Source organism: Veillonella fallax (assembly GCF_020687175.1).
Taxonomy (GTDB): domain Bacteria; phylum Bacillota; class Negativicutes; order Veillonellales; family Veillonellaceae; genus Veillonella; species Veillonella fallax.
The window spans coordinates 1-57,671 of sequence record NZ_JAJEQD010000011.1 but is presented as its reverse complement, the minus strand read 5'-3'; the positions used below and the strand labels follow the sequence as shown (position 1 = coordinate 57,671).

Below are 57,671 nucleotides of genomic sequence, written 5' to 3'. Positions count from 1 at the left end.
TATAGACCGCCAACAGCGGCTGAATTGATTGGTATCAATCGTGATGAATATCCATATGATATCAACAGTGCTACAAAAACTGGCTCTGATGGTGAGAAAAAATCTACAGAGGATGCAGCAGCAGCAGATAGTCCTAATGGTATCTATGATTCTACTTACAAAGGTAAGACAGATAGCATCTACTTCTATCAACAACTTAAAGGCTTACAAGATGAATATGAGGCTTATAAGGAATCATTAGATCTTAGCTGGAGCAATCCAAATCGGGATCAAGAAATGGCTAAAGCCGATGCTAAATTAAAAGAGACTCAACAAAAACAAGCTCAAATTATGAGTCGCTTACAAGATATTCTTACAAAAGCGTATCCTACGGATATGGCGGAGAAGAAATTCTCCCTAGATATCCCATCTGGTGGCTATGCAATGTATGAAATCACGAACAAGAATACAGGAGAAAAACTCTATAAGACAGGGGACATTATGTATAATGTGAACTCCTCCTTATATCCTGAATACTTAAAAGAAAAAGCGAAAGGTCTTATCGTATCAACCGATAATAAAGACGCCTTACTAAATCCTAAGGCTTATGTTGAAAAACATAGTGATGAAATCAATCAATCCGTAGCAGAAATTGCAAAATATAATGCTACAGATAACTGGTCCAACTATAACAATAGTGAGCTTGATGTTGTTTGGGTTAAACAGCCAGATGGTACTTTCAAACAATCCTATGATTACTATGGACAACCATCTAGTGATTATGAGTTCACTGGTTATTTAGGTGCTAAAACGTATAAATACGATAGTGGTAGCTACGTATTTAGCGATTATGATGCTAAAGATGCGATTTATAAAAAGAACTTTACAATGGCCTCTAACGACTGGGGTGAAGGTAGTTCTGATTATGGTTGGGGTATGACACCAGCAATGTACAACTATTTATACAATCTTGAAAAAGTTGTACATGATGCAGAGTCTGAAAATAAATTACCTCGTGAAGCAATAGGCAAGATCATCGGTAATTTGATTCGTACAGAAGGTGTAGTTCTTGAAAAAGATACTGTACCGGCTATTGATAAAGCGGCCTTTGTTCAATACAAGAAACAAATAGGCTCTCGTCTTGGGTTACAAGCCTGGTACTTACGTTCCTTTGGCGGTAAAACACATACCTATTTAAATGCAAATGGTAACGGCAATGATGAATATAACTTCTCAAATGTAGCTCAAGTATTTGGTATTGGCGCTAAATATCAATTAGGTGCTAATGCTTCGATTACCGTTGATTATGGCCAAAACCGTTCCAACTTGGGCCGTTATTTAAATGGTAACACTGTATACCAACACGAACGTGGCACAGCCGACTTTGCTCTTAAAGGTCATCAAATGGGTGGTACACCACACTTCTGGATGGCTCGTCTAGATATTGGTCGTGCCGACCTAGATATTCCTAAATCTTGGAATGCGTTCATCGATTACAAATACTTTGAACATGGCTCCTTCTTCGGTGGCAATGGTACTGGTGCAGTACCGGATCGTTATCTCGACGGTATTCGCAGCTTTACATTCGGTGCTGGCTATGTGCCTCGCAAGGATTTACTCCTTGAAGCATTCTACACATTCGATGCGAAGGGCACTAATAAACGAGATACGTTATATGGTAGTGAAAGCTTTAAGTTAGGCGATTATACAAGAATTCAAGGGACCTACAGGTTCTAATGTTCAGTCTGTAAACAGGCAGAAAGGTTACTAATATGGAAAACTTAAATTATGTCATTCACTTGTTTCATAGCGGCGGATATGTAATGTATCCATTATTACTCTTGTCTTTCATGGTTATCGCTATCGCTGCAGAACGAGCTTTCTACTATCACAAATATGCCGGTAAAACTTTCGTTGTTACCCATGCAGTCAATGAACTAGCAAAATTACAAAATTGGGCAGAAATTGATAAAGTAATCAAAGAAAACCCATCTATTGCGAGCCGTATTGCAGAAGCAGGTTTACATAATGCTTCTAGCGAGGAAGCTATGAAAACAGCCTTTGCTGACCAAATGGGCGTAGACGCAGTAGGCTTCCGTAAATATATGGACTATCTCAGTGCTACCGTTACAATCTCTCCATTATTGGGCCTATTAGGTACAGTAACAGGTATGATTGGTTCTTTCAGTATCCTCGACTCCGGTGCGGGCGCATCTGCTATCACTGGTGGTGTTGGTGAAGCCCTCATCGCTACAGCATCTGGTTTGTGCGTAGCCATCATGGCCTTTATTGTATATACAGTATTCAGTCATCGTTTGGATTCTATCATTAACCAAATTGAAAATATGTGTGTTAGCATTGTTAGCGCTAAACGAGAAGGGTGGAAATGATTATGAACTTACAAAGCTTTCGTATGAAAACAAAGCCTGAATTCATGATTATCCCAATGATTGATATTATCTTCTTCTTGTTGGTATTCTTCATGATGAATAGCTTACAAACAGTGGCTCAAAAAGCATTATCTGTACAATTACCACAAGCTACTAGTGCATCTGCACCGGCTCAGTTACCAGTTGTATTTACACTTGATGCGGAAGGGCATATTACAATTGATAACAATCCAATGAGTATTGATCAAGCAGAAGCTATGATTAAACAACGGATTCAAGAAAATCCTAACGCTAGTGTTATCTTACAAGCCGACAAACGTGCAGCTCATGGTCAAGTAGTAGCGATTATGGATATGCTAAAGCAATCTGGTGTTAAACGCTTGGCTATTGCAGCTGAACAGAAAGGATAACTATGGGACTAGGCATATCATGGAAAAAAGCAGCCATTATATCCGCCGTAGTTCATCTTATTGCTCTATTTATTGCCGTAATCTTTTTCGTAGTGGTTCCAGCAATTCAAGACATGGAAACTTATGAAATCGACCTCACACAAAGTGTGCTCGATGATGGCGGCAGTGGTCATGCCGGTGGTGGTGGCGGAAACAGGTCAGACCTATTCCCTAAACCATTATCGGCTGATGAAGTAGCGGCAAGAACAAAGGCTGTTGTAGCAAATGTTGATCCATCTACTGCAAGAGATATTCCTGATGCAGTAGATGTACCCCCGAAAGGCGGCGAACATAAAGGTAATACCTCTGGTGATAATTCCACAGGTGGTTCCGGCCCCGGACATGGTGGCGGCTCTGGCGGTGGAAACGGTACAGGTGATGGCACTGGCAATGGTGATGGCCAAGGTCAGGGGAATGGTAAGGGTGACGGCACTGGTAAAGGTGACGGTCATGGTACAGTGAAAGCGGCCTTTGATACGGAGGGATTCCGTGCAAGAGTGCAAGACAATGCACAAATGCCTTCCATGGCTTTAAAAAGAAAATTACAAGGCGATGTGACTGTACAAGTAACACTTGATACAAATGGTAGTCTTATTGGACAAAGTATCATATATTCTACAAATGAAATATTCAATGATGCAGCAATGTCTGCCGTAGTGGCCGCAACACCATATAAAAATCCAACAGGCGAAGATATCAATATCAAGGTACCAGTTGAGTTTAGAGGTCACGAATCCTCTGATGATGAGGAAGAATAAAAGTATCTATGTAATAGATCTATTTTAGTAATATACTCATCCAAGAATTAAAGGAGATAATTATGAAATCCATTATTTTATATTCTTCCCTCACGGGAAATACTAAAAGCGTAGCGGAAGCAATGGCTTCCGTTATGCCTGAAGGTACGCCTTGCGTTCCTGTAAAAGAGGCGCCTGAGAATTTAGCTGATTATGACAATGTTTTCGTAGGTTTCTGGGTAGACCGCGGTACAGCAAATAAAGAGGCTGCAAAATTGATTGAAACCCTAACAAATCCTAATATCGTATTCTTTGCCACATTAGGTATGTATGCAGATTCTGATCATGCTCGTGAAAGTATTGAAAAAGCATCTGAATTATTACAAAATAAGGAATCCCTTGTAGATGGCTTCGTATGCCAAGGTAAAATTGATCCAAAAGTCATCGAAATGATGTATAAAATGTTCCCACCTGGATCTGCTCATGGTCAAAGCCCTGAACGCGATGCCTTACATAAAGCGGCTGAAACGCATCCAGACGAACAAGACTTTGCAAATGCAAAAGAATTTACGAAATCTGTACTTGCAAAGTTGCAAGCCTAAACTGAAAGGGGATTGGAGTATGAGTTTAGCAAGTTTCTTTGAATCCATTCCGGAGAAACAACGCAATCTACAATTAGGTTTAGAATGCGATAATCCGATGAGTGGTGCATTCCCTCATAAACGGGTTGTTCATGCAGGGCTAAATGGCACCTTAGTTTCGCCAAAGGAAACACAAGCCGTTTGGGATACCTTAATGAATGGCACACCGAAAAAGGGTGAAATGCAATGCGCCTATATTCACATTCCGTTTTGTAAGACTAAATGCACATATTGTGGCTTCTTCCAAAACGGTACGAGTCAAAACGTAGAGGACCAATATATTGATGGTCTTGTTAGCGAGTTAAAACTAGCTAGTGAGCGTCCAAGATTAAAAGATGGTTTGATTCATGCTGTATTTATCGGCGGAGGCACACCAACATCGTTATCTCCAGCAAACTCTGAACGATTGCTAAAAGCAATTAAAGAATATTTGCCACTAGCTAACGATTATGAGCTTACCTTAGAAGGCCGTATTCACGATTTGATTCCTGAAAATCTCGATGTTTGGATGGCAAACGGCGTAAACCGCATGTCTATTGGTGTACAATCTTTCAACACAGAAGTTCGTCAAATGGTAGGCCGTCTAGATACGAAAGAAACCGTATTAGAACGGCTGGCTGCGTTGAAAGCCTATGGTCAATGTTCTGTTGTTATCGACTTAATCTATGGTTTGCCTGGTCAAACTATGGAGGTTTGGGAACAAGATCTAGCTGATTTAGTAATCTCTGGCGTAGATGGTGCTGACCTATATCAATTGAACGTATTTGATGGTAGTGATCTTAATAAAGATATTGCAAACGGTAAGGTGCCAGCTGCTGCGACGACAGCTATGCAAGGGGATATGTTCAAATTCGGTCGTAAGTACCTTAATGAGCGTTCCTATCGCCGATTGAGTGCTGCTCACTGGAGTGCTAATAATCGTGAACGTAGCTTGTATAATATCTTGGCTAAAGCGGGCGTGCCTATGTTCCCATTTGGTAGCGGTGCCGGTGGTAATGTGGATGGGTACGGCATGATGTTACATCGTGCATTAAAGCCATACGAAGATATGGTTATTCGCGGTGAAAAACCATTCATGGCTCTTATGAAACAAAGTGAGTTACAACCCGTCGTAAATCAAGTGGTAAGCCAACTTGAACAAGGGTTCCTCAATATTATGAGTTTGGTAACACTAGAGCCAAGACTAGAAGAATTAAACTGGCTCTATAAATTATGGGAAGAACGTGGTCTTGTAGCTTATAATGGGTTACTTTATAAATTGACTGCAGCTGGTGAATTCTGGACGGTAAATCTTACACAAAGTACCTTGGAGGCTGTGGAGTATATCATGACTGGTAAAAACTCCTTCGCTATGGAAGCGGTGGCCGCCCAAGATACGAAAACAACGTCTAAAGATAATCCTAACCAAGAGGTACGTGGTATTGGTCAAGGTAAAGCTAATATTTCCGTACCAACAGATGAAGATTCCGAAGCACAACGCAAGGAAGCCCTTATAGCTAAGGCAAAAGCAGAAATTGCGAAAAGCGGTGCATCTGGTGAGTCAGCAGAGCGAATGGTACAGGCTATGTACAATTTGAGTGCTGATGAAATTGAATATATGATGGAGCGTATGATGTCTTAACCTGTTATAGTACACCTTATATCTAACAACCTTTCTCACACACAACATATACTAAATAAGACAAACTACGTGACATACAGTACACTTTGTACTACAAAGTAGCCCCAGACCATGGTCTGGGGTTTACTTTTTATAAGGTGAAAGGTATTCTGTAACTATAAGAAGTAATATTGTTGTATGAATAGTTATGTTTTCGGAGTTAGGAGATTAGTATGAGTACATTTCCTCAAAAACATATAGATATTGTTGGCATAGGTGCCAGTACATTAGATCGATTTATCGTCGTCGATCATTATCCTACAGGCCGTGAGGTACAACAAGTCGTATCGTCTACTACAGATGGTGGTGGGCCAGTGGCTACAGCACTAGCGGTGGCAGGAAAATATGGTGCCCGTACCGCAATGATTGATAGCATTGGTGATGACATGGTAGGTCGTCATATATTAGATGACTTTGAAAAATACAATGTTAATACAGAGGCAATTCAAGTTGAAAGCGGTGCTAACAGTGGTGTGGCAACAATCCTCGTAAAACAGAGTACTGGTGAGCGTGCTGTATTTTTTGAACGGTCTACTGCAACTGAGCCTGAGTTTTTAGATACCCATAAGCAGCTCATAGGATCTGCCTATATTCTGCATATCAATGGTCGACATCGCCAACTCATGCGCTCTGCTATGGCCGTTGCAAAAGAGGTAGGCACTATCATTTCTTTAGATGGTGGTGCTCAGCGTTACGATGAAGACATGAAGCCTATTACTGAAGCCAGTCACATCGTTATCGTAGCTCGTGATTATGCTGAAAAATATACGGGCACAACTAATCTAAAAGAGGCTTGTCGTATCATTCATGAACGAGGTGCATGTATTGCAGGTGTTACGGATGGTGCAAATGGTAGTTATTTTGTTTGGCCTGATGGAACATTTTATCGATGTGAACCATTTACTCAATCTACCGTAGTAGATACAACGGGGGCTGGGGATAGCTTTCATGGTGCTTTTCTAGCTAATTTAGTATATACAATTAATCATATGAAGGGGCAAGACACAACTTCGACGACTAAGCATGACCGTGCATCTATACATGCTGTAGAGTTGCTCAAAGCTTGTGCACATTCTGATTTAGAGAAGGCCGCTATTTTTGCATCTGCAGTAGCTTCTTTAAATACACAAGGCATAGGCGGGCGCAGCCCAATACCAACGTTAAAGTCAGTGCAGGAACTAATAGGATAGGACTACAGTTATGTGGCAAAATACTTCAAAAAATCAAGTTCAGCAATATATGCAACAAAATCCTTATCGCCTATTAGCCCTTAGCTTTTTTGCTACCATGACTATAGGGACGATATTACTCATGTTGCCCATATCACATGCTCAAGGCCTTAGTACAACGCTTGTAGATGCAGCTTTTACCGCAGTATCTTGTGTTTCTGTAACTGGATTGTCAACAGTAGATACCTATCATCATTGGTCCTTGTTTGGCAAAATCGTCATGGTAATCCTTATCCAATTAGGTGGTTTAGGGATTGTTTCTTTTACCACTATTATTGCTCTAGTATTAGGGCGACGGGTAGGTCTGAAAAATCGCGTGCTTTTGTCAGAAGATGTAGGGCAAGATGGCATGAAAGGGCTTCTACACATTACGAAGAAGCTAACCATTTATACCTTTTGTGTCGAAATAATTGGGGGTATTATCTATACCATTCAGCTATATCCCTATATTGGTGATGCTGCTTTATATACGGGGATTATGCAATCTATTTCCAGCTTTTGTAATGCAGGATTTATATTCTTTGATAATGATCTACCTTATGCTATGGTGGGCGATGTATTATTTAATATGAATACAATGGCCCTTATTGTAATAGGTGGTTTTGGGTATCTCGCAACTTTTGATATTTGGTCGCATCGCAAGCTACGACGATTTGTAGATTTAAAACTACATACAAAAATAATGTTAGTTGGTACAACGGCGCTCATCCTTTTAGGGACTATTATTTTCTTGGGGGTTGAGTGGGCGAATCCCAAAACGTTTGGCCCTTTACCTATATGGAACAAGGTCATGGCATCTCTGTTTCAATCGATTACACCTCGTACAGCGGGGATTGCAACTGTAGATTATAATGATTTACATCCAATTACACTGTTTATTACCATCATTTTTATGTTTATTGGGGCAGGTCCTAACTCTACAGGGGGCGGTGTTAAGATTAGTACTATTGCCGTCGCTTTTCTAGCAGCGCGTACATTATTTAATAACCGTCCTGATACAGAGGTTTTTGAACGTCGTATTTCGTTGATTACTGTACTTAAGGCAAATGGGATAATCTTTTTATCTATCCTTTTTGTTTTATTTGCTACTTGTTATTTGGCTTGGGATGAGCCATATGACTTTATTCGACTGCTTTTTGAGGTAACTTCTGCCTTTGGGACCGTAGGTCTTACAACGGGTATTACACCTAATTTATCTGAAAGTAGTAAATGGGTGTTGATGTTTGTTATGTTTACAGGTCGTGTAGGGGTTATGACTGTTATTGGTACTTGGGCGCTAAGAACGGCACCGACTAAACCAATTAGCTATGCAGAAGAGCGTGTATTGTTATAAAAATAGATTAGATTGAATATAAAAGAGGTCATATATGAAACATAAAACGATAGCAGTAATAGGTCTTGGTCAATTTGGTGGCACTGTTGCCAAGATGTTAGCTTCCATGGAGCATGAGGTATTAGGTGTAGATATTGATCCAGAAGTTGTACAGAAAATTTCGCCATTTATAACACATGCTATAGTTGCAGATACAACTGATGAAGAGGCAATCAAAGAATTGGCCCTAAGCCAGTTTGATATGGTTATTGTGGCTATAGGTGGAAATCTTCAAGCTAATTTAATGACAGCTATGCTTCTTAAAGAATTAAATGCACCTAAAATTGTGGCCAAGGCTGAAAATAATATACAAGGCAAAATGCTTCATAAAATAGGTGTAGATCAAGTGATTTACCCTGAATACGATATGGCATTACGCCTTGTACAGTTTTTAACTAGAGACCATGTGATGGATTATTTACAACTATCTAAAAATATTAGTCTCATAGAAATTAAGGTGCCAACATTCTTGGTAGGATCTAATTTAAAGGATTCTAATTTGCGTGAGAAATATAATCTTAATGCAGTAGGCATAAGACGCGGTGAAGATTTAGAAGTTCCACCAAACCCAATTACCATTCTCGGTGAAGATGATAAATTATTAGTAATTGGGAATAATTCTGATTTAGATGCATTAACGGTGTAGTAAGTATACGAAAGAGATATAATTATATCGAAAAAATGTGATACAATAAAAATAGAATTCAGTATAGGCCATACGTATTCGTATGGCCTTTTTAAATAGAAATGAAGGTTAGTATGACAGAAGAACAATACATAACGGCGCTGACCAATAACCCCCATGGAATTCGGAATATTCCAAACCCTACAGAAGCAATGCAACTTACCTGCGTAGCTCAAAATGGCATGTTGTTGCAATACATTAAAGAACCTACCGAAAAGGTTATTGAAACGGCGCTTTCACAATCACCACGAGCCATACAATTCGTGGAACATCCTACAGAAGAACTATTACAGGCCTTGGTGGAAAAAGATTGGGCTGTTTTAGAATATATCGATACCCCATCTGATGCAGTTGTTCAATGTGCACTCAATCAATCTGGGTGGGCTATTCGCTATATTGCAAATCCATCTGAAGCACTGCAGTTAGAAGCTGTAAAGTCTAACTATGATGCTTTGCAATATATTAAGGCGCCTAGTGAAGCCGTACAATTGCAAGCGGTTAAAGAGAACTACTTGGCATTACGTTATATTGATGAGCCTAGCGTAGCCGTATTAGAAGCAGCAGTTAAACAAGATTCTCAAGCGATGCGGCAAATTACAAAGCTTACAAAGGACTTGGCATTGCACCTATTTGGTGTAAGTGCTGCCACACTAGGGTATATACCAAATAATTTAGGTGTCACTGTGGACGAAATTAAATCGATCATCATTAGCGCCATCTCTAGTGATACAGCTGATGAAGACTATATTCGTGAATTGATTAACAACCAAGCTATCGGTGGTCGCCAATCTAAATGGCATATCGACCTATTGTCACTTATAGACGCTTATGGAACTAGGGCTGTTAAGAAAATTGCAGTCAGTGAATATTTGAAGTATTAGAAATGGAGACACAATGAACTTTATAGATACAATGGCAAGTGTAGAATTAGTGCTTGCTGCTAATCAAGTGCCTTTGCTCGTTGGTGAAACGGGCATTGGTAAAACATCTCTTGCGGCACGCGTAGCTACTGTGCATGACTGGGAATTGGTAACCATTGATGGAAATCTTTTAAAAGAAGGTGAAATTGGTGGTTTACCAACTGTAGAATCTGTAACACATACAGATGGTCGTGGTAACACACATTCTGTAAAGACTACAGTGTATGCTGTACATCATACGTTGGAACATGTGGCTCAAGCTGTGGATAAAGGTCGTCAAGTATTACTGTTTATCGATGAAATTAACCGTGCTGAACATGCAGTACAACAGGAGTTAATGAATCTTATCTTGAATCGTGAAATCAATGGCTTCTCTTTAAGTGATCAAGTGCGTATCATCGCCGCTATGAACCCTGAGGATTCTTTTGACTACCAAACTATCGACATGGACCCGGCACAACAAAACCGTTTTGTATGGCTCTATATGAATGCTGATTATATGCAATGGATTGACTGGGCTATAAGTGCTGGTATTGAGGAAAAAGTTATCGAATTCATTTCTTCCTATCCAGAGTATTTAAATCAACGACATGAAGATGATATTGATGCGACACCACGCTCCTTTGAACGCGTATCTGGCCTGTATACGATTTATAAAAACCAAGAAGATTCAGCCTATAGTCGCGATGTATTTATGAATGTTATCCGCGGTAATGTAGGTAAACTCATTGCCGAGGCGTTTGTAAACTTTATCGAGTCAGACCAAGAACCACTTATTACCTTTGATGATGTATTGGTGGCGGTTCAAAAGCCAGGGGCCATTATGTCTATGGCTGAACAGGTTAAAGGTGAAAGTCCAACACGCTTATACGTAGCGGCTAAAAATATGTTGCATCGTTTAAACCGCAATAGCAATGCCGAAGAAGTTCATCACTTCATTGAATTCCTTACATTGTATCCAGGTGATCTACGCGTAGCAGTTATGAAAGACTTGCGTAACACATACGAACGTGTTTTCGCTTATGCCATTGAAGATGACTTGTTCATCGATACCTTCTTTGAAGCACAAAAATAGTTCTGCTCCATAGTTAACTAAATGAAGCTGTCTATATGGATAAAGAAATTTAGCGAATGATTGGGGATACAATAACCAATATATAAAACATGATATACATAAAATCTGATGTTAAACGAAAAAGGAGGTGGAATGATGCAACGAAATTTAGATAAAGATGATATTCGCGACGCCTCTGATTTACTCACTCATATAGACGGGTGGGAGAAAACAGGTTCCTATGATGAGAAGGCCATCGAGGCTCTCGATCGTTGGCATGCAAAACGGGAACGTATTCATCGTGAAGCAGAGGCCTTGTACACGCAAATCTATGCTGCCTACGAAGCCTATGTAGATAGTTATGAAGAGCAACATCATAGCATGGAACCAGAACGCATAGCGGCGCACTTGATGAACCATAATATGTCTGATAGTCATATAGGGACCATAGGACGCGCCTTAGATGAGATACAAATTGAAGGCACCGATTTTGCGGTAATGCAACAAGCCGTTATGACACCTGCCTTTGAGCAACGATTATGGAATATTTTGCATGATGTAAATAGCTTACTCCTTGAAGAGGACCAATTCTTTGGTTATTTTTATTTACAAATGGCTCATTGCATTCGCTTTGATATGACCAGTGCTTTTGGCATTAACCTAAAACAAGGTGGCTATGTACTTTATGTAAATCCGTTTATCTTATTACGCCAACCGCCGGATGTGATGAAGGATGGCATTAAGCGCGAAATTCTTCATATCATTTCGGCTCACTTGATGCGGGTGAAAGCATTAAGTCAAGGCTTTCACAAAACAGCCGTTCACATGGCCATGGATATGGTGGTAAACGATTATCTTGAACATGTGGACCGTGATGCGGTAACGGTAGCTAATGTGAATGAGCGCTTTGGTTTATTGTTAAAACGGTTCCGTACCATTGAGTACTATGCTAAGGCTATCGACAAGGTCATGAAAGAGAAGCCTGATCTCTTTGTGCCTATCGACAATGCAGAAACGGCAGTAGCCATGGAGTTTGATCCTCAAACAAGTCATGATATTTGGGATGAATCTGATTCTATTGACACCGATACTATGGATCAAATTACGGAGCGTTATATTAACGAAGCCTCTAAAGGCGATATGGAAGGCTATGTGAAAAGTCTCATCGATACGTTTCAAAAGACGCGTCGAGCCTTGCCTTGGTATTTTTACCTTAAAAAATTGATGGGTAAGGTAGCCAGCGGCTACAAAAAAACGACGATGCGTTGCAATCGTCGTCAGCCAGAGCGCCTCGAATTATCTGGTACCTTGCGACAACATAAGGCGAATGTATGGGTAGCCCTCGATATGAGTGGTAGTATTACCGATGTTGAGTTTACCAATGCATTAGAGCAAGTATTGCAAATCGTGCATGCCTATAATCACCGCATTACCGTAGTAGAATGCGATAACGAAGTGCGTCGTACCTATACGATGGAATCGGTGAAGGACGTTAAGCCGCGCCTCGATGTGCGTGGTGCCACAGCCTTTGCACCTGTGTTCTCTTTAGCTAATCAAAATCGTGTGGATTTACTAGTTTACTTTACGGATGGTAAAGGAGAGGAGCGCCTCCGGGAAGCTCCAAAAGGCTATAAAGTACTTTGGGTACTGACAGGTGAGAACCCTCAATTATCTTTGCACAATCCATATGGTTTAGTTCGAGAGCTAGGCTATGTAGGTGTAGATGAAACACAAGATATTGATGAGTTTGTACGCATGTCCAATCGTGGTGGCTTCTCCATGGCAAACCAAGAATTCTAGGCCAATAGGAAATCACTTTATTTCATTAGGTTTTGTTTAGGACCTAACAATAAAAAAATGACGCAATTCCAATGAATTGCGTCATTTCTATGTCATGTTTTGGGATTAGCTATTAAGCTCGATAGAGGAACCTGGATCGATAATGAGGGCTGTTTGATTGTATTTGCCTTCAACTAAGCTTGTAAATACACCTGGTTCACGGTCGATAACAGGCCATGTTTTGTAGTGAATTGGAATGGAGATACGCGCTTTTACATAAGAAGCGGCAAGAGCCGCATCTTCAACGCCCATCGTGAAGTTATCACCAATAGGAAGTAATGCGTAGTCGATATCGCCAAAGCGATTCAATAATTTCATGTCGCTAAAGAGTGCTGTATCGCCAGCGAAGTAAAGAATGTCGCCGTAGAAGTCTACGATGCAACCTGCTGCATGACCGCCTGGGATACCAGCGCCGTGGAAGGCAGGAACCATGCGAACAGAACCGAATTCGAAGTCGAATTTGCCGCCTAAATGCATAGCATGAGCACGGCAACCAGCAGCAGCTGCTTTACCTGCTACCTCTGCAGTAGAGATAACGAGGGCATCATTTTCTTTGGCGAGGTACTCTGTATCGCCGTAATGGTCGTCATGACCATGGCTAACAAAGATATATTGGCATTTAATATCTTCTTTTTTAGCGATGTCCCATGTATTGCCCGTTAAGAATGGGTCAAAAATCATGGATACATCACCGTGAGTGAGCATAAAGCAAGCGTGGCCGAAATAAGTTAGTTTTGTTTTCATAGGAACACTTCCTTCCTTATACATATAATTGTTAATTCTATTGTATAATATAACTAATGAAAATAAAACTATAGATGATAATTTATGCATGATTAGTAAGGATATAGTATGGATTTAACACATTTTGATCAAGATGGTAATGCCTGGATGGTAGATGTGTCTGACAAGGATATTACATCTCGCACAGCTGTGGCTGAAGGTTTTATTGCCATCAACGACGCTATTTATGAGCGTATCGCAGCAGGTACTATGAAAAAGGGCGATGTCCTTAGCGTAGCGCAACTAGCGGCTATTATGGGGGCTAAACAAACGAGTAATCTCATTCCCCTATGTCATCCGTTGGCATTGACTAAGGTTGAGGTTCACTGCACCTTAGTAGATGGTGAAAGCCCGGCTTGTACCGATGAAAATCACAACAAGGCCGTTAAGGTGAGTGCTATCGTTAAAACAACTGGTAAAACAGGCGTTGAAATGGAGGCCCTTACAGCAGTTCAAGTGGGCTTACTCACCGTATACGATATGTGTAAGGCCATCGATAAAGGCATGATTATGGGCCCTACATACCTTGTAGAAAAAGAAGGCGGTAAAAGTGGACATTTTGTGCGTTCCTTTGTAGAATAATATAGATATAAAGAATAGGGGAACGATAATGGAAATAGTACTTTATGAGCCAGAAATCCCTGGCAATACAGGAAATATAGCGCGTTTATGCGCAGCTAATCACATGACCCTACATCTTATCAAACCACTTGGTTTTTCTATCGACGATAAGCACGTGAAACGAGCTGGTCTCGATTATTGGCATTTGGTAGATGTACAGGTACATGAAAATATTCAAGAGTTGTATGCGAAATATCCTGATCGCAGATATTTCTACGCTACTACAAAAGCAAAGCATACCCACTCCGAGGTAAAGTATGAAATCGGGGATATGCTCGTATTTGGCCCTGAATCAAGAGGCTTGCCTGAAAGCTTATTAGAAGGTGTTGAAGAAACATGCATTCGCATCCCAATGGTAGATGAGGCGCGTTCTTTAAACTTATCTAATGCAGTAGCCATTATTGCGTATGAAGCTATGCGCCAACTTGATTATCCAGATCTTAAAGCCGAAGGCAACTGGATTCAACCTAAATAAATATACTTTCACCATTGAGATAGATACAATAAATATGTGTTAGAAATCCTACCCAATCTACATGAGAGGTAGTATTTCGACAGGTGTTGTTAGAGGAGGATATTATGAACTACGATAAAGCTCATGATTTAGCTCACGCTATGCGTGAATCCGAAGAGTACAAAGAGTTAATGGCAGCTCAAGAGGCTTTGAAAGCTGATGCAGTAGCAGCGGCGTTGGTACGCACATTTATGGCACAACAAATGCAATGGGAATACGCAAAGTTGTCTGGTGCACCAGAAGCTGATGAATTGCAAAAGAAACAAGAGGAATTAATGCCTCAAATTCAAGAAAATGCTGCAGCGGCTGCTTATTTACAAGCACAAATGCGTTGGAGCCAAATCTCTAATGATATTTATAAAATCATTAGCGAACCAATCACTGAGGGGATGAAAGTGTTAGATCATGGCGAACAACAACAACCAAAACATTAAGGACTTAAAAGAAGCCTTATTAGAGAAATTACCTAGTACACGTGTACGAGAACAGGAACTGCTTTGTCATCATACGACATTTAAAATTGGTGGTCCTGCTGATTTATTTATTGAACCTACGACGATGGATGAGTTGAGCTTTACGCTACGCAAGATTCACGAATCACAAGTGCCTATAACTATTATTGGTTGCGGCTCCAATATTTTGGTGAAAGATGGTGGTATTCGCGGTGCGGTCGTATCGGTTCGACATATGACACAAATCATGGATTGCAATGATAATGTATTATGCATTGGTTCTGGTTATATGTTAAAAGATGCTTCTGAATTTGCTTGGGAAAACGGACTATCTGGCCTTGAATTTGCCATTGGTATTCCAGGTACACTTGGTGGTGCTGTATTTATGAATGCAGGTGCTTATGACGGGGAAATGAGCCATGTGGTCACTTCAGTACTAGCTGTAGACTTCGAGGGCAATATTAAGGAGTACGATGCATCTCACTTAGATTTTGGATATCGTCATAGCGTATTCCACGATAATCATGAGGTTATTGGGGAGGTTATTATGACGTTACAACCTGGTGATAAGGATGCTATTAAGGCTCGCATGGATGAGCTCACAGAAAAGCGTGAATCTAAACAACCTTTAGAGTATGCTAGCGCGGGTTCAACCTTTAAGCGCCCACCAGGGTATTTTGCAGGTACTTTGATTGAACAAACAGGTCTTAAAGGATTATCTGTTGGTGATGCACAAGTATCTCATAAGCATGCTGGCTTTGTTATCAACACTGGTAATGCTAAAGCTAAAGATGTACTTGATCTTATCAAAGAGGTACAAAAACGCGTATATGATCAACATGGTGTACATCTGGAGCCAGAAGTACGTATGATTGGTGAAGACTAATACAAACTAAATATTAATACAAGATTTCTTATGTGACGTTCCTCTTATCTTATTTGAGGCAAGGTATCATAAGAAATCTTTTTTAATACCATATGCTTATGTAGCTAATTTAGCCTTAAGATGACTCAAAAGTATAATCAAATGTAGAAATTGCCATGATTAGAAATTCTGTACTTCTTTGACTTTTTTCTATAGACTACGTTATAATTAAGTGTTGCCAATTTTGGGAATATACCTATATAGCGACTTTCACAAGCGTTATATGATATAGAATATACTGAAAGAATTAAAGGGAGGATCTTATGATTCGCGAAAATCTTCGAAATGTAGCGATTATCGCCCACGTTGACCATGGTAAAACTACTTTGGTGGACGCGTTATTAAAACAAAGCCATGTGTTCCGTGAAAATGAAAAAGTAGCAGAACGCGTAATGGACTCCAACGACTTGGAACGTGAACGCGGTATTACTATTTTGTCTAAAAACACTGCTGTTATGCATGATGGCATTAAAATCAACATCGTTGATACTCCAGGCCATGCTGACTTCGGCGGCGAAGTAGAACGTGTACTTAACATGGTTGACGGCGTATTGCTTCTCGTAGATGCTTACGAAGGTCCAATGCCTCAAACTAAATACGTTTTGCGTAAAGCTTTAGAACAAAAATTGAAACCAATCGTAGTTATCAACAAAATTGACCGTCCTGACCAACGTGTTAAAGAGGTTGAAGATGAAGTTCTTGAATTGTTTATGGAACTTGAAGCTGATGATGACCAACTAGATTTCCCTGTAGTATACGCATCTGCTCGTGCTGGTGTGGCTAAAACTAACTGGGATGACGAAGCTGTAAATATGGAACCATTGTTTGAAACATTGATCGAAGAAATTCCTGCACCACAAGGTGATTTGGAAGGTCCTCTTCAATTCATGGTTACTACACTTGATTACGATAACTTCATCGGTAAAATCGCAGTAGGCCGTATCGTTCGCGGTAAAATGAAACCTAACCAACAAGTAGCTATCATGACTGGTGAAAGCACTCGTAAAGCGAAAATCGGTCGTGTATATACATACAATGGCTTGAACCGTGTTGAAACTGACGAAGCTGAAATGGGTGATATCATTGCGTTCGCTGGTATCGACGATATCAATATCGGCGAAACAGTAGCAGATGCTGAAAATCCTGAAGCATTGCCATCCATCTCCATCGACGAACCAACATTGTCCATGGTATTCTCTGTAAACAACTCTCCATTCGCAGGCCGTGAAGGTGAATTCGTTACATCCCGTCACTTGCGCGATCGTTTGTTCCGCGAAGTAGAAACTAACGTTTCTATGAAGGTAGAAGAAACTGATTCTGCAGATGCTTTCAAAGTATCTGGCCGTGGCGAATTGCATTTGGCTGTATTGATCGAAACTATGCGTCGTGAAGGCTATGAATTACAAGTAGGTAAACCTCGCGTAATTTTCAAAACTATTAACGACAAATTGTGCGAACCATTAGAAGCATTGACTATCGACGTACCTCAAGAATTCATGGGTACTGTAATGGAAAATCTTGGTCAACGTAAAGCTGAATTGACTAACATGGTTGAGTTAGCTGGTTACCTTCGTATGGAATTCGTAATTCCTGCACGTGGTTTGATCGGTTTCCGTGCACAATTCTTAACAGCTACAAAAGGTAATGGTATCATGAACCATGTATTCCATGGTTATGCACCATACAAAGGCGAAATTCCTTCCCGTACACGCGGTGCCTTGGTAGCATTCGAAAATGGCGAAACTACTCCATATGGTTTGAACTCTGTTCAAGACCGTGGTACATTGTTCGTTGGTCCTAACCAAGACGTGTACGCAGGCCAAGTTATCGGTGAAAACACTCGTGAACTTGATATGGATGTTAACCCATGTAAGAAAAAACACGTTACTAACATGCGTTCTAGCTCCTCTGATGAAGCAGTTCGCTTGACTCCACCTCGTATCTTCTCCTTGGAACAAGCTCTTGAGTGGATCAACGATGACGAACTTGTTGAAGTAACACCTGAAAGTATTCGTATGCGTAAAACAATCCTTGATCGTAACGCACGTGCGAAAGCTGCTAAAAACAAAAAATAATATCCTTAGTGATATAAAACGACGCTCCTATGGGGGCGTCGTTTTTGTTATATATAACAAAGAAGATATTCCTATTTATTATATTCATATGAAAAATTGGTGATAATTTTATCATTTATGATTAATAGGAATATAGAACCTTGTATATATGGAGTTTGCATAATATCTTGCTGATACGGGTATCGGTATATACGGAATATCCATATCGATGTATAATAATAGCAAGTTTGTTGAAATCAATTATTGATTATGGAGGTTCTTATGAATAAGAAAATTTTAGCATCTTTATTTGCTGTAGGTTTAGCTGCAGGCTATGTATGCTCTTCTGTTGATGCACATGGTGTGTTCTTCGCTAACCGTACAGATGAAAAAGTACTTGTATTAGGTGAGGGTCCTGTAGATAATGCTTATAGTGCAGATATGGTAAAAAATATTACTGGATATGATGTACAAGGCAAACAAATTCCTGTACAAGTTGTGAAGCATGAAAAAAATGTAGCTATTATTCCACCAGCAGACCTTGGTGTAACTGTAACTAATTTTGATTATGGCTACTGGACTAAGACTAAAGATGGTAAAACAATTCATAAACCAATCACCGAAGTTCCTGGTGCGGTTAAGAGTACACATGCTATCAAATATGATGTTCATTACTGGAATGCACAAGCAAAACCATTTGTAGATAAGAATGCATTTATTCAAATTGTACCTTCTGTTAATCCATTGACATTAAGAAAAGGTGATACATATGAAATCCAAGTGTTTAAAGATGGTAAACCATATGCGAATGCACCTCTTATCAAAGATTTAGTAAATGATTTAACTGGTGAAGCTAAAGCCGATGAAAATGGTAAAGCTACTGTAGCTGTTACAGCAGATGGCTTAAATGTAGTAGGTGTTGAAGTTGCATTCCCTACACAAAATAAAGGGGAACAAAATAAATACTTTAGTGCATTGTCCTTCCTTATTTCTCCTGAAGAATAATAATTAGTAATTTTAGTACTTACCGAGTGTGTGAGTTAATAGAAGACCTCCTTAGTTGGACTAAGGGGGTCTTTTTGTGCTTTTTAGGTGTTATAAATTTTATGTGATTTAGTGAGAGTATTATAAGCATGATAAAAGAAGGAGAGAATTATGAAGATTAGACGTCATGTATCAGCCGTGATGACTGCACTAGTATTAACAGGTATATCTTATTCTGTAATGGCTACTGAATTTAATGCCACTAGCGATAAAGCAGAGGAGTTACTGGGGTTAACAATGGGGTCACCAGTACAAACGAGACCTGAGGTTAAATACATAGAGGATACATTAACAGTTAATGTACATGGTAAAAGTTTAACAGAGGCTGGTAAAAGTAAGAATGTTACAGGTATTTATAATGGCTTTGGTTCACAACTAACGGTAGATAAAGACCTTATTGTACGATTAAAGAATGATGCACCAGCATCGAAGCGAGAATTAGGTCATTATTATATGAGTGCAGTCTATGCTGGTTATGGCGGTAAGGTACCACGTCTAAGTAAAGATAATCCTGATCGAGACTATGGTGATACTAATATTCACGTTAAAGGTAATGTGGATATCGATGCTATCGGCTCTGGTTTACAAGTCAATCAACGAGGTCATATCCTTGTTGATGGAGGCGGTAAGATTATCACTCATCCTGTAGAAACATCTGATACCTATTCTGTAGTAGCAGAAGAAGGGGATGTATATGTTAATGCAGGCGCTGATGGCAAACATCTAGGCACTCATGACTTAGTTGCTGTTGGTAATGTAGGCCTTATCAACAAGGATTATGGTCGCGATCCAAACCATAATGAAGAACCGACGAATGTTGGTTTAGCTTTCACAACACCTAACTCTAGCCTTACCGGTGCTGTTTTGAATGAATATGCTGAAAGCAATAAAAATCCTCATAATTCTGGTGCAGATATTTATCTACAAAATGGTGCGACTTGGAATAATGAGTGGATTGGCATGGAGCGCCCTACACCTAAAAAAGAACGTCCATCAGGGGATAATGCAGCGTACCTATACAAGGGCAGTAAGGTTCGCAATCTTGTAGGTGGTGTTAACCCAACTGCAGCAGGTAACATTCATCCTATCGATGCGCGGCCTATAACAATTCAGAACTATAGCGGTTATGTGAATGCTATTTATAAATCTGGTGTGCCGGCTAGTGATACAGGAAAAGGGCAAATCATCGTTGAACATGCGGCGGATAATAGCCATATTACAATGAAAGGCGACCATTCCGGTAATACCATCGACGATGCAAGCTACAAAAAGGATATTCAAGCATTAGCTAAGAAATTACAATACACAGGCAATGATAAGAAACTTAGCACAACAGTTCAAATTAATGAAGGCGTTACTACACCTGGTGCTGTTGCAGACCTAGGGGCAGATCATTTTGATTCTCAAGGTCATCTTATTGTAGACGATACAACAAAAGTTGTTCGTGCTAGTGAATCATCGCTCGTAGGTGGCACAAAATCTGCCCTTACTTCAACAGTTATGGCCTGGAAAAATAATACTAATGATTTACAACGTCGTTTAGGTGATCTTCGTCTAGCTAATACAGATAAAGGAATATGGGCTAAATATATAGGTGGTAAATCTAAGATTACAGATGGTGCTGATGCACATATGACGTACAATGGCGTACAAATCGGATATGATCATAAAGCCTCCAATGGCTGGATTTTCGGCGGTGCCCTAGATTACAGTACATCTAGTAACTCTTATGCCAACGGCAGTGGCGACGGTAAGCTTGGCGGTATAGCCTTATATGGTACAAAGCAACATAAGGATGGTCGGTATATAGATATCATCGCTCGTGGTAATAGATTATCCAACGACTATAGCCTTAACTCTATGAGTGGCCAACGATTGAATGGTAACTATCATACATTTGGTACATCCTTGAGTGCTGAATATGGCAAACGTATTAAAAAACAAAATGGTTTCTATATCGACCCTAGTGTAGAATTTATTCTAGGTCGTTTAAATGGTGTATCCTATGATGCAACTATTGCAGGCGGCGGATCTATGCATGTTAAATCTGATGCTGTGAACTCTGCTGTAGGTAGAATCGGCATTGGTATTGGTAAAGAAACAGAAAAATCCAATATCTTTGCTAAATTAGCACTAGCTCATGAATTCTCTGGTAAGGTAAATACTACATATTCTGCACCAGGTAACCCAACAGTTCAAACCACAGTTGACTTGAAGGATACTTGGCTTGATGCGGAAATCGGCGGTTCTTGGAGTGTTCGTCCTAGCACATATCTATATGGCACACTCACTAAAAACTTTGGTGCTACTATAGATAATACATGGCGTATCGATGCTGGCGTTAGACATAACTTTTAATTAGGCATATCAAAACTCTGTAGTAGCTTTAAATCGAGCTGCTACAGAGTTTTTTGTAAAAGTGTTTATTTGAATTATTCTATAGCGGCAAATAGGCAAATATTAACTGGCTTGCTGTGATGGACAGACTTTAACAATTTTGTATTTCTGTGATAGTATATAAAGGCTAGTTAATATGTAACTTCTTAAGTAAGAGTTAGGAGGATATAATATGAAAGTTCTAATCGTAAATGGTAGTAGCCATGTAAATGGCACAACAATGCAAGCTATACAAGAGGTGCAAAAGGTATTTAGTGAAGCCAATGTAGATACAGAGGTCATTCAGCTAGGCAATAAACCTATCCGTGATTGTATTCAATGCGGCTATTGTTCTGAACATGGTGAATGTGTATTCAAGGATGATGATGTAAATGCCTTCATAGAAAAAGCGAAAGATGCAGATGGTTTTATCTTTGCAACACCTGTATACTACGCACATCCGAGTGGACGTATTTTATCCTTTTTAGATCGCGTATTCTTCAGTGCAGAAAGTGTAAAGCCCAATCCATTTGCCTTTAAACCAGGTGCATCTATCGCCGTAGCTCGTCGCGGTGGTACAACGGCTTCCTTTGATGTACTTAATAAATACTTTGGTATTTCTCAAATGCCAATTGCAGGCTCTACATATTGGAATATTAGCCATGGTCTAGTAGCCGAAGATGCTAAGCAAGATGAAGAAGGTATGCAAACAATGCGCAACTTGGCTAGAAATATGGTTTGGATGATGCGTAGCTTTGCTGTAGCTAAGGAACAAGGTGTGCCATATCCAGATACAGATAAAGAGAAAAAAGTATCTACGAACTTTGTGCGTTAATAACTTATCGATTGTTGAGTTACTAGAGGAATTATGATGGTTAAAATTTTATTCATTTGTCATGGTAATATTTGTCGTTCAACTATGGCTGAGTTTTATATGAGGCATATCGTTGCGAAAGCTGGACTTAGCGATTCTATTTATGTTGAGTCTGCCGCTACATCTCGTGAGGAGATAGGGAACGACACCCATTATGGGACTAAAAAGAAATTAGATGAAATGGGTATTCCTTACACTCGTCGCAAGGCTCGTCAAGTGACCGTTGATGACTATCATAATTTTGATTACCTCATTATCATGGATGAAAATAATGGACGTAATTTAAAACGTATTATTGGCGATGATGTAGACTCCAAGGTGTACAAGGCTATGTCCTTTGTTAGTGAAAGCCGTGATGTAAAGGATCCTTGGTATACGGGGAATTTTGATGAAACCTATGATGATATCAGTCGTAGCTGTGATGCTCTATTAGAATTAATTAAAGAAAAAATATAAATATATAGACCTTACTGTTAGACGGTGTAGCAGTAGTGCTTGAGTTTAACTATAGTTATTTCGAACCTAAACTGACTTAAAGTAAGGTCTTTTCTATATGTAGACTAAGTCCCTTTATACTTTATACTATCGAACCATAGCGTAATATGATATAATTTTTAGGTATTCATGCGCCTATAGCTCAGGGGATAGAGCGCCGGTCTCCGGAACCGGGTGCGCAGGTTCGAATCCTGCTAGGCGCACCAAATAAAAGGCTTCTCGAAATTTCGAGAAGCCTTTTTATGTGTCTTTATTCTTTAGGTTGATATATAGTTCAGAAAATTATATGTTAGCATCTATATTTAGTACAACGAATTCCTCGTGCTTGAAATTCATTCATCAGTAAGTCTATTGATTTATCAATGATTTCTTCATTAGTTATATACACCATCTTTTTGTAGTAGACCGTACCATCAAATTCTATCCAACGACTTGTCTTGCCATTTAGTTTGCAAATTTGCATTCTGCCGGCCCAGCTGCCCATGCTACGGAATTGTTTACCTTTAGAAAAACGTACCTCACGAATATCGCTTAATTTAAATGTTCTTCTTACTAAGCCAATGCCTATAGAGACTTGATCATCCTTAAAGTAAAGAAGTTTATAACGCTCTTCAGGAGGCATAGATCTAATGATAGATAAGTTATAAGTAGCAAAAACTACAGCGATAGCAATCAATAGAAATATAAGGATTATCATATATTTTCCCATACAATTAAGTCCTCCTTATCTCTATTATAATAAATATAAGTAATGTATGAAATCATTTTATATCACTTCATGAATGAAATTTCATATTGGTTATATCTTACATATGTATAATATTCTCAAAATTGCATGGTTATTTGTAATCGAAATGGAGAGAGTTCTATGTTTTCTACGCTTATATTTTTTATAATTATATTCTTAATTTTCTTTTTTGTTAAGCAATACAATTTACTACAAAAATTGACTGTAGAGATTAAAGAGGCACGTGCCAATATTATCGTTGCTTACGAGAAAAAAGTAGCTATTGTTAATCAGTTTACAGGTCTTGTAAATGAGTATGATGATTATGAAAAATTAATTCAATTAAAAGTGTCTGATAACTTTGTAGATATGGCTCGTGAAACAGCAAAAGCAGTTCAAAATATTACAGCTTTAGCTAATCAATTTCCAGAGTTAAAAGCCAATACTCAATATAGTAAATTCTTAGAAGCGATTAGTGAAAATGAAACGTTCATTTCTAATAAACGTGAGACTTATAACTTCCAAGTAAAAGAGTATAATAGTGAGATTGCCCAAATTCCAATGGTATTTGTGGCATCCTTATTGGGATTTAAACAGGCCCCATTCTTTGATCCAAATAATGAAGAGGCTTTAGCTGAATTTAGTGGTGCTGATCCAGAAGCAATTAAAGATCTTGCTATAAAGGGCACAGACAAGTTGAAGGATACAACAGATAAAATTAGAGAATCCTTTGAAAAACGCGAGCAAGAAGCACAAGCGAAGAGAGAAGCACGTCTTAAACAAGAGCGTGAATCTTCTTCTAATAATGAGAGTGTAAAGACTGAAGAGAAAACTGAAACAGAAGCTCCTAAAATTGAAGAGGCGTCTGCTTCAGTAGAGAAACAAGAAGAGAAGTAATCATATATTCAATTGATGTATATGAGCAGATAGTATATAAATCTATTTGTAAAATGAGAGATAAAAGACTCCACTCGTTGAGTGGAGTTTTTTGTTTTTGAAAATACCGTCTAATATAGCATTTATGTAAAAATATATATTTAATAATATCAAGATAACGTGTAAATGTGATTTGAGTAACACATTTTATTTTGAGAATGATGTACAATAAGAGTGTCCTTGTGAAAATCTGAACATCCTAGCGGGAACACTAGGCATATAGGACATGATGAATAATATATAGATTATCTAATTAAGATTAATAAAGTACTAAATTGTATCATTGCATAGTTTTGATGTAGTGATATAGAGGAGATAGAATGACAAATAGAATACAAGAACTCACCGTCGACAAAACTTGGCGTAATGAGCAAGATGCGTGGAATAATCGATCTAATTACTTTGTAGAAATGCACAATCGGGACGATCGTAAGGCGCAGGTTACAGAGTTTTTATCCTTCTTGAAGGATGAAAATCTTTTGCCCCCTAAAGGCGGTTGTACCCTTGATATTGGCTGTGGTGTATGTGACTATGCATTAGGATTGGCTCGTGAAGGTCATAAGGCAACCGGTATAGATTTATCTGATGGTATGATTCGTGGTGCTAAACAATTAGCAGAGGCAGAAGGTTTAGATCTTAGCTTGTATATTGCACCGTGGTCTGATGAAACTCGCCGTGAACTAAAATGGGATAAAACCTTTGATTTAACATATAGTATTTTTTGCCCTATCATGTTTGATGTAGAAAACATTCACGCCATGCATGAATCAAGTAAGGACAAATGCTTGTGGATTGCTTTTAGTGAACGCAGCGATGAAACAGTAGATATGTTATCTGAACATTTCTTTGGTCGCGATTCATTCCCTTGGGATGGTAAGATGAAAGCATGTTTAGATGTTATTCATGAAATAGGGCATAATGTAAAAGTAACCTATAAGACAGTGCCTGAAACAGAGGTTATGAGCCTTGATAAAGCAGTTAATTACTTTGCTATGCGACTTCATAATAATACATGGGGCGATATAGAAGATATGAAAGTAGAAATTAGAAATCTTATTGAACCATTAGCCATTAATGGAGAAATCCATAATAAAACGGTTGATAAAGTGGCGTGGGTATCATGGTCTGTGAAATAGGAGGGTAGTATGACAGTTGATGAAAAACGTAAGTTAGAACTAAAAACTATGTACCAAATTATTGGCATCTATTGTCATAATAAGCATCATACTCCTAAGGGGCAGCTATGTGAGGCTTGCGAGCAGGTTTGGGAATATGCGGAGCATCGCATTGATGCATGTCCTCATATGGAAAGTAAAACATTCTGTAGTGTATGTAAAACCCATTGCTATGCACCTAATTATCGTGAAAAAATTCGTGAGATCATGCGCTATGGGGGCCCTAGAATGTTATTGGTATCACCAATACAGGTAATTAGACATATGTACCTTGAATGGAAAGACAAAAAAAGAGGCTAGCATTTGCTAGCCTCTTTCTTAATGGATTTATCACATTTTTATGTAATACTAGATTACGCGATTGCTTTGTCCAATACAGCTTTGATTAATGCTTTTGTTTGGTCATAGCTTTCACCAGGTTGAGCCTCATATTGTTTGTCGAGGTCGAACCATAAGTTTGGATAGTATTCATAAGGGTGAGTTTTGAAGAGCTCATGAGCGTCTTGATCTTCAACCCAGTTGATATGAATGTCTGCATATGCAGGGTTTTCTGCAACAAGTTCATCGATAGCACGGAATGCATTTGCACAATAAGGGCAACCGTTTAAGTGGAAACCTAAGATTTCTTTCATGGTTTTACAGTCCTTTCCAGACAAAATTAATATATATTTCTATAATTTGAGATTTATTACATACTCATGTACCACAACATGTGGTACACTACTGAGTATAACACATCTATATAAGATATTCAATTTTTTAGATATATCAAATGAGAATATTGAGAATGCGATATGCATTTTTTACATAGTTAAGGAGGCACCTATGATTTCAGGCGCAGCATATGTGGTGAAGGCCCTTCAAGAGGAGCAGGTAGATATACTATTCAACTATCCTGGGGCAGCAACCATCGATATCATGGATGAATTATATAAACAAGATAAGGTAAAAGTAATTTTGCCACGTCACGAGCAAGCGTTAGCTCATGCTGCTGATGGGTATGCTCGTAGCACCGGTAAGGTAGGGGTTTGTATGGTAACCTCTGGACCAGGTGCTACCAATCTTGTAACAGGTATTGCTACTGCTTATGCAGATAGTGTGCCTCTCGTTTGTATTACAGGTCAAGTAGACTTGGGCCTCATGGGCAATGACGCATTCCAAGAGGTGGATACGGTTGGTATTGTGCGCAATATCTGTAAATATGCTGTTACCGTTCGTGATCGTAAAGAGCTGGGCCGTATTTTGAAAGAAGCCTTTTATATTGCCCGTACTGGTCGTCCTGGTCCTGTAGTGGTGGATGTTCCGAAAAATATTCAAAAGGCTATGGGCTCTGATGAGTATCCAACAGAAGTCAATATTCGTGGCTATAAACCAAATACAACAGTTCACGTAGGACAAGTAAAAAAAGCATGCTCTATTATCAGCAAGGCTAAACGACCACTATTCTTATTAGGCGGTGGCGTTAGCATTAGTGGTGCTAACGACCTCATGATGAAGCTAGTAGAAAAAACAGGCATTCCTGCTGTAACTACATTGATGGGGAAAGGTGCTATCGATAGTCGACATCCTTTATATCTGGGCAATATTGGTATTCATGGTGGCTATGCACCGAATGTGGCCCTCACTGATTGTGATGTAATGATTTCTATTGGTACACGCTTTAACGATCGTATTACAGGCAAATTAAGTACCTTTGCACAAAATTGTAAGATTATCCATATTGATGTGGATGCAGCATCTATTTCTAAAAATATTAAGGTAGATATTCCAATCGTAGCAGATGCTAAATTAGCTATTGAAAAATTATTGGAATATATTGAACCTCATGATCTTGGTGAATGGCCTGCGCAATTACAACAACTTAAGGCTGAGCGCCCTGTTACACAAGCGGGTGAAGAGGGCTTAACACCTCAAATTGTTATTGATTATATTAATAACCACTATGCGCGACCTATTGTTGCTACTGATGTAGGACAAAATCAATTATGGACTACTCAGTTCCTCGAAATTAAAGGACAACACCAAATGTTGACATCTGGTGGACTTGGTACGATGGGCTATGGGTTCCCAGCGGCGTTAGGGGCCCAAATTGGCAACCCTGATAAACGTGTATTTGCTATCTGCGGTGATGGCGGCGTGCAAATGAATATCCAAGAGTTTGCCACAGCTATGCATTACCGTTTACCAGTAACTCTCATCATTTTGAATAATGGCTTCCTTGGTAACGTACGTCAATGGCAACAATTGTTCTACGACAAACGATATGCGTGTACAAATTTATTGATGGATGAAAGCTCCATTGTGACGCGTGATATGATCGATAATGATGAGTTTGAATATGTTCCAAACTTTGTACAATTGGCAGAAGCTTATGGTGCAAAGGCAATGCGCATTACTAAGGTAGAGGATATCGAAAAAGGGTTCCAATTGGCAGATACTTTCAAAGATGGTCCTACATTACTTGAGTTCATCATTCCAACGGAGCTCAATGTATTGCCAATGGTACCAGCCGGCAAATCTTTAAGCGATATGTTATTAAAGGATAAAAAATAGGAGGGGCTATGGAATTACATATGGAAAAACGCTGTATTTCAGCGTATGTAGAGAACCAAATCGGCGTATTGGCTAAAATTTCAGGCCTCTTCGCAGGTAAAAATTATAATCTTGATACATTGACTGTAGGGGAGACAGAAGATCATACCATGTCCCGTATGACCATTGAGCTTACATGTGACGATTTGACATACGAACAAATCATTAAACAGCTTAATCGCAGTGTAGAGGTAATTAAGGTTATCGACTTTACGGATATGCCGATTACAAAGAAAGAACTATTGTTTATTAAGGTGAACAGTTGCAAAGAAGCAGATAAACAAGAAATCTTCCGTATTGCTCAAACCTTTGACTTGTTGGTAGTCGATTATAACCGCAAATCTGTTCTCGTACAATGTGTAAAAACAGTATCCAAAAATAACGACATGATTGCTCTATTTAAAGATATGTTTGTTAATCGCATTGAAGTTGTACGCGGTGGTAGCGTAGCTATCGAAGCACTATCTACACCTGATAGATAAGTTTTAACTCTAATTATTCTAAATCTATTTTTGGAGAATAATGATCTAAGACTAGTAGTGATTTAGAATGGATACAACTGAATATGATATAATATTTATATCGACCATTATTGATATAGAGACCTTGGTTGTATGCCAAGGTCTTTTTATATAGGAGGTACTATGAGTTTATTAAATGATATTTTAGCCCATAATAGAGAATATGTAGAAGATCAAAATACAGGTTACGTAGAAACAGATACAAAATGCAGTAAGATGCCTAGTCGTGAAATGGCAATCGTTACATGCATGGATACACGTCTTGTTAACTTCTTAGAAGATTCCATGGATATTGGCCGCGGTGAAGCGAAAATTGTAAAGACTGCAGGGAACTGTATTACAGGTCCCTTTGATGGCGTTGTACGTAGTTTACTTGTATGTATTTATGAGCTAGGCGTCAACGAAATCTTTATCATTGGTCATCACGAATGTGGTATGGCAAAAACTACGGCAAAAGATCTAACAGAAAAAATGTTGGCTCGTGGTATTGCACCAGAAGCGATTCATATGGTCCGTAAAGAAATGGAACGCTGGGCAGATGGATTTACACACCCTGCTGAAAATGTAGAAGACACTGTAGACGAATTGCGTATGAATCCTTTGATTCCGAAAGACGTACCTATTCACGGTCTTATCTTCCATCCTAGAACAGGTGAAATTGAAGTCATCGTTAATGGCTATACACAAATGAAGCAATATTACGAAAAATAGTAGGTAAATCTTGTTTGACTTAAAGTTAAGTTTAAGTTTTATAATGTGTTCATATTAAATATTAGTCAAACAGTTTAGTTAATAAAGGAATTATATGAACAAAAAAAGATTAATTATATCCTTACTAGCTATTATTACCGTGTTTGGTGCTATTGTAGGTAGCTATGTATATAGGGATACTATATACAGTCGAATTGCACGGACTGCAGCTGTGGTTAGTGGCCAAGAGATAAAACCCCTCCTTGATTCGGAAAGCCGTTACATTCGACAAATTGTAGCTCAAGATAACAGCACAAGTCGTACTATTATGTGGCAATCAGATAGCAGCGAAGCTGATGCGGTAATAGAGTATCGTCTAGCAGGTTCTGAAAATACTCAAACGATAGGGGCAACGGATAAAGTTTTTACTGATGACGGCAGTACTACCTATATTCATGAGGCTACATTGACAGGGTTAACACCTAATACTAAATATGAATATCGCGTTGGTTATGGCAGTGATCGCCGTAGTGATTGGTACTCCCTGGAAACGGCTGGTGCTAGTGTCTATGATGTGCTCATATATCCAGACTCTCAGTCGGGGGATTATTCTCAATGGGAAGAGATTGTAAAGGACTCAGCACATCGCAATCCAAGGACAGCCCTGTATATTAGTATGGGGGACCTTGTAGATAATGGGGAACAAGACTATCAATGGCGCACTTGGTTAAATTCCATTAGACCGTTGAGTGCTAATGTGCCGTTAGCAACGACATTAGGCAATCATGAGATGTATACATTAGATTGGAAAATGCGCGAGCCTTATGCGTATTTGAATTACTTCGCAGTACCGCCTAATGGAAATGAAATTTTTAATCGTCGTTATTATTCCTATGACTTCGGTGATGTTCATTACGTTGTATTAGATACAATGTTATATGAAAGCAATCATGAAGATAATCATGATACACATCATCCTGATTTATACGATGTACAGGTTCAGTGGTTACGCCAAGATTTAGCAGCTAATACTAAAAAGTGGACCGTAGTTCTCATGCATCGGGATCCATTCCAATATGCCTTTGACCGCCCTGGCGCAAGTCGTGATGTAGGATTCGACGAAGAGGGCGTATTGTTTATGCCTATCTTTGATGAGTTTAATGTAGATTTAGTATTGTCAGCTCATTTACATTCTTATCGTAATAGAGGGCATGTACGTAACTTTGATCGAGATGCTTCGGGACCATTATATATTCTGACTGGTATTGCCGGAGATGCTCGTCGCCCTAAGTGGAAAGAACATCCTTTAGATGTATATGTGGCACCAGATCGAGATAAGAATAACTATATGACGATGACTGTTACACCGAATAAATTAATAGTAAAAGCTTTCTTACCAGACGGTACACAGCTAGATGAGTCGGTTATAGAGAAATAGAAGCACAAGAATATAAGAATATAAGAATATATAAGCAAAAGACACCTTCCTTGGAAGGTGTCTTTTTGTGTGTTTATACAAATAGTTTTCTCTGATTTATAGTTTAAATAGGTAAACATATAAATGATAATTATATATTTATTATATATTTTATATGCTAAATTAAGTTCATGTAAATTACAGTTCTAAGGACTATGATAAAAATTAATTCATAGTATAACAAATAAAAATACAGAAAATTTGTATAAAACTTGAATAAAACGACTGATAGTATTATAATACGTACATAGGTTATAAAAATACGCTAATAATGTATAAAATATACACATGGTGTATAAAGGAGATAGAGTAATGAATACATTACAAGATTTGATCAAGAAATATGCCGCACAATATAAAGAACAAGTTGTAGCATGGCGTAGACATATTCATAGTCATCCAGAATTATCTGGTGAAGAAAAAAATACATCCTTATTTATTCAAAAGGTTCTTGGTGAATTAGGCATTCCCTTTGTAAATGATGTTTCTGATTATGCCGTTATCGGTAAAATCGAAGGGACTCAACCTGGACCAGTCATTGCATTGCGTGCTGATATAGATGCCTTACCCATACATGAAACTACTGGATTGCCATTTGCATCAGAAAATGACGGCGTTATGCATGCTTGTGGTCATGATAGCCACATTGCGATTTTGCTTGGTGCTGCAGCTATTTTACAGTCTATTAAAGACCAATTGCATGGTACCGTAAAGCTCGTATTCCAGCCTTCCGAAGAGGAAGCATTACTCCCAGGTGCACAAGGTATTGTAGATAGCGGCATTCTTGATGATGTATATGAAATATATGGACTTCATGTATGGCCACAATTACCGGTTGGTACGGTAGGTCTAAAAAAAGGTAATTTGATGGCTGCATCGGATCACTTCCTCGTCCATATTAAAGGTAAATCAACTCATGGAGCGGAGCCTCATAATGGGGTAGATGCCATCGTAGCAGCCGCAAACTGGATTGTAAACGTAGAATCTATTGTGGCTCGTGAAACGAATCCAATGGAAAATCTCGTGTGTACCATCGGTGTTATCAAGGGTGGCGACAGATACAATATAGGCTGTGGCGATGTATACCTTGAAGGAACATGCCGTACCTATGAACCAGCAAAACGGGATTATATAGAACGACGTCTTGGTGAAAGTTTACAAGCTCTCGATATGTTATTAAAAACAGAGAGTACCTTAGATTATAAACGTGGTCATGGTGCTACTATCAACAATCCAGACGCCATTGATTATGCTACATCTATTGTAGAGAAATATCTTGGTAAAGAAGCTGTGGTACATCCTGAATTCCCGTCTATGGCTGCAGAGGACTTCTCCGCGTATCTTCATAAAATAAAAGGTGCTTTCCTTTGGTTAGGTACTGGATTTGAGGGTAATCCGGCCTTGCATAATGAGGCTTTCACCATTGATGAAAGCATCCTGGAAACTGGTATAACAATGATGGCTGCTATTGCCGCCGAATTTTTACAAGAAAAGTAGTTAAATAAGTAGTTTGAAATAAGAGGTTATTATGAAGAGTTTACAACATACATCATTAAAAACAATGCTTCAATACACACCAGAAGAAATTAAATACTTCTTGGACTTGGCTGCAAAGTTAAAAGCCGATAAAAAAGCTGGCAAAGAAATCAAAACATTAGTAGGTAAAAACTTTGCATTAATTTTTGAAAAAGATTCTACCCGGACTCGTTGTGCCTTTGAAGTAGGTGCTGCGGATCAAGGGGCTCAGACAACATATCTTGGCCCTACAGGTTCCCAAATGAATAAAAAGGAATCCTTAAAAGATACAGCTCGTGTTCTAGGATCTATGTATGATGCTATCGAGTTCAGAGGCTTTGCTCAAGAGGATGTAGATACCTTGGCAGAATATTCTGGGGTTCCTATTTGGAACGGTCTTACCGATATGGATCATCCTACACAAACACTAGCGAATTTTTTGACGCTTCAAGAAAATATTGATAAACCATTGAATGAAATCTCCTATGCTTATGTGGGTCATGGTCAATCTAATATGTGTAATGCCTTAATGAGTGGCGCCGCTAAAATGGGTATGGACTTTAGACTTATCGGACCTAAACAATACTGGCCAGCCGGTCCATTCTATGAAGAATGTTTGAAGGTTGCAAAAGAAACAGGTGCTACCATCACATGTACAGATAACGTAGCTGAAGGGGTTAAAGGCTTAGATGTAATTTATACAGGTGTATGGGTAACTATGGGTGATACATACGATATGTGGGAAGAACGTATCAATACGTTTAAACCATTCCAAGTTAACGCTGAAATGATGGCATTAACAGGTAATCCAAATACCAAATTCTGTCACTGCTTGCCAGCATTCCACAATACAGAAACACAAGTAGGTAAAGATATCTTTGAACGGTTTGGCATGAATGGTATTGAGGTAACGGAAGAGGTATTTGAAAGTCCAAATTCCTTAGCATTCCAAGAAGCAGAAAATCGTCTCCATACGATTAAGGCCGTTATGGTTGCTACCTTTAGTGACTATCCAATGAAATAATTTCATCTCCCTAGAAGGTGATGAATCGTATAGTTTGTTTCCTATTTATAATCGCTGAAAGTAATAACTGAGAATTGAATAAATAGGTGTGAGTCACCAATAGGTGAGAATTGAGGTTTACTATGACACCCTATAAAGTATTTATTGTCGGTCATGAAGGCACAACAGGTTTAAGAATTCATGAACGGTTATCCGATAGAAAAGATATAGAGCTATTAGCTACAGCTGATGAGGATCGTAAAAATGTGGAGGCTATTAAAGAGGTAGCTAAAGGGGCAGATATTGTATTTCTCTGCTTGCCTGATGCGGCATCTAAAGAGATTATGGCTGCTATCGGTGAGCTACCTTGTAAGGTAATTGATACATCTACTGCGTTTAGAACTGCTGATGAATGGGCCTATGGTTTCCCAGAACTCGGTACTGATTATAAAAAGGCTATTGCCACAGAAAAACACATTGCAAATCCCGGTTGTCACGCGAGTGGCATGATTGCTTGCATTGCGCCCCTTATAAAAGCAAATCTTGTGCCAACAGATTATCCTTTCACCATTACATCCTTAACCGGCTATAGCGGTGGTGGTAAAAAAATGATTGGCCAATATGAAAGTAATCCAAAGGATTATTTCCTCTATGCACCGCGCCAATATGGTCTAAGTCAACAACATAAGCATTTGCCAGAAGTTCAACATGTATGTGGTCTTAGTGAAGCACCTATTTTTATGCCTATCGTTGATGACTACTATTCTGGCATGGAGGTGACGGTTGGTATTCATAGTCGCTTGTGTAGAAAACCAATCAGTATTGATAAAGTGCAACAGGTATTAGAAGACTTTTATAAAGATAGTACTATCATTACAGTGGTACCGTTTACTGACACTAGTAATACGGGTATGTTACATGCCAATCAGTTAAGCAATACGGATAGAATGAAAATTTATGTGACAGGTAATGATGAACGCATCATGGTTCATGCTATTTTTGATAATTTAGGTAAAGGTGCATCTGGTGCAGCCGTTCAATGCATGAATATTGCGTTAGGCTTGCCAGAAGAGACTGGATTAGCATTGGGGTAGAGGTAATACTATGAAGGATGTATCAAATGCAATGCGGGCGCAGATACTAACGGCGGCCGTTCCATATATAAAACAATATACAGATCAGTACGTAGTCGTTAAATACGGCGGCAATGCCATGATTGATGAAGAATTAAAAAAATCTGTTATGAAGGATTTGTTATTACTCCAATTAGTAGGCGTAAAGGTTGTTCTCGTTCATGGCGGTGGACCAGCTATTAATAGCACACTAGATGCCATGAAAATTGAATCGCATTTTGCAAATGGCTTGCGTGTCACTGATGAAGCGACAATGGATGTAGTACAAATGGTATTAGCCGGCAAGGTTAATAAAGGCCTTGTAGCAGATTTAACAGACCTTGGTGGTAAGGCTGTTGGTCTCTGTGGTGTGGATGGTAATATGATTCAAGTTCATAAACAAAATGATGAGCTTGGTTATGTAGGTTCTATCGATACGATTGATACAAGTATTATCGATGATGTTATCAGTAGAGGTTATATTCCTGTCATTTCTTCCATTGGTATGGGGGCTGATGGCAAGACATATAATATTAATGCTGATACGGTAGCCGCAAAAATTGCTGGTGCCCTCAAGGCAGAAACTATGGTGGCCATGACTAACATTGATGGTGTACTCAAAGATGTGCATGATCCAGAGTCTCTAATCTCAAAAATTACAATGGCAGAGGCAGAGCAATTAAAAGTGGATGGAATTATTGCAGGAGGCATGATTCCTAAAGTAGATTGCTGTTTAGAGGCCATCGAAGCAGGGGCACAGAAGGTATTCATCATCAACGGTGAAATTCCACATGCCATTCTTATCGAATTATTGACCGATGAAGGTCTTGGTACTATGTTTGTAGCTTAAAACAGTAGATGTAATGTTGGTAATCATCTGATTACCTTTCATATAGATAGACGGCGGCAAGGCCGTATGTGTGGAGGATATTATGAATAATACAATGGATTTTGAACAGCAAGATAAAGAATATATAGCCAATACGTATGGCCGGTTTAACGTATGTTTTGAAAAAGGTAAAGGTTCCCTCTTATGGGATGTAACTGGTAAAGAATACATCGATCTGGGATCTGGCATCGGTGTAACGGCTTTTGGTGTCGATGACGATGAATGGACAGAGGCCGTGACAAAACAATCTCATGCGTTGAACCATATTTCAAATTTATACTATTCTTTGCCACAAATTGAATTGGCAAAACAACTGTGCGCTAAAACAGGTATGAAGAAGGTATTCTTCTCTAACTCTGGTGCAGAGTCTAATGAATGTGCCATCAAAGCAGCTCGTAAATATAGCCATGATAAATACGGTGAAGGTCGTCATGTCATCGTCACCTTGGTTAATAGCTTCCATGGTCGTACTATTACTACCTTGTCTGCCACTGGCCAAGATGTATTCCATCAACATTTCTTCCCATTTACAGAAGGTTTTATTTATACACCTGCTAATGATATTGATGCGGCCTTAAAAGCACTTGATAATCCAGCAGTTTGTGCCATCATGATGGAACCTATTCAAGGTGAAGGTGGCGTTATGCCACTAGATAAAGAGTTCGTACAAGTAGTAACAAAATATGCTCATGAACACGATCAACTCGTGTTAATCGATGAAGTACAAACTGGTAATGGCCGTACTGGTAGTCTATACGCATACCAACAATTTGGCATTGAGCCAGATGTAGTATCTACTGCAAAAGGTTTAGCAGGTGGCCTTCCGATGGGGGCTACATTATTCAATGAAAAGATGCAATATGTGTTAAATGCAGGTGCTCATGCAACAACCTTTGGTGGCAATCCAATCTGTGCGGCAGCAGGCAATACTATCATTAGCCGGTTAACTCCTGAATTCCTTGATTCTGTAAAAGCAAAAGGGGAATACGTAAAATCTACATTAGCTGGTAAGCCTGGTGTTATTGGTGTTAGTGGTATGGGGCTTATGCTCGGCATTGAGACCACAGTTGATGCTAAAGCAGTCATTGCTAAATGTCTTGAAAAGGGCGTTGTATGCTTGTCTGCGAAAAATAAAGTACGTCTTTTACCAGCTCTTAATATTCCTCAAGACCAATTGGAAAAAGCGATTGCTATTGTAGCTGAAGCTATTGAAGAGTTAGCGGCAAAATAATTTTAAGGATAACTTTTATAAATATCATTTAAAATAGTTGCGTAACCGTGTAATTATTGAAATAAATCGATGAATATATAGACTTTAGTTCTCATTCGTGTTACCCTAGAAGAAACAGTCTATATTGGAGGAGTAAATATGAATACAGAATCCTTACGTAACGAAGTATTGGTTCCTGCTGTAGCAAAAACATTAGATATTGCTACAAAAGCAAAACCTACAAAAGAAGAACTTTTCACAACAGCAAAAATTACGGCTGCTGTGGCAGTTGCAACAGCTGTTGTATCCTTAGCGGTACAAGCAGTATTGCGCAACCGATAAGACATAAAGAAAACGACATGGCGTGGCCTGTCGTTTTCTTTTACTTTTACCCTGTTATTCCCCTTGATTAAGGGATTTTATAAGGAGGCGATACCATGCATAGTCGCGATTTAATTGAACAATATAAAGGCTACGTTCAAGATTGGCGTAGATATTTTCATAAACATCCAGAGCTCAGTAATGAAGAGTTTGAAACAACTAAGACACTGGCTAAAGAATTAGAATCTATGGGCGTAGAGGTTCATGTAGATACAGAGCGTGGCATCGGCTTAGTTGGTATCATCCACGGTGATAAACCTGGTAAAGCCATTGCTTTGCGCGCTGATATTGATGCATTGCCTGTTCACGAACATAATACAGTGGACTATAAATCAGAAACTGAAGGCAAAATGCACGCCTGTGGTCACGATGGTCATATGGCTATTTTGTTAGGCGCTGCCAAGATGTTAATGTCTATGAAAGATCGCATTGAAGGCGATATATATTTAGCCTTTCAACCTGCTGAAGAGACTGGGGCAGGGGCGCCAGATTTCATCAAATTTGGTGATTGGTATGATAAGATAGATGCCATTTTTGGTGGCCATGTATGGATCGACTTACCAGCAGGACTCATATCTGTAGAAGAAGGTCCTCGTATGGCTGCAAGTAGTCAGATCACTATTAATGTAAAAGGCAAACAAGGCCATGGTGCACAGCCACATCAAGCGATTGATGCCATTGTAGTAGCTAGTGCTATCGTCATGAACTTGCAAACCGTAGTGTCTCGTAATATTAGTGCCTTAGATTCTCTTGTACTCACTATTGGTAACATTCACTCTGGATCTGAATGGAATGTTATCCCTGGTGAAGCTAAAATGGGGGGCACTATTCGATTCTTTGACCCAGACCAAGAAGAGTACTATGTTGAATCTATACGACGCGTAGTAGAACATACTGCTGAAGCCTATGGAGCAACTGCTACATTAGAATATGTAAAAAAAGTACCGCCTACTATTAATGATCCTGCATCTAGCGAATTGGCGGAACGTGTCGTTATTGATACATTAGGTAAAGACAAGCTTTCTAAAATGCGTAAAGTAATGCCAGGGGAAGATTTTGCATGGTATTTACAAGATAAACCAGGATGCTTTGCTTTTATTGGGATTCAAAATCCTGAAATCGAGGCTGCCTACGATCATCATAATAATAGATTTAATATGGATGATACCGTACTATCTGCTGCATCAGCGGTATATGCTGAATATGCTATTGCATGGTTGAAAGAACATAAATAAAAACTATTTAATTATATAAGTAATAATCTATGTACTAATCCGTCTAATAGATTAGATATTTGTATGTTTAATGATAAAATCAATTAGATATTTCTATCTTAAAAGCACTGTTATCTTAAGGATAATAGTGCTTTTTCATTGTATCTTTATTTATCTTTTATGCATGATATAGGTATAATATAGGTATAAGTTGGATGTGATGCAAGTATGATACAAGTATTATATAAGTATAATTCAAGTGTAGTGCTTGTGATATAATCCTCTGTAAGTCTAATACATTCTCTATGAGAGGTACTTATGAATATAGTTATATGTCTCATCATAATTGCTATTACAGGCTTTTTATTGATGAAGCGCTACCAGCCACAACCTATTTTGATTGGCTTAGGAATTCTTATGATGTTCATCGCTTATGAGGCGAGCTGGATTGATGCCATATTAGTTGGTGACCAATCCACAGGAGTTCTCATATTTGATGCAATGGATATCGTAAGAATAACTACATCAAATAACATAGTCAATCTGGGCCTCATGATTATGACCTGTGCAGGTTATGCAAAATATATGGAGCATATTGGGGCAGGGACGAGATTGGCACATACATTTATACGTCCTTTATATCGTTTAAATCGCCCATATATTGTACTGGCCCTTATGTTTCTACTCAATATGGGATTATCCATTTGTGTACCTAATCCATTGAGCCTTGCACTCCTTATGATGGTCACTATGTATCCTGTGTTACTTCGATTAGGTGTAAGCCCTGTAGGGGCGGCAGCGGTTATTGCTACGGGACATCTCATGGATGTGGGGCCAGGTGCAGTATCTACCTTACTTATTGCAAAGACCTTGAATATGCCCGTGCCAAACTATTTTGTAGGCTACCAGTTGCGTCTTTATTTCTTAGTCGCCATTATGACTGCTATAGCACACTTTTTCTGGCAGAAATATCGTGACCGGGTGGAGGAACCTAAGGCTATAGATGCTTGTGAAAGTATTCCAGAGGCGCCAATAGGTCCTAAGCCGTATATGATATTCCCATTATTGCCATTGTGTTTTATTTTAGGCTTTAGTCAATATGGCTTTCCTGGGGTGAAGATGAATGTTACCCTTGCTATGATGCTTGCCTTTGGTATAGCTTTATTAGCTGAATTAATTCGTCATCGAAATCTGAGGACAGTACTTAAGAGTACAACTATTTTCTTTGAAGGTATGGGGAACCAGTTCTCTTATGCAGTGACACTTATTATAGGGGGACAAATCTTTGCACAAGGACTAGTGAGTTTAGGTCTTATTGAATCCTTGCTTGGGGCACTTCAAACATTATCTCTTAACTCCATAGGACTTACCTCTGTGCTAGGGGGCGGTATGTTAGGCCTTAGCATGGTAACAGGTAGCAATGTAGCGCCATTATTTACTTTGGTTCCACTAGTACCTAATATCGTAGCTCATCTAGGCCTTGATCCGATTACTACTATGCTTGGTATGCAAAACGGTGCAAGCCTAGGCTTATTCCTTAGCCCAATCAGCCCTGTAATGGTCGGTGTAGCAGGCGTGGCCCATATTAAATCAGTAGACTTACTTAAACGAACTTCTGTACCTGTTCTTGTGGCATTACTTACAAGTTGTGTGGGGATATGTCTCCTTTACTAACTGTCATCTAAAAGACTAATTAGTTATATTTAACCAGATATACTATATATCGCTTTTTAAGTTTAGTTTAAAATTAGAAAACCCTCTTTACATGTATCATAAAGAGAGTTATTATATTCCAAGATTAAATCATATGTAATTAAAATGGTTTCCTGCAATGATGCAAGTTTTAGCGCTTTGCGGATAAAAAGGGCCTTTCTTCGCCGGACGGTTCTAGAAGCCAGAAAGGATGTAATGAGCAATCAAGTTTCTATTTCAACAGCAAATATTCGTGGTGCCTTTGGGGGATTCTTTATCCCAGGTATGTATACAGCTTTATGGGCTGGCTTTGTGCCATATTTAAAAGCAAAGCTTAGTATCGGTGAAGATGTATTGGGCTCTATGATTTTAGTGCTCGGTGTAGGCTCTTGTTTGTCCATGGCCATAGCTGGTAAGCTAGTAGAGACCTTTGGATGCAAGAAAGTCGTTTTACTAGCTAGCTTTATTGGCATGTTATCTCTTGCGGTTGTTACCATGTGTTCTACAATTGCTACGACCACAGCTGCTTTATTCTTCTTTGGTATTGGCGTCGGCTTAAGTGGTGCGTCTGCCAATTTACAAGCTATCTTGACAGAAAAGGTGAGTAAGAAACACTTAATGGGTGCCTATCATGGTGGGTGGAGCTTAGGTGGTTTTGCCGGTGCTGGTGTTTTATTGGTGCTTTTGAAAATATTATCCTTACCTGTTAATGAAAGTATTTGGGGACTTCTCATCGTATTATTTGTTGCCATGGTTGTGATTAGCCAATTTATGTTGACCTTTGGTAGTGATCCAAATGCAAAGGTTGTTAAAAAATCCAAAAGCCCATTATCTTTCCATCCCATTGCTATTATCTTTGGTCTCTTGTCCTTTGTATCCTACTTAGTTGAAGGTGCCGTAGGGGACTGGAGTGCATTATACCTGTTCGAAGATAAAGGTATCGTTATTGAAGAGGCCGTTATGGGTGTTATGCTCTTTAATGGTACTATGTGTATCGGCCGTTTGCTAGGGAATACAATTGGTAAACATTTAACCTCTAAACAAGTTGTAATTGGTGGTTATTTGTTAGGCGCTATTGCAATGGGCCTTATTGTATTCCTACCAGGTTATGGCTCCATGTATACATACTTATTACTTGGTATTTCCTTAGCTATGGTAGTACCAAACTTGTTCTCTGCCATGGGGGAACAAAATGTAATTCCTATGACACAAGCTGTGGCAACATCTACCATGCTTGGCTATATGGGGATTTTAATGGGACCAGCATTGATTGGTTTCATTGCTCATGGCACAAGTCTTACAGTAGCATTTATCGTATTGACTATATTACTTGTAGTAAGTGCAGGTACTGGTAAATACGCTTATATGTTAATGGACAAATCAAAAGAAGCTGAAGCTTAAATAATAGCCCCAAAGACGGTATGTCTTTGGGGCTAATTTTATGAAATATGACAATATTATTACGAATATGTTGTAAATCACATTGATTACATACAAAAAAGCCACAGGATAGGACCTGTGGCTTTTACATGTAATATTGTATTAACGGTCACCGTTGAAGATGGAGTTTTTAACAAGTACATAGTCTACTTTGCGAATTGCTTGTAGAGTAGTACCACCAGCGTAAGAAATAGCAGATTGCAAATCTTGTTCCATTTCAACTAATGTATCAAAGATAGAACCTTTGGAGTCGATGAAGATTTTTTTGCCTTCTACGTTTTTGCGTTCACCTTTTTGGAATTCAGAAGCAGAACCAAAGTATTCTTTTACTGCTTTGCCGTCAACGATTTTTTCTTCCCCTGGAGATTCTTCATGACCAGCGAATAGGGAACCAATCATAACCATAGTAGCACCAAAGCGAATGGATTTAGCGATGTCGCCATGATCGCGGATACCACCGTCAGCAATGATAGGTTTAGTAGCTGCTTTTGCGCACCAGCGAACGGCAGCCAATTGCCAACCACCTGTACCGAAGCCAGTTTTTAATTTAGTGATACAAACTTTACCAGGACCGATACCAACTTTAGTTGCATCTGCACCAGCATTTTCAAGTTCACGAACTGCTTCTGGTGTACCTACGTTACCAGCGATAACGAAAGTTCCAGGCAAGTTCTTTTTGATGTATTGAATCATATCGATTACTGCGTTGGAGTGACCATGTGCAATATCGATTGTAATGTATTCAGGTGTTAAGTTTGCTTTTTTGAATTCATCAACTAAAGCAAATTCCTCTGGTTTTACACCAATGGAAATAGAAGAATATAAATTAAGGTCGTGCATGCGTTTAACAAAATCCATACGACGTTCTGGTTGAAAACGATGCATGATATAGAAATAACCTTCACGAGCTAATTTTTCTGCCAATTCTTCGTCGATAATGGTTTGCATATTTGCAGGAACTACTGGCAAGCGGAATGTGCGATTACCTAATTTAACATGTGTATCACATTCGCTACGGCTAGTTACGATACATTTATTAGGAATTAATTGCACGTCTTCATAATCAAAGATGTTCGTTGTATTAATCATATTTTCTATATCTCCTTCGAGTATTACAAATTGAACCTGTACCATTATACAAGAGACGCGTAAAATTTTCAATACGTTCCGAATATTTTGTTTGGACTCAGAAACGAACTGTAGTACAATACAAGTAGATTATGCAAGTTATATACATTAATATATATGGTAAAGGGAGGTTGATTGACATGGATCAGTCCAAAACTCGCATGCTTGCAGAAGCAGGTGTGGCGATTGCAATTGCTCAAGTGTTATCGTTTATTACGATTTTTCATATGCCTCAAGGAGGCTCTATTAAGGCTGCAGCTTTAGTGCCGCTCATGATTTATGCCTATCGTTGGGGTGGTGCACGAGGAATTTTTGCTGGCGTCGTATATGGTATCTTACATTTTATTTTAGGCTTTAAATCATCTGTACACTATTTAAGTATTATATTGGATTATCTAGTTGCTTATGGTGCTATAGGTGTATGTGGTTACTTCAAAGATTCTATTTCTGGACTCATTACTGGTTCTATTGTTGGTATTGCATTGCGCTGGATCGCCACTGTTGTGAGCGGTGCCGTTGTGTTCGCTAGCTATGCACCTCAAGGTCAAAATCCATGGATTTACTCCATGATTTATAATGCCTCTTATATGGTGCCAGATGGGATTTTAAATATTGTTGTTTTACTATTCATCTACCAAGGTGTTAAACGAGGTTTAGGACGTCGTGGATAAATTAGGTTTAATTATTTTGGCTGGTGGTTTGAGTTCTCGCATGGGGCAACCTAAGGCATTATTGCCTTGGGTTAATGGTGAAAGCCTCATATCTCATGCACTTCGTAAGGGATTAGAAGCGGATGTGGATGATATTATCATTTCCATTGGTGATGATGATCAGTTAGGACATGCCATTCAGACTCATATTATTGATACGTTATCGAACGATGAGAAGAATAAAGTTTCTATTGTTCGGGATTCTATTGAGCGATGTGGTCCTCTAGGGGGACTTTATAGTGCTCTAGCTGTTGGAATGAGTCCTGCCTATGCGGTGATGGCTGTAGATATGCCATTTATGCCTATGGATTTATATTATGATTGGTTATATCAAGTGAATCATAACAATTGGAATGCCATAGTTCCTACTGGTTCTAGAGGTAAGCCAGAACCTATGGCAGGAATTTATAGACCTCATATTGTATCATTACTTCCATCTATTCTAGCCGGTAAAGACGTATCGTTGCAGCATGCCCTTGATACGATTGGTCATGTTGAATCTATTGATGCCAGTGATTATGATTGGGAGCTAAGTAATGTAAATCATTATGATGATTATCAATGGGCTCGTGCATTAGCAGAAAATGAGTTTCGTCGAGTTCCAGTTATAAGTGTAGTAGCATCAAAACGTAAAACTGGTAAGACTACGGTAGTAACCCGCCTTGTATCTGAGTTACAACGAGCTGGGTTTTCTATAGGTGTTGTAAAGAGTGATAAACACGGCTTTCAAATGGATCATGAAGGAACTGATACAGACCTTTCTTATAAAGCTGGTGCTGATGCGGTGGCTATTGCAGGCCCTAATGAAACAGCGATTCGTATACGCACTAAAGAACAATCAAATCTGTATGAAATATCACAGTTTATGCCTGTCGATATAGTTATACTAGAAACAAGGTCCCAAGGTATTGCCCCTATTATAGAGGTTACCCAAGAGGGACATACGGAAGAGCTGATCTCGGATGCAACGGACCGAGTAGCTACAATTGAAATTAGCAAGTTAGACCAAGACATACCTCAATTGGTACGTCATATACAGGAAATGATGAGGAGTTTACATGGCCGTCGTTACTGTTGAGGAGGCCCTTCGATTATGGGATGAGGCCTTACAAACGAAAATTCATAAAGTAGAAACCATTGATGTTAAGACTGCTAAGGGATACGTGTTGGCAGAGGATATCGTTGCGCCCACAGATGTACCGGCCTTTTCAAAATCAGCGATGGATGGGTATACCATTGCCTTTTCCGCGGATTGTAATGAGTATATTGTTGACGGTGTTATAGGCGCCGGCGTTGTATGGGAACAACCTGTTGCACTAGGTCATGCAGTACGTATTATGACGGGCGCACCTATACCGGATACATGTGATACTGTTATCATGCAAGAACAGGTAGTTGGCTCCGGAGAACCGGGTACAACAATCACAATTCAAGGTAAATACAAATGTGGCGATCATATCATCCCTCAAGGTGAGGAATGTAGTGCTGGCACTATTGTGATTCCTCGTGGAACAGAGGTAACCTCTACGGTACAAACTGTTTTGACTGGTCTGGGGTTGACTGAGATTGCTGTCAATGCAATGCCTCGCGTGTTAGTCCTTACCTCTGGCCATGAGGTGATTGAACCTGGTGAAAGCTTAACAGCTGGTAAAATTTATAACTCTAATAGAGCTATGATTTGTGGACTCTTGGAGGATTTAGGCTTTCATAAGATTACGCACTATCATGTCAGTGATGCTCCAGAGGAATTAGAGTCTGAAATTAATCATGTGTTACAGCTCAGTGAAGATGCCGATATTATCATTAGCTCTGGCGGTGTATCAGTAGGGCTGTTTGATACAATGCCTCTTATTTATGAAAAACTAGGAGCTAAATCCATTTATGAGCGCATTCAAATGCGTCCAGGTGCTGCATCCTATGGTGCAGTGACGCCGAAAGGTCAAATCATCTTTGGCCTATCTGGTAATCCAGGGGCAGCTTTTAATGGATGGCATCTAATCGTAGCGCCAACATTGAAACGATATAAAGGCTTGGTAAACTGGACCACACCAGTAGTAGCCTGCGTAATGGATTCAGAAATCTTTAAACGTAATGCTTTTGATCGGTATGTACAAGGTAAAGTCATCTTCGGTGGAGGTGTTCCACGCTTTGTGGCTAACCGCCATTTTAATAGTAGCAGTATGTTAGGACTCTATACTGTTAACGCATTAGCGTGTATTCCGCGTGGTATACATGAGGTGCGCCCTGGTGATACCTTTAATGTATATCTGCTAGGACTGCTACCTGCTGTATAGGTCTTTATATAATATGTATTTATGTCATCTAAAATTCTGTTGACCGTAGTTAAATAAATATATGATAATAAAAGCATCCCTTGGAGTATTAAGGGATGCTTTTTGTATGTGGAGCAATAGGGCATAATGGACTATTTTGACTATTCATATAAACATAACTACATAGAGTTTAGCAGTAACATATATAGGGTTAGTACATATCATTACAACTGGCATGCAGAAACAGAGATTTTTATCTTGTTAAAAGGTAGTGTTGAGATGAGTTGCAATGGTGAGATTTTTACGTTGAAACCTCTTGATGTTGTGATTATCTCTCCTCAAGTAGGGCATGCAACATTAGCCCTTGAAGAGGATGCTATAGCCTTTGTTATTCATGTAGGTAACGAATTTTACCAACAGTATGATCCGGATTTTGGGACATACCAATTTGTTTTGCGGTCAGATGATAGTACGCGTCATAATGAATTCTTTACAACCTTACGCCACCATGCTGCTATGACAATGTTATTGATAATTAAGGGTGAAAGCCCAGTACATCGAATGTGGATAGAACATCATTACTTAGCTTTGGCCGGTGATGTATTTAGAGAGTTTGATCCTATAAAAAGGGTTCACGAAAATGCTAGACCTGGCGATATAAAACCGGCATCTTTTGATAATATGATTGCCTATATTGATGAGCATTATGAGCAGAAAATAGAGTTAGAAGATATTGCAAAAATTGGTGGCTATAATGTTGCCTATACATCACAGTTTTTTAAACGACAAATGGGGATTTCATTTGTTGAGTATGTATTGCGGTTGAGAATCCGTGATGCTACTGTGCGATTAGCTAGTACGGATGAGGCTGTTGCAAGAATTGCAAGCGATTGTGGCTTTGCCGATGTGAAAGCTTTTAATGTGGCTTTTAAAAAGCATTTTAATATGACCCCTACAGAATATCGTAAACAAGTAAAAGGGATTGGCCGTAAAACTATCTTACAAGATTGGAAAGAAATTATTTCTGTAGACAACCAAGATGTACTTGATGTGTTGCATTCATTCTTGTCCTATGAAGATGATTCACGAGCTAAGAGCGAATTGGAATTTATGAGCCAAAAATTGGAAGCTTTGAAAGAAAAGTTAGCCGATGTAGTAAAGGATTTATAAAGGTATTTTGTTATATCTTCATGGTAACTAGATTATTATAGTAACTAATTCTTATAATAGCTAATTCTTATAGTAACTCTATTCACATGATAACCGTTTTGCGGCAAATTATTTTTGATGAATTTATGACATATATAGAAAGATTAGAATTGGGTAATTTTCTATATTATGAAAACCTATAAAGTTATAAATAAAGCACTACTGGTGATAAGTAGTGCTTTTTTATATGTGTTTTCTGGGTGAATTTATATATCAATACACTCTAAAAATATAGTAAATCGAGAGAAATCTATATCTTTTTGTTGATTTTACTATAAAAATTACCTTTTAATTTGGATAGTTATATTCTCCAAACTGAGTAGAATATACTTCATCAGGAGTAAAAAAATTAGTAAGTTATAATTTTGGAGGATATATGAATCAAGTTAAATTTATGGAAAACGTAGGTAAAGTTGCAACTGTTACTGCTGTAGCTATGTATGTATCTTACTTCCCACAAATCATGCATAACCTAGCTCATCCAGGTACTGGCGATTGGATCCAACCACTTGTAGCTGCGATCAACTGTACATTATGGGTAGCGTATGGTTTGTTCAAAGAACATAGAGATATTCCAGTAGCATTAGCCAATGCACCAGGTATCTTCTTTGGTTTGGCAGCAGCTATTACAGCGGTTATGTAATTTAAAGAGTAGAAACATAAAACTATAATTTATTGACATGTAAAATAAGATTACTGTTGACCGTTGTTAATTATATATATCATAATGAATGCATCTCTTAGATTTATAAGAGGTGCATTTTTTATGTAAATAATTGAGAGGTATTTGTTTGATTTTATGAGGGGTGTTACGTTGTTATGGATTACTTTCACTATACATACAAACACAATCATATAGATTTCAATAGTGATATATATAAGGTTAGTACCTATCACTATAACTGGCACAGTGGCGTAGAAATCCTAATCTTACTAAAGGGCAGAATCGACATGAGTTGTAATAGTGAGGTTTTTACAATGGAACCTCTTGATACGATTATTATTTCTCCTCAAGTTGGTCATGCTACATTGGCCTTAGAGGAGGATACAACGGCTCTCGTTATTCATGTAAGTAAGGAGTTTTTCCAATATTTTGATCCTAACTTCGGCATGTACCAATTTGTATTGCGTTCAGATAAAACTAATCGGGATAATAAATTCTTTACGTCCTTACGTCATCGTGCCGCACAAATGATGTTATTAATGGTAAATGGTGAAGGTACTGATCGTCAATTATGCTTGGAGAGTCACTTTTTAGCTATGACGAGTGATATATATCGTGAAATTGATGCGGTTAAGACTATCCCTGTACATACAAAGCCTGCTGATATGACTGTAGCTACCTTTGATAAAATGATTACCTATATTGATGAAAACTATAAGCAGAAGATCGAGTTAGAAGATATTGCTAAAATAGGCGGTTATAATGTGAACTATACATCTCAGTTCTTTAAACGCCAATTAGGAGTTTCCTTTTTAGAGTATTTGTTACGGTTGAGATTACGAGAGGCTACAGTTCGTTTAGCTAACTCTGAGGATGGGGTAGCTCATATTGCAAGTAGCTGTGGTTTCGCAGATATTAAAGCCTTTAATGTAGCTTTCAAGAAACATTTCCATACAACACCATCTGAATATAGAAAGCAAGCAAAAGAGATGGGGCGTAAGACAAAGCTACATGATTGGAAGGAAATTATCTCTACTCAGGAAAAGGATATTATAGATATATTGCAAACCTATTTACCATATCAAGATGCCTCTATCAATAAGGATAGATTGGAAGAGGCTAATCAAAAGTTACAGGATGTTAGAGAAGAACTTGAGATGGTTGTAAAAAAATTACAATCATAATTTTCATTGTTATAATTCCTTGTAATTGCTTATAATTTTATGATTTTGAAAATTAAAATTAGGGGGATATACAATCATTAGGTATAGGTGATTTTGTATATTTGATAAGCATATAAAAATAAATGATGAAAGAGCACTACCTTTTGATAAGTAGTGCTCTTTTTGATATTTCTGAATAGGTGTAATTGTATATTTTACATAGGTAAAAATATAATCATATAGGTGATTTTGTATGAAATTAGCGTGCTTTCACAAGCAAAAATCAACTTATAAATTGGATAGTTATATCCTGTAAAAAGAGTACAATGAAATCATCGAAAGGAGCTAAGGTTCCGAAACATAAATAATCACGTCTTAAATAATGAAGTCTTTTTGGAGGTTTGCGATGAGTACGAAGGAACAACAAGTACAAGAAATGACTAATAAGATAGCTAATTTCATTTCTTATATGGCAAAGGTATTGCCTGATGATGTACAAGAAAAAATTCATGAATTGGCACAAGATGAAAAAAATCCTATGGCCAAATCTATTTATGAGACAATGCAACATAATATGGATTTAGCAGCTCAGCTTAATCGTCCTTCTTGTCAAGATACTGGTGTATTACAATTCTGGGTAAAGGTTGGATCTAATTATCCCTTACTAGGAGAATTAGAAGATATCCTAAGAGAAGCAACCTATAAGGCTACACAAGAAGCTCCATTGCGATTGAACTGTGTAGAAACTTTTGATGAGTTTAATACTGGTAAAAATATTGGCCTCACTGCACCTTATATTCACTGGGATATCATTCCTGGTCGCGATGATGTAGAAATCTTCCCTTACATGGCTGGTGGCGGGTGCTCCTTGCCAGGGTCCGGTAAAACATTGATGCCAGGCGAAGGTTATGAAGGTGTTGCTAAATTTGTTCTTGATTTGATGACAAGCTATGGCTTAAATGCATGTCCTCCACTATTGGTAGGTGTAGGGATTGCTACAACTATTGATACAGCTGCTGGATTATCTAAAAAGGCATTAATGCGCCCTGTATCTTCAAAAGCACCTAATGAAAAAGCGGCTTATATGGAACAATTGTTAGAAGATGGCATTAATAAGATTGGTATTGGACCTCAAGGTATGGGTGGGGATAAAACTGTATTAGGTGTTAACATTGAACATGGAACACGTCATCCATCTGTTATTTCTTGTGCTGTTAGTGTAGGTTGTTGGAATCATCGTCGCGGCGATCTCGTATTTGATAAGGATGGTAATTGCACAGTTAAATCTCATAAAGGAGTGACATTATAATGGCTAAGAAAATATTAACTACACCAATTCAAAAATCTGATTTAGAAGGCATTAAGCCAGGCGATGTAATTTATTTGACTGGGCATATTACAACTAGTCGTGATATGGGGCATCGTCGTGTGGTAGAAGAAGGTAAAACTTTACCGGTTGATGTTAAAGATGGGGCTATACTTCATGCAGGTCCAATTATTCGAACTATAAGCGATAATGAATTTGAAGTAGTATCTGTAGGTCCTACTACATCTATGCGAATGGAAAAATTCGAATATGACTTTGTTAAAAAGACTGGTGTACGTCTCATTGTAGGTAAAGGTGGCATGGGTCCTGAAACAGCCCGTGCATGTAAAGACTTTGGCGCACTACACTGTGTATTCCCTGCAGGCAATGCAGTTCTTGCTGCTACAGAAGTCGAAAAAGTAGAATCTGCTAATTGGCGTGAATTAGGTATGTGTGAGACTTTGTGGACTTTTAAGGTTAAAGAATTTGGTCCACTTATCGTATCCATTGATGCAGAAGGTAATAACTACTTTGAAAATAAAAAAGTAGAATACAATGCGAAAAAAGAAGAGGTGTTAGAAGAAATCTATAAACATGTAGGCTTCATTAAATAATTGCATTGTGACATGTAACTAAATAGGAGGATTATACGGATTTTGTACAATCCTCCTTTTTTTGTACCCTTTTTTAGGTAGATTACACGTATTAGGAGGTATATATGGATACGAGTGTAATGATAACTCTTGGCTCCTTGGCATATGCTACACCAATTGGTATGCCTGCCAATACTATGGTATACAATATAGCTGGCTATAGCTTCATGGATTATGTGAAAGCTGGTTTGCCACTTATCGTTGTATTTAGTATCGTAGCACTTATTTTACTTCCAATCCTATTCCCATTCTAATAAGATAAGTATTTGGTATATATTGAAAGCCCTGATGTACATTTACATCAGGGCCTTTTCTTGGTTATGTATATATAGTGTTTGTTTTGCTATATATTAGATAGATTACTAAATTTGTTAGACATAAGTATTAGACATTAGAGAAACTTTCACATATAATAGAGTAATGTAAGTGTACAAATATACATTCACAGTAGACATATTTTGCAAAACGTATATGTCTATCTAATAGTTATTATATAGGTTTATGTGGCCATAGCGCCGAGGAGGCTTTATGTTAAGCGATATTGAGATTGCCCAACAGAATAAAATGGAAAAAATTCAGGTTATTGCCGATAAATGCGGATTAACACCTGATGATATTGAACAATATGGTCATTATAAAGCGAAGATTTCTTTTGATGCCATTCGTCGCTTAGAAGCTAAGCCAGATGGTAAATTGGTGCTTGTTACGGCTATTACACCGACACCAGCTGGGGAAGGTAAGTCTACAACGAGCATTGGTCTCGTACAAGGCCTACAAAAAATCGGTAAAAATGCCATTGCTACCTTGCGTGAACCATCCTTGGGCCCTGTATTTGGTATCAAAGGTGGTGCTGCAGGGGGCGGTTATGCTCAAGTAGTACCAATGGATGATATCAATCTTCACTTTACAGGGGATATGCATGCCATTACAGCAGCCAATAACTTGTTGTCCGCTATGATCGATAATCACATCCATCAAGGTAATGAGTTACAAATTGATTTACGTCAATTATCTTGGACACGCGTTCTAGATATGAATGACCGCGCACTTCGCAACGTAACCGTAGCACTTGGTGGTAAAGTATGTGGTTTCCCTCGCGAAGATCACTTCATGATTACTGTTGCTTCTGAAATTATGGCTATTCTTTGCTTAGCTAAAGATCTAGAAGATTTGAAAGAACGTTTTGGTCGTATTGTAATTGGTTGCAATTTAGCAGGTGAGCCTGTGTATGTACATCAACTTGGTTGCCAAGGTGCGATGGCCCTTCTTATGAAAGATGCTATTAAACCAAATCTCGTACAAACATTAGAGCATACGCCAGCCATCGTTCACGGTGGTCCATTTGCAAACATTGCTCATGGTTGTAACTCCATCGTAGCTACAAAATTAGGCCTTAAATTAGGTGATATTGTAGTTACAGAAGCTGGCTTCGGTGCTGATTTAGGTGCTGAAAAGTTCCTCGACATTAAATGTCGCTACGGCGATATTTTCCCAGATACAATCGTTATCGTAGCTACATTACGAGCTCTTAAAATGCATGGTGGTGTACCAAAACAAGAGCTTAATACAGAAAATGTTGAGGCTGTTACAAAAGGCTTTAGCAACTTGCAAAAAGCCATTGAAAACATGCGTTACTTTAACGTACCTGTACTAGTAGCCATAAATAAATTTGCTACCGATACAGATGCGGAAATCGCTGAGTTAACTCGCTTGTGTAATGAATTCGGCGTGCCTGTTGAGCTTAATGAATGTTGGGAAAAGGGCGGCGAAGGCGGCATCGATATGGCTAAAAAGGTCGTTGAATTGCTAGAAGGTCCAAAACCAACACCTAAATTCGTATATGATGTAGAAGATAGCTTAGAAGAAAAGGTAAATAAGATCGTTACTACGATTTATGGTGGTGATGGTGTTATCTTTACGGATAAAGCTAAAAAGCAAATTAAACAATTAGCGGATTGGGGTCTCGATCGTTTGCCTGTATGTATGGCGAAAACACAATACTCCTTGTCTGATAATCCTGCGTTGCTCGGTGCACCAAAGGGCTTTACTATCACTGTATCCGATATTCGCGTTGCCAATGGGGCCGGCTTTATCGTATGCCGTACAGGAGATGTAATGGTTATGCCAGGTCTTCCTAAACGCCCAGCAGCTCTCAATATGGATATAGAAGCAGATGGTACGATTAAAGGCTTATTCTAATAGTAAATACTTATAGTTAGCCTTTCTAAAACGGATTAACCTTTACGCCTAATTTTAATTAGAGTTATAGCGTTTATTGTTTTAACCGTTACAGTTTTATAGTAATTATAAGGAGATAACAAGGTTCCTCTTGTTATCTCCTTTACATGAGGTATAGATATGAAATTAGTAGAACAAAAAGTGAGTGACTTTGTAGCCGCTACTGCATCTAAAGAACCTACACCTGGAGGTGGTGCCATTGCGGCTTTAACAGCTGCAACGGGTGCTGCATTAGCTGAAATGGTGGCAAACTTAACCTTTGGGAAAAAAGGATACGAAGAGGTTCAATCTGAAATGAAAGACCTTCAAAGTAAAGCAGAAGCTATTCGTAATCGCATGCTTGAATTATCCCAAGCTGATGCGGATGTATTTAACATCTTTATGAACGCATTAGGTTTGCCAAAGAATACTGATGAAGAAAAGGCTACGCGCAGTGCAGCCATTCAGCAAGCTTATAAAGATGCGGCTATGGTGCCCTTTGAAATCGGTGAATTAGCGTATCAAATCTTTGATTTGGCGGATATGGCATCTCGCAAGGGCAATCAAAACCTCATTACAGATGGTATTATTGCTGCTATTAATGCCCGTGCTGCCGTAAAGGCGGCATTCTTAAATGTGCGTATTAATTTATCTGGTATTAAAGACGAAGCCTTTGTAACTGATATAACTACAAAAATGAATGCTATTGAAAAAGATCTCGATGAGAAAGAGGCGGCCATTATAGGTTTATATGCATAACTAGCTCAAAATAGCAATTTAAAATAATAGCTTGAAATAACTTGATAGATATCTGGATATATTAATTAATAAAACCTGAACAATTTCGAATGATTTATAATTTTGAGAGTATAATGTTCGGAAAAAATAAAAAAGAGAACTTATTATTGCTTTTGAAAATAATAGGTTCTCTTTTTTCTATTGTTAAAATCCGAACGATAGTGTAAAATAAATGGGTGTTATTTCGAGGTTTGATGTAGGAGACATTATGACAGATCAAAAACAAATGAATACGGTCGATAGTATGTTGCCAATACCACAGCTCTTTGCCTTTGGTTTACAGCACGTATTGGCCATGTATGCAGGTGCCGTTGCCGTACCTATTATCGTGGCACAGGCCATGCACTTACCTGTGGAAGATTTGATTCGCTTAATTACAGCGGACTTATTTACTTGCGGTGTTGCCACATTAATCCAGACATTAGGTTTTGGTAATATTGGTGGACGTATTCCAATGATCCAAGGGGTTACCTTTGCATCTGTAGGCCCTATGGCCATGATTGGTGCCCAACATGGTATGACTGCTATTTACGGCGCCATTATCATAGCCGGTTTATTTACATTCTTGATAGCGCCATTCTTTAGTCGTCTTATTCGACTATTCCCTCCTGTAGTTACAGGTACAATTATTACCATTATCGGTATTAACTTGATGCCAGTTGCCATTAATTGGATGGGCGGTGGTGTAGGAAATCCACAATTTGGTAGTTTTACTAATATTGGACTAGGGTTCCTTACATTCTTAATCGTCGTATTTGTTTATAAATTTGCAAAAGGTTTCTTCAGTAATCTTTCTGTTCTAATCGGTTTGATTGCAGGTACAGCTATTGCTTTTGCAATGGGCGTTACCAACTTTGACGAAGTTGGTCGTTCCAGTTGGATTGCAGTTATTGAACCTTTCTATTTCGGTTTACCAACCTTTGATTGGGCTTCTGTGCTTTCCATGATTATCGTAATGCTTGTTGTTATGGTTGAAACAACTGGTGATAGTATTGCTATTGGTGAAATCGTAGATAAGCCAATTGGTCGTAAAGAATTGGCATCAATCATTCGTGCTGATGGGGTATCTACTGTTATCGGTGGTATTCTTAATAGCTTCCCATATACAGCATTTGCTCAAAACGTTGGTCTTATTGCTGTAACAGGTGTTAAGAGCCGCTTTGTAGTTGCTGCATCTGGTGTGATTTTGATTTTATTAGGCTTATTTCCTAAATTAGCGGCCATCGTAGCTAGTATTCCAAATGCTGTATTAGGTGGTGCTGGTATTGCTATGTTCGGTATGATTGTTGCCAGTGGTATTCGTTCTTTAGGCAAGGTTAGCTTTGAAGGCAATCATAATTTAATGCTTGTAGCAATTAGTGTTGGTGTGGCTATGATTCCTATTGCAGCGCCAAACTTTTATGCTAATTTCCCTGCTTGGGCACAAATTATTTTAAAATCTGGTATTACCTTTGGTAGTATTATGGCAATTTTGCTTAACTTACTACTTAATGGTGTTAATCGTGGTGATGAAATTAAAGAAATGGGTCGCCGATAAGATGTATTATATGAGAACTCTGTTCCTTGGAGCAGAGTTCTTTTTTAGTGATTAAATTCACAGGAAATTTGTATGAATACTATGCTATAATAAATAGATAATTGTAGAATAATTTTGTGGTGCTTTCAGTAAGATGAGAATCATAAAACTAGTTGCAATTACATGTTGAATTAAAGTTATGTATATATGGTATGTTCCCATAAGAAGGGAAGGGTTACATGGCAGACGGAAAAATTATTGCTATCTCTATTAGTGAGAAAAAAGGGCAAAAGAAACATAATATTGAATCCGCTAATCTTATTGTAGATCACGGTATGGAAGGTGATGCGCATGCAGGCAATTGGCATCGTCAAATCAGCTTGCTTGGCATTGCAAGTATAGACCATATGCGCGCTCAAGGGGCGGATGTTAAACCTGGTGATTTTGCAGAAAATATCACTGTTGAAGGTATGGTACTTTACGAATTAGCCGTAGGTACACAATTACAAATTGGTAGTGATGTAATTCTTGAAATCACTCAAATTGGTAAGGAATGTCATCATGGTTGTGAAATCATGAAACAAGTAGGATCTTGTATCATGCCTACACAAGGCATCTTTGGCAAAGTCCTTAAAAATGGTACGATTCACGTAGGTGATGAAGTATCTATTATTAAATAACTCTGTATTATAAACGAGGTGTGTTATGAAAGACGCATGGGGCCGTACAATTGAATATGTACGTCTGTCATTGACAGATGCGTGTAATTTTTGTTGTCCCTATTGCCGACCTGCTGAAATTACACCTCAAAGTCAAACACAATTATTATCAGTTGATGAATGGATGACTATTTTAGGTGCCTTCCATCGTATCGGCGTGAAAGCAGTGCGCTTAACTGGTGGCGAGCCATTGTTGTATCCTCATATTGAAGAGCTGTTAACCCGTATTAAGGATACTGGTTGGTTTGAAGATATATCTATGACTACGAATGGTAGCCTACTTGCATCTCGAGCACAACGATTGAAAAAACTTGGATTGAACCGAGTGAATATTAGTCTCGATTCTCTTGAAAGTGATGCCTTTGCTACTTGTGTAGGTAAAGAAGGTCAGCTAGATTCTGTGCTAGATGGTATTCGTAGTGCTATTAGTGCAAACTTTAAATCTGTGAAGATTAATACTGTATTATCTCGTCATTGGTCTGATGAAGAAGTCAAATCTTTGTTACAGTATGTAGAAAAATGGCCTGTTATATGGCGATTTATAGAATACATGCCATTCCAAGGTGATGCATTCCATGGACCGACCTTTGATGAGTGGCGAGCTCAATTGGAACGTGTAAGTGGGGGGCCTCTTACAGAGGTTCACTCTGTGTATGGTTTTGGTCCTGCTACGTATTTAGCGTTGCCAAGTGGAAAGGCTGTAGGCTTCATCTTTTCTATGTCTCATAGCTACTGTGATACATGTAATCGCGTACGTCTTACATCAGATGGGCAAATGCGTTTATGCTTGTTGCGTGATGATGAGGCTGATCTTGTATCTCTTGTGCGCAATGGGGCCACAGAGGAAGACTTAGCTTTGCATATTGAACGTGCGTTGCAACGAAAGCAAGAACGTCATGATGGCGTAGGTATGGAACAACCAGAACGTCCTATGTGGCGCATTGGAGGATAATATGGGATTTTTTGATTTTCTAAAACCAAGATTAAAGGAACATATTGAAGAATGTTGGCCTGGTGGCAAGATGCTTCAAGTCCATATCGAATACGATACACAATCTGCTGTCATTACCTACAAGGGGCGTTATGGATTGCAATTTAATGTGCCAAAGGCAGATGTGACAGATATTATCGTCAAAGAAGTAAGCCGTACGCATAGCGTTCTTCAACTGTATAGTGGTGCTGACTGTGTAGGAACTAGTGATATACTCCCTACAGAGGCTTGTAATACGATGAAGGATTGGCTAAGGCAATATTGATGTATATGTTTTATAGGAATGTAATAAATATTCTTTACATTCCTATAAAATAGGCATATAATTAGTCGTGTCATGGACCACTAGCTCAGCTGGCAGAGCACCTGACTCTTAATCAGGGTGTCCAGGGTTCGAACCCCTGGTGGTCCACCAAATAAACCCGCACAGTAGTGCGGGTTTTCTTATTATTGTCTTTAGACTGGTTCGCGACGTAGTCGCGAATCATTAAACCACCCGCTATGTGGGTGCGGCAACGAAAGTTATACAAAAAAATCACCTTGCTTAAGTATAATGTAGGTGTTCAAGCCGCATTATATGCAAAAGAAAGGTGATTTTATATGGCAACAAAGACACAGAGCCTTGCGCACACAAAATGGTTATGCAAATACCACATA

The 57,671-nt window shown here is 38.7% G+C and carries 56 protein-coding genes and 2 tRNA genes (1 of these 58 running past the window's edge); 54 read left to right on the top strand and 4 right to left on the bottom strand.

Annotated elements, in window-relative coordinates:
- From LKD20_RS06515 to LKD20_RS06460, 12 genes are all read left to right on the top strand, one after another.
- Positions 1-1,716, top strand: partial view of a TonB-dependent receptor domain-containing protein gene (locus LKD20_RS06515; RefSeq protein WP_227721227.1) — the final stretch only. Its footprint begins 3,369 nt before the window's first position; the window shows 1,716 of its 5,085 coding nt (coding positions 3,370-5,085); its start codon lies beyond the left edge, outside the window; it ends in the stop codon at positions 1,714-1,716.
- Positions 1,717-1,751: 35 nt separating this feature from the next.
- Positions 1,752-2,369: a MotA/TolQ/ExbB proton channel family protein gene (locus LKD20_RS06510; protein ID WP_227721226.1), complete on the top strand. Its 618-nt coding sequence runs from the start codon at positions 1,752-1,754 to the stop codon at positions 2,367-2,369.
- Positions 2,370-2,371: 2 nt separating this feature from the next.
- Positions 2,372-2,779, top strand: a complete 408-nt coding sequence (locus LKD20_RS06505; protein ID WP_039969325.1) for an ExbD/TolR family protein — start codon at positions 2,372-2,374, stop codon at positions 2,777-2,779.
- 2 nt (positions 2,780-2,781) lie between these two features.
- Positions 2,782-3,576, top strand: coding sequence for an energy transducer TonB family protein (locus tag LKD20_RS06500; RefSeq protein ID WP_227721225.1), 795 nt, complete (start codon positions 2,782-2,784; stop codon positions 3,574-3,576).
- A 62-nt stretch (positions 3,577-3,638) separates the two neighbouring features.
- A complete protein-coding gene (locus LKD20_RS06495) occupies positions 3,639-4,157 on the top strand; it encodes a flavodoxin family protein (protein WP_060924066.1) in 519 nt (172 codons plus the stop codon).
- Positions 4,158-4,176: 19 nt separating this feature from the next.
- Positions 4,177-5,817 carry a heme anaerobic degradation radical SAM methyltransferase ChuW/HutW gene (gene hutW / locus LKD20_RS06490; RefSeq protein ID WP_227721224.1) on the top strand — a complete coding sequence of 547 codons (1,641 nt, stop codon included), beginning with the start codon at positions 4,177-4,179 and terminating at the stop codon, positions 5,815-5,817.
- Between the two features lie 212 nt (positions 5,818-6,029).
- Positions 6,030-7,046 (top strand): carbohydrate kinase family protein, encoded by a 1,017-nt coding sequence (locus LKD20_RS06485; RefSeq protein WP_227721223.1) that lies wholly within the window; start codon positions 6,030-6,032, stop codon positions 7,044-7,046.
- 10 nt (positions 7,047-7,056) lie between these two features.
- Positions 7,057-8,418 carry a TrkH family potassium uptake protein gene (locus LKD20_RS06480; protein ID WP_227721222.1) on the top strand — a complete coding sequence of 454 codons (1,362 nt, stop codon included), beginning with the start codon at positions 7,057-7,059 and terminating at the stop codon, positions 8,416-8,418.
- Positions 8,419-8,452: 34 nt separating this feature from the next.
- Positions 8,453-9,103, top strand: coding sequence for a potassium channel family protein (locus tag LKD20_RS06475; RefSeq protein WP_005385754.1), 651 nt, complete (start codon positions 8,453-8,455; stop codon positions 9,101-9,103).
- Positions 9,104-9,216: 113 nt separating this feature from the next.
- Entirely contained in the window at positions 9,217-10,023 is an 807-nt protein-coding gene (locus LKD20_RS06470) for a hypothetical protein (protein ID WP_227721221.1), read from the top strand.
- Positions 10,024-10,036: 13 nt separating this feature from the next.
- Positions 10,037-11,137 carry an AAA family ATPase gene (locus LKD20_RS06465; RefSeq protein WP_005385758.1) on the top strand — a complete coding sequence of 367 codons (1,101 nt, stop codon included), beginning with the start codon at positions 10,037-10,039 and terminating at the stop codon, positions 11,135-11,137.
- Positions 11,138-11,272: 135 nt separating this feature from the next.
- Complete coding sequence (locus tag LKD20_RS06460) at positions 11,273-12,916, top strand: vWA domain-containing protein (protein WP_349226949.1); 1,644 nt, start codon at positions 11,273-11,275, stop codon at positions 12,914-12,916.
- Positions 12,917-13,021: 105 nt separating this feature from the next.
- Here the strand turns inward: LKD20_RS06460 and LKD20_RS06455 are convergent, their stop codons facing one another.
- Positions 13,022-13,699 (bottom strand): metal-dependent hydrolase, encoded by a 678-nt coding sequence (locus tag LKD20_RS06455; RefSeq protein ID WP_227721219.1) that lies wholly within the window; start codon positions 13,697-13,699, stop codon positions 13,022-13,024.
- 108 nt (positions 13,700-13,807) lie between these two features.
- On the opposite strand from LKD20_RS06455, the gene moaC reads away from it, so the two are divergent.
- The 10 genes from moaC to LKD20_RS06405 all read left to right on the top strand — a co-directional run bounded on the left by moaC (position 13,808) and on the right by LKD20_RS06405 (position 23,299).
- On the top strand, positions 13,808-14,320 hold the full coding sequence (moaC, locus tag LKD20_RS06450) for a cyclic pyranopterin monophosphate synthase MoaC (protein WP_105098502.1): 513 nt from the start codon (positions 13,808-13,810) through the stop codon (positions 14,318-14,320).
- A gap of 28 nt (positions 14,321-14,348) precedes the next feature.
- Entirely contained in the window at positions 14,349-14,834 is a 486-nt protein-coding gene (trmL, locus tag LKD20_RS06445) for a tRNA (uridine(34)/cytosine(34)/5-carboxymethylaminomethyluridine(34)-2'-O)-methyltransferase TrmL (RefSeq protein ID WP_005385766.1), read from the top strand.
- 104 nt (positions 14,835-14,938) lie between these two features.
- Positions 14,939-15,307, top strand: a complete 369-nt coding sequence (locus LKD20_RS06440) for a YlbF/YmcA family competence regulator (RefSeq protein ID WP_060924059.1) — start codon at positions 14,939-14,941, stop codon at positions 15,305-15,307.
- Entirely contained in the window at positions 15,279-16,211 is a 933-nt protein-coding gene (gene murB / locus LKD20_RS06435; protein WP_227721218.1) for a UDP-N-acetylmuramate dehydrogenase, read from the top strand. Before LKD20_RS06440 ends, murB begins: the two co-directional genes overlap by 29 nt.
- Before the next feature lie 302 nt (positions 16,212-16,513).
- Positions 16,514-18,325 (top strand): translational GTPase TypA, encoded by a 1,812-nt coding sequence (gene typA, locus LKD20_RS06430; RefSeq protein ID WP_005385769.1) that lies wholly within the window; start codon positions 16,514-16,516, stop codon positions 18,323-18,325.
- A 261-nt stretch (positions 18,326-18,586) separates the two neighbouring features.
- Positions 18,587-19,309 (top strand): DUF4198 domain-containing protein, encoded by a 723-nt coding sequence (locus tag LKD20_RS06425; RefSeq protein ID WP_156719920.1) that lies wholly within the window; start codon positions 18,587-18,589, stop codon positions 19,307-19,309.
- A gap of 150 nt (positions 19,310-19,459) precedes the next feature.
- Complete coding sequence (locus LKD20_RS06420; RefSeq protein WP_227721217.1) at positions 19,460-21,706, top strand: autotransporter family protein; 2,247 nt, start codon at positions 19,460-19,462, stop codon at positions 21,704-21,706.
- 211 nt (positions 21,707-21,917) lie between these two features.
- The gene (locus LKD20_RS06415; protein ID WP_227721216.1) at positions 21,918-22,559 is read left to right on the top strand and encodes a flavodoxin family protein; all 642 of its coding nucleotides are present in this window, start codon (positions 21,918-21,920) and stop codon (positions 22,557-22,559) included.
- A 36-nt stretch (positions 22,560-22,595) separates the two neighbouring features.
- On the top strand, positions 22,596-23,054 hold the full coding sequence (locus LKD20_RS06410) for a low molecular weight protein-tyrosine-phosphatase (protein WP_227721233.1): 459 nt from the start codon (positions 22,596-22,598) through the stop codon (positions 23,052-23,054).
- 170 nt (positions 23,055-23,224) lie between these two features.
- Positions 23,225-23,299, top strand: a tRNA-Arg gene (locus LKD20_RS06405).
- Between the two features lie 83 nt (positions 23,300-23,382).
- Here the strand turns inward: LKD20_RS06405 and LKD20_RS06400 are convergent.
- Positions 23,383-23,802: a hypothetical protein gene (locus LKD20_RS06400; RefSeq protein WP_213467755.1), complete on the bottom strand. Its 420-nt coding sequence runs from the start codon at positions 23,800-23,802 to the stop codon at positions 23,383-23,385.
- A gap of 159 nt (positions 23,803-23,961) precedes the next feature.
- Between LKD20_RS06400 and LKD20_RS06395 the strand changes: the two genes are divergently transcribed.
- The 3 genes from LKD20_RS06395 (at position 23,962) to LKD20_RS06385 (ending at position 26,231) form a co-directional block, all read left to right on the top strand.
- On the top strand, positions 23,962-24,717 hold the full coding sequence (locus LKD20_RS06395) for a LemA family protein (protein WP_105086308.1): 756 nt from the start codon (positions 23,962-23,964) through the stop codon (positions 24,715-24,717).
- A gap of 359 nt (positions 24,718-25,076) precedes the next feature.
- The gene (locus LKD20_RS06390; RefSeq protein WP_227721215.1) at positions 25,077-25,892 is read left to right on the top strand and encodes a class I SAM-dependent methyltransferase; all 816 of its coding nucleotides are present in this window, start codon (positions 25,077-25,079) and stop codon (positions 25,890-25,892) included.
- A gap of 9 nt (positions 25,893-25,901) precedes the next feature.
- Positions 25,902-26,231, top strand: a complete 330-nt coding sequence (locus tag LKD20_RS06385; protein ID WP_005385779.1) for a nitrous oxide-stimulated promoter family protein — start codon at positions 25,902-25,904, stop codon at positions 26,229-26,231.
- A gap of 53 nt (positions 26,232-26,284) precedes the next feature.
- On the opposite strand, the gene LKD20_RS06380 is transcribed toward LKD20_RS06385, so the two are convergent.
- Positions 26,285-26,563 (bottom strand): hypothetical protein, encoded by a 279-nt coding sequence (locus tag LKD20_RS06380; RefSeq protein ID WP_005385785.1) that lies wholly within the window; start codon positions 26,561-26,563, stop codon positions 26,285-26,287.
- A 193-nt stretch (positions 26,564-26,756) separates the two neighbouring features.
- Here LKD20_RS06380 and ilvB point away from each other — a divergent pair, with 193 nt between their 5' ends.
- From ilvB to LKD20_RS06315, 13 genes are all read left to right on the top strand, one after another.
- Positions 26,757-28,484, top strand: coding sequence for a biosynthetic-type acetolactate synthase large subunit (gene ilvB, locus LKD20_RS06375; protein WP_227283100.1), 1,728 nt, complete (start codon positions 26,757-26,759; stop codon positions 28,482-28,484).
- Positions 28,485-28,492: 8 nt separating this feature from the next.
- Positions 28,493-29,005: an acetolactate synthase small subunit gene (gene ilvN / locus LKD20_RS06370; protein ID WP_156719064.1), complete on the top strand. Its 513-nt coding sequence runs from the start codon at positions 28,493-28,495 to the stop codon at positions 29,003-29,005.
- Positions 29,006-29,167: 162 nt separating this feature from the next.
- Positions 29,168-29,755 carry a beta-class carbonic anhydrase gene (locus tag LKD20_RS06365; protein WP_119207259.1) on the top strand — a complete coding sequence of 196 codons (588 nt, stop codon included), beginning with the start codon at positions 29,168-29,170 and terminating at the stop codon, positions 29,753-29,755.
- 94 nt (positions 29,756-29,849) lie between these two features.
- Positions 29,850-31,172 (top strand): fibronectin type III domain-containing protein, encoded by a 1,323-nt coding sequence (locus LKD20_RS06360; protein WP_227721214.1) that lies wholly within the window; start codon positions 29,850-29,852, stop codon positions 31,170-31,172.
- A gap of 351 nt (positions 31,173-31,523) precedes the next feature.
- The gene (locus tag LKD20_RS06355; RefSeq protein ID WP_227721213.1) at positions 31,524-32,708 is read left to right on the top strand and encodes a M20 metallopeptidase family protein; all 1,185 of its coding nucleotides are present in this window, start codon (positions 31,524-31,526) and stop codon (positions 32,706-32,708) included.
- Between the two features lie 31 nt (positions 32,709-32,739).
- Positions 32,740-33,750, top strand: coding sequence for an ornithine carbamoyltransferase (gene argF / locus LKD20_RS06350; RefSeq protein WP_255621307.1), 1,011 nt, complete (start codon positions 32,740-32,742; stop codon positions 33,748-33,750).
- Between the two features lie 122 nt (positions 33,751-33,872).
- The gene (gene argC / locus LKD20_RS06345) at positions 33,873-34,823 is read left to right on the top strand and encodes an N-acetyl-gamma-glutamyl-phosphate reductase (protein WP_227721212.1); all 951 of its coding nucleotides are present in this window, start codon (positions 33,873-33,875) and stop codon (positions 34,821-34,823) included.
- 10 nt (positions 34,824-34,833) lie between these two features.
- Positions 34,834-35,691 carry an acetylglutamate kinase gene (gene argB, locus LKD20_RS06340; RefSeq protein WP_227721211.1) on the top strand — a complete coding sequence of 286 codons (858 nt, stop codon included), beginning with the start codon at positions 34,834-34,836 and terminating at the stop codon, positions 35,689-35,691.
- A gap of 82 nt (positions 35,692-35,773) precedes the next feature.
- Positions 35,774-36,961: an aspartate aminotransferase family protein gene (locus tag LKD20_RS06335; protein WP_227721210.1), complete on the top strand. Its 1,188-nt coding sequence runs from the start codon at positions 35,774-35,776 to the stop codon at positions 36,959-36,961.
- Positions 36,962-37,099: 138 nt separating this feature from the next.
- Complete coding sequence (locus LKD20_RS06330; RefSeq protein ID WP_005385822.1) at positions 37,100-37,282, top strand: hypothetical protein; 183 nt, start codon at positions 37,100-37,102, stop codon at positions 37,280-37,282.
- Positions 37,283-37,377: 95 nt separating this feature from the next.
- Positions 37,378-38,556 carry a M20 metallopeptidase family protein gene (locus tag LKD20_RS06325; RefSeq protein ID WP_227721209.1) on the top strand — a complete coding sequence of 393 codons (1,179 nt, stop codon included), beginning with the start codon at positions 37,378-37,380 and terminating at the stop codon, positions 38,554-38,556.
- Between the two features lie 297 nt (positions 38,557-38,853).
- The gene (gene dcuC / locus LKD20_RS06320) at positions 38,854-40,209 is read left to right on the top strand and encodes a C4-dicarboxylate transporter DcuC (protein ID WP_227721208.1); all 1,356 of its coding nucleotides are present in this window, start codon (positions 38,854-38,856) and stop codon (positions 40,207-40,209) included.
- A gap of 234 nt (positions 40,210-40,443) precedes the next feature.
- Positions 40,444-41,628: an MFS transporter gene (locus tag LKD20_RS06315; protein ID WP_227721207.1), complete on the top strand. Its 1,185-nt coding sequence runs from the start codon at positions 40,444-40,446 to the stop codon at positions 41,626-41,628.
- Positions 41,629-41,769: 141 nt separating this feature from the next.
- Here LKD20_RS06315 and LKD20_RS06310 read toward each other — a convergent pair whose 3' ends face one another.
- On the bottom strand, positions 41,770-42,756 hold the full coding sequence (locus tag LKD20_RS06310) for a GMP reductase (protein ID WP_039969037.1): 987 nt from the start codon (positions 42,754-42,756) through the stop codon (positions 41,770-41,772).
- 179 nt (positions 42,757-42,935) lie between these two features.
- Between LKD20_RS06310 and thiT the strand changes: the two genes are divergently transcribed.
- From thiT to LKD20_RS06230, 16 genes are all read left to right on the top strand, one after another.
- Positions 42,936-43,466 (top strand): energy-coupled thiamine transporter ThiT, encoded by a 531-nt coding sequence (gene thiT, locus LKD20_RS06305; protein ID WP_024066595.1) that lies wholly within the window; start codon positions 42,936-42,938, stop codon positions 43,464-43,466.
- Positions 43,459-44,583, top strand: coding sequence for a molybdopterin-guanine dinucleotide biosynthesis protein MobB (locus LKD20_RS06300; protein WP_227721206.1), 1,125 nt, complete (start codon positions 43,459-43,461; stop codon positions 44,581-44,583). Before thiT ends, LKD20_RS06300 begins: the two co-directional genes overlap by 8 nt.
- A complete protein-coding gene (locus LKD20_RS06295; protein ID WP_227721205.1) occupies positions 44,564-45,799 on the top strand; it encodes a molybdopterin molybdotransferase MoeA in 1,236 nt (411 codons plus the stop codon). Before LKD20_RS06300 ends, LKD20_RS06295 begins: the two co-directional genes overlap by 20 nt.
- A gap of 126 nt (positions 45,800-45,925) precedes the next feature.
- Complete coding sequence (locus tag LKD20_RS06290; RefSeq protein WP_227721204.1) at positions 45,926-46,948, top strand: AraC family transcriptional regulator; 1,023 nt, start codon at positions 45,926-45,928, stop codon at positions 46,946-46,948.
- Between the two features lie 415 nt (positions 46,949-47,363).
- Entirely contained in the window at positions 47,364-47,630 is a 267-nt protein-coding gene (locus tag LKD20_RS06285) for a SemiSWEET family transporter (protein ID WP_004698672.1), read from the top strand.
- Positions 47,631-47,806: 176 nt separating this feature from the next.
- Positions 47,807-48,835: an AraC family transcriptional regulator gene (locus LKD20_RS06280; protein ID WP_005385842.1), complete on the top strand. Its 1,029-nt coding sequence runs from the start codon at positions 47,807-47,809 to the stop codon at positions 48,833-48,835.
- A 385-nt stretch (positions 48,836-49,220) separates the two neighbouring features.
- On the top strand, positions 49,221-50,123 hold the full coding sequence (gene ttdA, locus LKD20_RS06275; protein ID WP_021148394.1) for a L(+)-tartrate dehydratase subunit alpha: 903 nt from the start codon (positions 49,221-49,223) through the stop codon (positions 50,121-50,123).
- On the top strand, positions 50,123-50,734 hold the full coding sequence (gene ttdB / locus LKD20_RS06270; protein ID WP_005385844.1) for a L(+)-tartrate dehydratase subunit beta: 612 nt from the start codon (positions 50,123-50,125) through the stop codon (positions 50,732-50,734). Before ttdA ends, ttdB begins: the two co-directional genes overlap by 1 nt.
- A 104-nt stretch (positions 50,735-50,838) precedes the next feature.
- On the top strand, positions 50,839-51,027 hold the full coding sequence (locus LKD20_RS06265; RefSeq protein WP_005385854.1) for a hypothetical protein: 189 nt from the start codon (positions 50,839-50,841) through the stop codon (positions 51,025-51,027).
- A gap of 274 nt (positions 51,028-51,301) precedes the next feature.
- Positions 51,302-52,972 (top strand): formate--tetrahydrofolate ligase, encoded by a 1,671-nt coding sequence (locus tag LKD20_RS06260; RefSeq protein ID WP_227721203.1) that lies wholly within the window; start codon positions 51,302-51,304, stop codon positions 52,970-52,972.
- 159 nt (positions 52,973-53,131) lie between these two features.
- Positions 53,132-53,749, top strand: a complete 618-nt coding sequence (locus tag LKD20_RS06255) for a cyclodeaminase/cyclohydrolase family protein (RefSeq protein ID WP_005385857.1) — start codon at positions 53,132-53,134, stop codon at positions 53,747-53,749.
- Between the two features lie 247 nt (positions 53,750-53,996).
- On the top strand, positions 53,997-55,325 hold the full coding sequence (locus LKD20_RS06250; RefSeq protein WP_039969044.1) for a nucleobase:cation symporter-2 family protein: 1,329 nt from the start codon (positions 53,997-53,999) through the stop codon (positions 55,323-55,325).
- A 218-nt stretch (positions 55,326-55,543) separates the two neighbouring features.
- Positions 55,544-55,984: an MOSC domain-containing protein gene (locus tag LKD20_RS06245; RefSeq protein ID WP_227721202.1), complete on the top strand. Its 441-nt coding sequence runs from the start codon at positions 55,544-55,546 to the stop codon at positions 55,982-55,984.
- A gap of 25 nt (positions 55,985-56,009) precedes the next feature.
- A complete protein-coding gene (moaA, locus tag LKD20_RS06240; protein ID WP_119209113.1) occupies positions 56,010-56,975 on the top strand; it encodes a GTP 3',8-cyclase MoaA in 966 nt (321 codons plus the stop codon).
- 1 nt (position 56,976) lies between these two features.
- Positions 56,977-57,279 carry a hypothetical protein gene (locus LKD20_RS06235; RefSeq protein WP_227721201.1) on the top strand — a complete coding sequence of 101 codons (303 nt, stop codon included), beginning with the start codon at positions 56,977-56,979 and terminating at the stop codon, positions 57,277-57,279.
- A 74-nt stretch (positions 57,280-57,353) separates the two neighbouring features.
- A tRNA-Lys gene (locus LKD20_RS06230) sits at positions 57,354-57,429 on the top strand.
- Positions 57,430-57,671 lie beyond the last annotated feature (242 nt).

Excerpts from the sequence above, each read along its gene's own strand:
- LKD20_RS06510 (WP_227721226.1), top strand. The coding sequence starts at position 1,752 with ATGGAAAACTTAAATTATGTCATTCACTTGTTTCATAGCGGCGGATAT.
- LKD20_RS06505 (WP_039969325.1), top strand. The coding sequence starts at position 2,372 with ATGAACTTACAAAGCTTTCGTATGAAAACAAAGCCTGAATTCATGATT.
- LKD20_RS06500 (WP_227721225.1), top strand. The coding sequence starts at position 2,782 with ATGGGACTAGGCATATCATGGAAAAAAGCAGCCATTATATCCGCCGTA.
- LKD20_RS06495 (WP_060924066.1), top strand. The coding sequence starts at position 3,639 with ATGAAATCCATTATTTTATATTCTTCCCTCACGGGAAATACTAAAAGC.
- hutW (WP_227721224.1), top strand. The coding sequence starts at position 4,177 with ATGAGTTTAGCAAGTTTCTTTGAATCCATTCCGGAGAAACAACGCAAT.
- LKD20_RS06485 (WP_227721223.1), top strand. The coding sequence starts at position 6,030 with ATGAGTACATTTCCTCAAAAACATATAGATATTGTTGGCATAGGTGCC.
- LKD20_RS06480 (WP_227721222.1), top strand. The coding sequence starts at position 7,057 with ATGTGGCAAAATACTTCAAAAAATCAAGTTCAGCAATATATGCAACAA.
- LKD20_RS06475 (WP_005385754.1), top strand. The coding sequence starts at position 8,453 with ATGAAACATAAAACGATAGCAGTAATAGGTCTTGGTCAATTTGGTGGC.
- LKD20_RS06470 (WP_227721221.1), top strand. The coding sequence starts at position 9,217 with ATGACAGAAGAACAATACATAACGGCGCTGACCAATAACCCCCATGGA.
- LKD20_RS06465 (WP_005385758.1), top strand. The coding sequence starts at position 10,037 with ATGAACTTTATAGATACAATGGCAAGTGTAGAATTAGTGCTTGCTGCT.
- LKD20_RS06460 (WP_349226949.1), top strand. The coding sequence starts at position 11,273 with ATGCAACGAAATTTAGATAAAGATGATATTCGCGACGCCTCTGATTTA.
- LKD20_RS06455 (WP_227721219.1), bottom strand. The coding sequence starts at position 13,699 with ATGAAAACAAAACTAACTTATTTCGGCCACGCTTGCTTTATGCTCACT.
- moaC (WP_105098502.1), top strand. The coding sequence starts at position 13,808 with ATGGATTTAACACATTTTGATCAAGATGGTAATGCCTGGATGGTAGAT.
- trmL (WP_005385766.1), top strand. The coding sequence starts at position 14,349 with ATGGAAATAGTACTTTATGAGCCAGAAATCCCTGGCAATACAGGAAAT.
- LKD20_RS06440 (WP_060924059.1), top strand. The coding sequence starts at position 14,939 with ATGAACTACGATAAAGCTCATGATTTAGCTCACGCTATGCGTGAATCC.
- murB (WP_227721218.1), top strand. The coding sequence starts at position 15,279 with ATGGCGAACAACAACAACCAAAACATTAAGGACTTAAAAGAAGCCTTA.
- typA (WP_005385769.1), top strand. The coding sequence starts at position 16,514 with ATGATTCGCGAAAATCTTCGAAATGTAGCGATTATCGCCCACGTTGAC.
- LKD20_RS06425 (WP_156719920.1), top strand. The coding sequence starts at position 18,587 with ATGAATAAGAAAATTTTAGCATCTTTATTTGCTGTAGGTTTAGCTGCA.
- LKD20_RS06420 (WP_227721217.1), top strand. The coding sequence starts at position 19,460 with ATGAAGATTAGACGTCATGTATCAGCCGTGATGACTGCACTAGTATTA.
- LKD20_RS06415 (WP_227721216.1), top strand. The coding sequence starts at position 21,918 with ATGAAAGTTCTAATCGTAAATGGTAGTAGCCATGTAAATGGCACAACA.
- LKD20_RS06410 (WP_227721233.1), top strand. The coding sequence starts at position 22,596 with ATGGTTAAAATTTTATTCATTTGTCATGGTAATATTTGTCGTTCAACT.
- LKD20_RS06400 (WP_213467755.1), bottom strand. The coding sequence starts at position 23,802 with ATGGGAAAATATATGATAATCCTTATATTTCTATTGATTGCTATCGCT.
- LKD20_RS06395 (WP_105086308.1), top strand. The coding sequence starts at position 23,962 with ATGTTTTCTACGCTTATATTTTTTATAATTATATTCTTAATTTTCTTT.
- LKD20_RS06390 (WP_227721215.1), top strand. The coding sequence starts at position 25,077 with ATGACAAATAGAATACAAGAACTCACCGTCGACAAAACTTGGCGTAAT.
- LKD20_RS06385 (WP_005385779.1), top strand. The coding sequence starts at position 25,902 with ATGACAGTTGATGAAAAACGTAAGTTAGAACTAAAAACTATGTACCAA.
- LKD20_RS06380 (WP_005385785.1), bottom strand. The coding sequence starts at position 26,563 with ATGAAAGAAATCTTAGGTTTCCACTTAAACGGTTGCCCTTATTGTGCA.
- ilvB (WP_227283100.1), top strand. The coding sequence starts at position 26,757 with ATGATTTCAGGCGCAGCATATGTGGTGAAGGCCCTTCAAGAGGAGCAG.
- ilvN (WP_156719064.1), top strand. The coding sequence starts at position 28,493 with ATGGAATTACATATGGAAAAACGCTGTATTTCAGCGTATGTAGAGAAC.
- LKD20_RS06365 (WP_119207259.1), top strand. The coding sequence starts at position 29,168 with ATGAGTTTATTAAATGATATTTTAGCCCATAATAGAGAATATGTAGAA.
- LKD20_RS06360 (WP_227721214.1), top strand. The coding sequence starts at position 29,850 with ATGAACAAAAAAAGATTAATTATATCCTTACTAGCTATTATTACCGTG.
- LKD20_RS06355 (WP_227721213.1), top strand. The coding sequence starts at position 31,524 with ATGAATACATTACAAGATTTGATCAAGAAATATGCCGCACAATATAAA.
- argF (WP_255621307.1), top strand. The coding sequence starts at position 32,740 with ATGAAGAGTTTACAACATACATCATTAAAAACAATGCTTCAATACACA.
- argC (WP_227721212.1), top strand. The coding sequence starts at position 33,873 with ATGACACCCTATAAAGTATTTATTGTCGGTCATGAAGGCACAACAGGT.
- argB (WP_227721211.1), top strand. The coding sequence starts at position 34,834 with ATGAAGGATGTATCAAATGCAATGCGGGCGCAGATACTAACGGCGGCC.
- LKD20_RS06335 (WP_227721210.1), top strand. The coding sequence starts at position 35,774 with ATGAATAATACAATGGATTTTGAACAGCAAGATAAAGAATATATAGCC.
- LKD20_RS06330 (WP_005385822.1), top strand. The coding sequence starts at position 37,100 with ATGAATACAGAATCCTTACGTAACGAAGTATTGGTTCCTGCTGTAGCA.
- LKD20_RS06325 (WP_227721209.1), top strand. The coding sequence starts at position 37,378 with ATGCATAGTCGCGATTTAATTGAACAATATAAAGGCTACGTTCAAGAT.
- dcuC (WP_227721208.1), top strand. The coding sequence starts at position 38,854 with ATGAATATAGTTATATGTCTCATCATAATTGCTATTACAGGCTTTTTA.
- LKD20_RS06315 (WP_227721207.1), top strand. The coding sequence starts at position 40,444 with ATGAGCAATCAAGTTTCTATTTCAACAGCAAATATTCGTGGTGCCTTT.
- LKD20_RS06310 (WP_039969037.1), bottom strand. The coding sequence starts at position 42,756 with ATGATTAATACAACGAACATCTTTGATTATGAAGACGTGCAATTAATT.
- thiT (WP_024066595.1), top strand. The coding sequence starts at position 42,936 with ATGGATCAGTCCAAAACTCGCATGCTTGCAGAAGCAGGTGTGGCGATT.
- LKD20_RS06295 (WP_227721205.1), top strand. The coding sequence starts at position 44,564 with ATGGCCGTCGTTACTGTTGAGGAGGCCCTTCGATTATGGGATGAGGCC.
- LKD20_RS06290 (WP_227721204.1), top strand. The coding sequence starts at position 45,926 with ATGGACTATTTTGACTATTCATATAAACATAACTACATAGAGTTTAGC.
- LKD20_RS06285 (WP_004698672.1), top strand. The coding sequence starts at position 47,364 with ATGAATCAAGTTAAATTTATGGAAAACGTAGGTAAAGTTGCAACTGTT.
- LKD20_RS06280 (WP_005385842.1), top strand. The coding sequence starts at position 47,807 with ATGGATTACTTTCACTATACATACAAACACAATCATATAGATTTCAAT.
- ttdA (WP_021148394.1), top strand. The coding sequence starts at position 49,221 with ATGAGTACGAAGGAACAACAAGTACAAGAAATGACTAATAAGATAGCT.
- ttdB (WP_005385844.1), top strand. The coding sequence starts at position 50,123 with ATGGCTAAGAAAATATTAACTACACCAATTCAAAAATCTGATTTAGAA.
- LKD20_RS06265 (WP_005385854.1), top strand. The coding sequence starts at position 50,839 with ATGGATACGAGTGTAATGATAACTCTTGGCTCCTTGGCATATGCTACA.
- LKD20_RS06260 (WP_227721203.1), top strand. The coding sequence starts at position 51,302 with ATGTTAAGCGATATTGAGATTGCCCAACAGAATAAAATGGAAAAAATT.
- LKD20_RS06255 (WP_005385857.1), top strand. The coding sequence starts at position 53,132 with ATGAAATTAGTAGAACAAAAAGTGAGTGACTTTGTAGCCGCTACTGCA.
- LKD20_RS06250 (WP_039969044.1), top strand. The coding sequence starts at position 53,997 with ATGACAGATCAAAAACAAATGAATACGGTCGATAGTATGTTGCCAATA.
- LKD20_RS06245 (WP_227721202.1), top strand. The coding sequence starts at position 55,544 with ATGGCAGACGGAAAAATTATTGCTATCTCTATTAGTGAGAAAAAAGGG.
- moaA (WP_119209113.1), top strand. The coding sequence starts at position 56,010 with ATGAAAGACGCATGGGGCCGTACAATTGAATATGTACGTCTGTCATTG.
- LKD20_RS06235 (WP_227721201.1), top strand. The coding sequence starts at position 56,977 with ATGGGATTTTTTGATTTTCTAAAACCAAGATTAAAGGAACATATTGAA.